Origin of the sequence: Palleronia marisminoris (assembly GCF_900172315.1) — a bacterium.
GTDB classification, from domain to species: Bacteria; Pseudomonadota; Alphaproteobacteria; order Rhodobacterales; family Rhodobacteraceae; genus Palleronia; species Palleronia marisminoris.
Genome location: NZ_FWFV01000007.1, coordinates 163,268 through 217,802, shown reverse-complemented (window position 1 = coordinate 217,802; position 54,535 = coordinate 163,268). Strand labels below are relative to the sequence as shown.

The 54,535-nt window shown below is 67.6% G+C and carries 59 protein-coding genes (1 of these 59 only partly in view); 21 read left to right on the top strand and 38 right to left on the bottom strand.

The genetic code is table 11. The features are described from left to right. Window positions 1-89 precede the first annotated feature (89 nt). Window positions 90-965, top strand: coding sequence for a 3-hydroxybutyryl-CoA dehydrogenase (locus PAM7066_RS13290; protein WP_085854697.1), 876 nt, complete (start codon window positions 90-92; stop codon window positions 963-965). A 30-nt stretch (window positions 966-995) separates the two neighbouring features. Here the strand turns inward: PAM7066_RS13290 and PAM7066_RS13285 are convergent, their stop codons facing one another. Genes PAM7066_RS13285 through PAM7066_RS13260 form a run of 6 tightly spaced genes read right to left on the bottom strand, consistent with a single transcriptional unit; the run spans window position 996 to window position 5,431 of the window. After that, entirely contained in the window at window positions 996-1,265 is a 270-nt protein-coding gene (locus tag PAM7066_RS13285) for an HPr family phosphocarrier protein (RefSeq protein ID WP_085854696.1), read from the bottom strand. 4 nt (window positions 1,266-1,269) lie between these two features. Then, window positions 1,270-1,692, bottom strand: a complete 423-nt coding sequence (locus tag PAM7066_RS13280) for a PTS sugar transporter subunit IIA (RefSeq protein ID WP_085854695.1) — start codon at window positions 1,690-1,692, stop codon at window positions 1,270-1,272. A gap of 4 nt (window positions 1,693-1,696) precedes the next feature. Next, entirely contained in the window at window positions 1,697-2,578 is an 882-nt protein-coding gene (gene rapZ, locus PAM7066_RS13275; protein WP_085854694.1) for an RNase adapter RapZ, read from the bottom strand. Further along, entirely contained in the window at window positions 2,575-3,009 is a 435-nt protein-coding gene (locus tag PAM7066_RS13270; RefSeq protein ID WP_245749680.1) for an HPr kinase/phosphorylase, read from the bottom strand. Before PAM7066_RS13270 ends, rapZ begins: the two co-directional genes overlap by 4 nt. Next, window positions 3,006-4,718 carry a sensor histidine kinase gene (locus PAM7066_RS13265; protein ID WP_085854693.1) on the bottom strand — a complete coding sequence of 571 codons (1,713 nt, stop codon included), beginning with the start codon at window positions 4,716-4,718 and terminating at the stop codon, window positions 3,006-3,008. Before PAM7066_RS13265 ends, PAM7066_RS13270 begins: the two co-directional genes overlap by 4 nt. Before the next feature lie 11 nt (window positions 4,719-4,729). Next, on the bottom strand, window positions 4,730-5,431 hold the full coding sequence (locus PAM7066_RS13260) for a response regulator transcription factor (protein ID WP_085854692.1): 702 nt from the start codon (window positions 5,429-5,431) through the stop codon (window positions 4,730-4,732). Between the two features lie 304 nt (window positions 5,432-5,735). Between PAM7066_RS13260 and PAM7066_RS13255 the strand changes: the two genes are divergently transcribed. Further along, window positions 5,736-7,334, top strand: coding sequence for a phosphoenolpyruvate carboxykinase (locus tag PAM7066_RS13255; protein ID WP_085854691.1), 1,599 nt, complete (start codon window positions 5,736-5,738; stop codon window positions 7,332-7,334). 105 nt (window positions 7,335-7,439) lie between these two features. Then, complete coding sequence (locus PAM7066_RS18675; protein WP_139215004.1) at window positions 7,440-8,945, top strand: PRC-barrel domain-containing protein; 1,506 nt, start codon at window positions 7,440-7,442, stop codon at window positions 8,943-8,945. Between the two features lie 60 nt (window positions 8,946-9,005). Here the strand turns inward: PAM7066_RS18675 and PAM7066_RS13240 are convergent, their stop codons facing one another. Together PAM7066_RS13240 and PAM7066_RS13235 are read right to left on the bottom strand one after the other, a co-directional pair. Then, window positions 9,006-9,770, bottom strand: coding sequence for a sulfite exporter TauE/SafE family protein (locus tag PAM7066_RS13240; RefSeq protein WP_085854689.1), 765 nt, complete (start codon window positions 9,768-9,770; stop codon window positions 9,006-9,008). A gap of 76 nt (window positions 9,771-9,846) precedes the next feature. Next, window positions 9,847-10,347: an SH3 domain-containing protein gene (locus tag PAM7066_RS13235; protein WP_085854688.1), complete on the bottom strand. Its 501-nt coding sequence runs from the start codon at window positions 10,345-10,347 to the stop codon at window positions 9,847-9,849. A gap of 133 nt (window positions 10,348-10,480) precedes the next feature. Between PAM7066_RS13235 and PAM7066_RS13230 the strand changes: the two genes are divergently transcribed. Further along, complete coding sequence (locus PAM7066_RS13230) at window positions 10,481-11,461, top strand: 2-hydroxyacid dehydrogenase (protein ID WP_085854687.1); 981 nt, start codon at window positions 10,481-10,483, stop codon at window positions 11,459-11,461. Here the strand turns inward: PAM7066_RS13230 and PAM7066_RS13225 are convergent. The 3 genes from PAM7066_RS13225 to panC form a co-directional block, all read right to left on the bottom strand. Then, the gene (locus PAM7066_RS13225) at window positions 11,443-12,015 is read right to left on the bottom strand and encodes a PAS domain-containing protein (protein WP_139215003.1); all 573 of its coding nucleotides are present in this window, start codon (window positions 12,013-12,015) and stop codon (window positions 11,443-11,445) included. The genes PAM7066_RS13230 and PAM7066_RS13225 overlap by 19 nt on opposite strands. A 284-nt stretch (window positions 12,016-12,299) precedes the next feature. Continuing rightward, entirely contained in the window at window positions 12,300-13,115 is an 816-nt protein-coding gene (gene panB / locus PAM7066_RS13220) for a 3-methyl-2-oxobutanoate hydroxymethyltransferase (RefSeq protein ID WP_085854685.1), read from the bottom strand. Beyond that, window positions 13,112-13,969 carry a pantoate--beta-alanine ligase gene (gene panC / locus PAM7066_RS13215; RefSeq protein ID WP_085854684.1) on the bottom strand — a complete coding sequence of 286 codons (858 nt, stop codon included), beginning with the start codon at window positions 13,967-13,969 and terminating at the stop codon, window positions 13,112-13,114. Before panC ends, panB begins: the two co-directional genes overlap by 4 nt. A gap of 207 nt (window positions 13,970-14,176) precedes the next feature. Here panC and rpsD point away from each other — a divergent pair, with 207 nt between their 5' ends. The 4 genes from rpsD to PAM7066_RS13195 all read left to right on the top strand — a co-directional run bounded on the left by rpsD (window position 14,177) and on the right by PAM7066_RS13195 (window position 17,667). Beyond that, window positions 14,177-14,797 (top strand): 30S ribosomal protein S4, encoded by a 621-nt coding sequence (gene rpsD, locus PAM7066_RS13210; protein ID WP_085854683.1) that lies wholly within the window; start codon window positions 14,177-14,179, stop codon window positions 14,795-14,797. A gap of 121 nt (window positions 14,798-14,918) precedes the next feature. Continuing rightward, complete coding sequence (locus PAM7066_RS13205; RefSeq protein WP_085854682.1) at window positions 14,919-15,695, top strand: SDR family NAD(P)-dependent oxidoreductase; 777 nt, start codon at window positions 14,919-14,921, stop codon at window positions 15,693-15,695. A 77-nt stretch (window positions 15,696-15,772) separates the two neighbouring features. Further along, window positions 15,773-16,861 carry a histidinol-phosphate transaminase gene (hisC, locus tag PAM7066_RS13200; protein WP_085854681.1) on the top strand — a complete coding sequence of 363 codons (1,089 nt, stop codon included), beginning with the start codon at window positions 15,773-15,775 and terminating at the stop codon, window positions 16,859-16,861. Between the two features lie 161 nt (window positions 16,862-17,022). Continuing rightward, window positions 17,023-17,667, top strand: coding sequence for a sugar transferase (locus PAM7066_RS13195; RefSeq protein ID WP_085854680.1), 645 nt, complete (start codon window positions 17,023-17,025; stop codon window positions 17,665-17,667). 3 nt (window positions 17,668-17,670) lie between these two features. Here PAM7066_RS13195 and modC read toward each other — a convergent pair whose 3' ends face one another. The 4 genes from modC to PAM7066_RS13175 form a co-directional block, all read right to left on the bottom strand. After that, complete coding sequence (gene modC / locus PAM7066_RS13190; RefSeq protein ID WP_085854679.1) at window positions 17,671-18,744, bottom strand: molybdenum ABC transporter ATP-binding protein; 1,074 nt, start codon at window positions 18,742-18,744, stop codon at window positions 17,671-17,673. After that, a complete protein-coding gene (gene modB, locus PAM7066_RS13185) occupies window positions 18,741-19,421 on the bottom strand; it encodes a molybdate ABC transporter permease subunit (protein WP_085854678.1) in 681 nt (226 codons plus the stop codon). The genes modC and modB overlap by 4 nt, the downstream gene beginning before the upstream one ends. Beyond that, window positions 19,422-20,162 (bottom strand): molybdate ABC transporter substrate-binding protein, encoded by a 741-nt coding sequence (gene modA / locus PAM7066_RS13180; RefSeq protein WP_085854677.1) that lies wholly within the window; start codon window positions 20,160-20,162, stop codon window positions 19,422-19,424. An 87-nt stretch (window positions 20,163-20,249) separates the two neighbouring features. Beyond that, window positions 20,250-20,609, bottom strand: coding sequence for a winged helix-turn-helix domain-containing protein (locus PAM7066_RS13175; protein ID WP_085854676.1), 360 nt, complete (start codon window positions 20,607-20,609; stop codon window positions 20,250-20,252). A 115-nt stretch (window positions 20,610-20,724) separates the two neighbouring features. Here PAM7066_RS13175 and PAM7066_RS13170 point away from each other — a divergent pair, with 115 nt between their 5' ends. Continuing rightward, the gene (locus PAM7066_RS13170; protein ID WP_085854675.1) at window positions 20,725-21,786 is read left to right on the top strand and encodes a DUF475 domain-containing protein; all 1,062 of its coding nucleotides are present in this window, start codon (window positions 20,725-20,727) and stop codon (window positions 21,784-21,786) included. A 96-nt stretch (window positions 21,787-21,882) separates the two neighbouring features. After that, window positions 21,883-23,520, top strand: coding sequence for a BCCT family transporter (locus PAM7066_RS13165; RefSeq protein WP_085854674.1), 1,638 nt, complete (start codon window positions 21,883-21,885; stop codon window positions 23,518-23,520). A 272-nt stretch (window positions 23,521-23,792) separates the two neighbouring features. Here PAM7066_RS13165 and PAM7066_RS13160 read toward each other — a convergent pair whose 3' ends face one another. The 9 genes from PAM7066_RS13160 to PAM7066_RS13120 all read right to left on the bottom strand — a co-directional run bounded on the left by PAM7066_RS13160 (window position 23,793) and on the right by PAM7066_RS13120 (window position 34,133). Continuing rightward, window positions 23,793-25,004, bottom strand: a complete 1,212-nt coding sequence (locus PAM7066_RS13160) for an acyl-CoA dehydrogenase (protein ID WP_085854673.1) — start codon at window positions 25,002-25,004, stop codon at window positions 23,793-23,795. Between the two features lie 24 nt (window positions 25,005-25,028). Beyond that, entirely contained in the window at window positions 25,029-25,430 is a 402-nt protein-coding gene (locus tag PAM7066_RS13155) for a PaaI family thioesterase (RefSeq protein WP_085854672.1), read from the bottom strand. 1 nt (window position 25,431) lies between these two features. Beyond that, a complete protein-coding gene (locus PAM7066_RS13150) occupies window positions 25,432-26,607 on the bottom strand; it encodes an acetyl-CoA C-acyltransferase (protein ID WP_085854671.1) in 1,176 nt (391 codons plus the stop codon). Beyond that, complete coding sequence (locus tag PAM7066_RS13145) at window positions 26,604-28,670, bottom strand: 3-hydroxyacyl-CoA dehydrogenase NAD-binding domain-containing protein (protein WP_085854670.1); 2,067 nt, start codon at window positions 28,668-28,670, stop codon at window positions 26,604-26,606. Before PAM7066_RS13145 ends, PAM7066_RS13150 begins: the two co-directional genes overlap by 4 nt. A gap of 94 nt (window positions 28,671-28,764) precedes the next feature. Beyond that, window positions 28,765-29,592 (bottom strand): inositol monophosphatase family protein, encoded by an 828-nt coding sequence (locus PAM7066_RS13140; protein WP_085854669.1) that lies wholly within the window; start codon window positions 29,590-29,592, stop codon window positions 28,765-28,767. 59 nt (window positions 29,593-29,651) lie between these two features. Further along, a complete protein-coding gene (locus PAM7066_RS13135) occupies window positions 29,652-30,464 on the bottom strand; it encodes a bifunctional allantoicase/(S)-ureidoglycine aminohydrolase (protein WP_085854668.1) in 813 nt (270 codons plus the stop codon). Between the two features lie 113 nt (window positions 30,465-30,577). Next, a complete protein-coding gene (locus PAM7066_RS13130) occupies window positions 30,578-31,972 on the bottom strand; it encodes a sensor histidine kinase (RefSeq protein WP_085854667.1) in 1,395 nt (464 codons plus the stop codon). Window positions 31,973-31,982: 10 nt separating this feature from the next. After that, complete coding sequence (locus tag PAM7066_RS13125) at window positions 31,983-33,398, bottom strand: dihydrolipoyl dehydrogenase family protein (protein WP_085854666.1); 1,416 nt, start codon at window positions 33,396-33,398, stop codon at window positions 31,983-31,985. A gap of 3 nt (window positions 33,399-33,401) precedes the next feature. Beyond that, window positions 33,402-34,133 carry a TVP38/TMEM64 family protein gene (locus PAM7066_RS13120; protein ID WP_085854665.1) on the bottom strand — a complete coding sequence of 244 codons (732 nt, stop codon included), beginning with the start codon at window positions 34,131-34,133 and terminating at the stop codon, window positions 33,402-33,404. 245 nt (window positions 34,134-34,378) lie between these two features. On the opposite strand from PAM7066_RS13120, the gene rpmH reads away from it, so the two are divergent. From rpmH to PAM7066_RS13100, 4 genes are all read left to right on the top strand, one after another. Beyond that, the gene (gene rpmH / locus PAM7066_RS13115) at window positions 34,379-34,513 is read left to right on the top strand and encodes a 50S ribosomal protein L34 (RefSeq protein WP_036181318.1); all 135 of its coding nucleotides are present in this window, start codon (window positions 34,379-34,381) and stop codon (window positions 34,511-34,513) included. Window positions 34,514-34,523: 10 nt separating this feature from the next. After that, a complete protein-coding gene (gene rnpA / locus PAM7066_RS13110) occupies window positions 34,524-34,898 on the top strand; it encodes a ribonuclease P protein component (RefSeq protein ID WP_085854664.1) in 375 nt (124 codons plus the stop codon). Next, complete coding sequence (yidD, locus tag PAM7066_RS13105; protein ID WP_085854663.1) at window positions 34,895-35,137, top strand: membrane protein insertion efficiency factor YidD; 243 nt, start codon at window positions 34,895-34,897, stop codon at window positions 35,135-35,137. The genes rnpA and yidD overlap by 4 nt, the downstream gene beginning before the upstream one ends. Window positions 35,138-35,424: 287 nt before the next feature. Next, on the top strand, window positions 35,425-35,637 hold the full coding sequence (locus PAM7066_RS13100; protein ID WP_139215002.1) for a hypothetical protein: 213 nt from the start codon (window positions 35,425-35,427) through the stop codon (window positions 35,635-35,637). A 33-nt stretch (window positions 35,638-35,670) separates the two neighbouring features. Here PAM7066_RS13100 and PAM7066_RS13095 read toward each other — a convergent pair whose 3' ends face one another. Beyond that, window positions 35,671-36,270 (bottom strand): DUF1353 domain-containing protein, encoded by a 600-nt coding sequence (locus tag PAM7066_RS13095; protein ID WP_085854661.1) that lies wholly within the window; start codon window positions 36,268-36,270, stop codon window positions 35,671-35,673. Here PAM7066_RS13095 and ttcA point away from each other — a divergent pair. The 7 genes from ttcA (at window position 36,244) to PAM7066_RS13060 (ending at window position 42,966) form a co-directional block, all read left to right on the top strand. Continuing rightward, on the top strand, window positions 36,244-37,080 hold the full coding sequence (gene ttcA, locus PAM7066_RS13090) for a tRNA 2-thiocytidine(32) synthetase TtcA (protein WP_085854660.1): 837 nt from the start codon (window positions 36,244-36,246) through the stop codon (window positions 37,078-37,080). The genes PAM7066_RS13095 and ttcA overlap by 27 nt on opposite strands. Before the next feature lie 52 nt (window positions 37,081-37,132). Continuing rightward, the gene (locus PAM7066_RS13085; protein ID WP_085854659.1) at window positions 37,133-38,245 is read left to right on the top strand and encodes an EAL domain-containing protein; all 1,113 of its coding nucleotides are present in this window, start codon (window positions 37,133-37,135) and stop codon (window positions 38,243-38,245) included. Window positions 38,246-38,341: 96 nt separating this feature from the next. After that, on the top strand, window positions 38,342-40,138 hold the full coding sequence (yidC, locus tag PAM7066_RS13080; protein ID WP_085854658.1) for a membrane protein insertase YidC: 1,797 nt from the start codon (window positions 38,342-38,344) through the stop codon (window positions 40,136-40,138). After that, a complete protein-coding gene (locus PAM7066_RS13075) occupies window positions 40,135-40,869 on the top strand; it encodes an MOSC domain-containing protein (RefSeq protein ID WP_085854657.1) in 735 nt (244 codons plus the stop codon). The genes yidC and PAM7066_RS13075 overlap by 4 nt, the downstream gene beginning before the upstream one ends. Then, window positions 40,866-41,510 (top strand): ribosome biogenesis GTP-binding protein YihA/YsxC, encoded by a 645-nt coding sequence (gene yihA, locus PAM7066_RS13070; protein ID WP_085854656.1) that lies wholly within the window; start codon window positions 40,866-40,868, stop codon window positions 41,508-41,510. The genes PAM7066_RS13075 and yihA overlap by 4 nt, the downstream gene beginning before the upstream one ends. 83 nt (window positions 41,511-41,593) lie before the next feature. Then, complete coding sequence (argB, locus tag PAM7066_RS13065; RefSeq protein WP_085854655.1) at window positions 41,594-42,463, top strand: acetylglutamate kinase; 870 nt, start codon at window positions 41,594-41,596, stop codon at window positions 42,461-42,463. Continuing rightward, a complete protein-coding gene (locus PAM7066_RS13060; protein WP_085854654.1) occupies window positions 42,460-42,966 on the top strand; it encodes a SixA phosphatase family protein in 507 nt (168 codons plus the stop codon). Before argB ends, PAM7066_RS13060 begins: the two co-directional genes overlap by 4 nt. Before the next feature lie 9 nt (window positions 42,967-42,975). Here PAM7066_RS13060 and PAM7066_RS13055 read toward each other — a convergent pair whose 3' ends face one another. The 13 genes from PAM7066_RS13055 to rpsK form a co-directional block, all read right to left on the bottom strand. After that, window positions 42,976-43,764 carry an amino acid ABC transporter ATP-binding protein gene (locus PAM7066_RS13055; RefSeq protein ID WP_085854653.1) on the bottom strand — a complete coding sequence of 263 codons (789 nt, stop codon included), beginning with the start codon at window positions 43,762-43,764 and terminating at the stop codon, window positions 42,976-42,978. A gap of 12 nt (window positions 43,765-43,776) precedes the next feature. After that, window positions 43,777-45,072, bottom strand: coding sequence for an amino acid ABC transporter permease (locus tag PAM7066_RS13050; protein ID WP_085854652.1), 1,296 nt, complete (start codon window positions 45,070-45,072; stop codon window positions 43,777-43,779). Between the two features lies 1 nt (window position 45,073). Continuing rightward, the gene (locus tag PAM7066_RS13045; RefSeq protein WP_085854651.1) at window positions 45,074-46,309 is read right to left on the bottom strand and encodes an amino acid ABC transporter permease; all 1,236 of its coding nucleotides are present in this window, start codon (window positions 46,307-46,309) and stop codon (window positions 45,074-45,076) included. Window positions 46,310-46,426: 117 nt separating this feature from the next. Continuing rightward, complete coding sequence (locus PAM7066_RS13040; RefSeq protein WP_085854650.1) at window positions 46,427-47,446, bottom strand: amino acid ABC transporter substrate-binding protein; 1,020 nt, start codon at window positions 47,444-47,446, stop codon at window positions 46,427-46,429. Window positions 47,447-47,653: 207 nt separating this feature from the next. Next, complete coding sequence (locus PAM7066_RS13035) at window positions 47,654-48,361, bottom strand: ATP12 family chaperone protein (RefSeq protein WP_085854649.1); 708 nt, start codon at window positions 48,359-48,361, stop codon at window positions 47,654-47,656. Continuing rightward, a complete protein-coding gene (locus tag PAM7066_RS13030; protein ID WP_085854648.1) occupies window positions 48,362-49,012 on the bottom strand; it encodes an HAD-IA family hydrolase in 651 nt (216 codons plus the stop codon). Then, complete coding sequence (locus PAM7066_RS13025) at window positions 49,009-50,052, bottom strand: RluA family pseudouridine synthase (RefSeq protein ID WP_085854647.1); 1,044 nt, start codon at window positions 50,050-50,052, stop codon at window positions 49,009-49,011. Before PAM7066_RS13025 ends, PAM7066_RS13030 begins: the two co-directional genes overlap by 4 nt. Further along, window positions 50,049-50,423: a fluoride efflux transporter CrcB gene (gene crcB, locus PAM7066_RS13020; protein ID WP_085854646.1), complete on the bottom strand. Its 375-nt coding sequence runs from the start codon at window positions 50,421-50,423 to the stop codon at window positions 50,049-50,051. The genes PAM7066_RS13025 and crcB overlap by 4 nt, the downstream gene beginning before the upstream one ends. Next, window positions 50,420-51,742 carry a replication-associated recombination protein A gene (locus tag PAM7066_RS13015; protein ID WP_085854645.1) on the bottom strand — a complete coding sequence of 441 codons (1,323 nt, stop codon included), beginning with the start codon at window positions 51,740-51,742 and terminating at the stop codon, window positions 50,420-50,422. The genes crcB and PAM7066_RS13015 overlap by 4 nt, the downstream gene beginning before the upstream one ends. A 56-nt stretch (window positions 51,743-51,798) precedes the next feature. Continuing rightward, window positions 51,799-52,422, bottom strand: coding sequence for an autoinducer binding domain-containing protein (locus PAM7066_RS13010; RefSeq protein WP_085854716.1), 624 nt, complete (start codon window positions 52,420-52,422; stop codon window positions 51,799-51,801). Window positions 52,423-52,585: 163 nt separating this feature from the next. Further along, window positions 52,586-52,999 (bottom strand): 50S ribosomal protein L17, encoded by a 414-nt coding sequence (rplQ, locus tag PAM7066_RS13005; protein WP_085854644.1) that lies wholly within the window; start codon window positions 52,997-52,999, stop codon window positions 52,586-52,588. A 117-nt stretch (window positions 53,000-53,116) separates the two neighbouring features. Beyond that, window positions 53,117-54,133, bottom strand: coding sequence for a DNA-directed RNA polymerase subunit alpha (locus PAM7066_RS13000; RefSeq protein WP_085854643.1), 1,017 nt, complete (start codon window positions 54,131-54,133; stop codon window positions 53,117-53,119). A 117-nt stretch (window positions 54,134-54,250) separates the two neighbouring features. Beyond that, a protein-coding gene (rpsK, locus tag PAM7066_RS12995; protein ID WP_085854642.1) for a 30S ribosomal protein S11 crosses the window boundary here: on the bottom strand, window positions 54,251-54,535 show its 3' portion. Its footprint extends 108 nt past the window's final position; 285 of the gene's 393 nt are visible here — the last part of the coding sequence; its start codon lies off the right edge, out of view; its stop codon occupies window positions 54,251-54,253.

Genomic DNA, 54,535 nt, shown 5'->3' with positions numbered 1-54,535 from the left:
TAACGCGCGCCATTTCGCCCGCTCCGGCGCCTTGCATCGCCCGTTCGCCCCCGACTAAGGTCGCGCAAATTCGACTAGGAGAGCGAAGCATGAAGATCGAGCGCGTCGGAATCATCGGTGCCGGCCAGATGGGAAGCGGCATCGCCCATGTCTGCGCACTTGCCGGCTACGACGTCCTCCTGAACGACGTGAACGCCGAGGCGCTCGAGTCCGCAACGGCTTCAATCTCGAAGAACATGGACCGGCAGGTCTCGCGCGAGAAGATCACCGCCGAGGATCGGGACGGCGCCCTGTCGCGGATTGCGACCACCGGCACTCTGACCGACCTGGGGCAATGCGATCTCGTGGTCGAAGCCGCGACCGAGCGCGAAACCGTCAAGGACGCGATCTTCAAGGAACTCGTGCCCGCCCTGAAGCCCGACACGATCCTGACGACCAACACCTCGTCCATCTCGATCACCCGCCTTGCCTCGAAGACGGACCGGCCCGAGAAGTTCATGGGGTTCCACTTCATGAACCCCGTCCCGGTGATGAGCCTCGTCGAGCTGATCCGCGGCATCGCCACCGACGAAGAAACCTTCGCCGCCTGCATGGAGGTCGTTGACCGGCTGGGCAAGACGGCTGCCATCGCCGAGGATTTCCCGGCCTTCATCGTCAACCGCATCCTGATGCCGATGATCAACGAGGCCGTCTACGTTCTCTACGAGGGCGTGGGCAACGTGAAGTCCATTGACAAGGCGATGAAGCTCGGCACGAAGCATCCGATGGGCCCGCTGGAGCTGGCTGATTTCATCGGGCTGGATACCTGTCTGTCGATCATGAACGTGCTGCATGACGGGCTGGCGGATACCAAGTATCGCCCCTGCCCGCTTCTGACGAAATATGTCGAGGCCGGCTGGCTCGGCCGCAAGACCGGCCGTGGCTTCTACGACTATCGGGGCGACGAGCCCGTGCCCACCCGCTGATCCCAAGGCCCGGGCACGCGGCGCGCGCCCTTACATGTCTTCGCCGAACCGGCTTGCGACCAGAACTTCCAACGCCTCGGCAAGCTTGTCGGCGTCGGGGCCGTCGGTCTCGATTTCGATCGTCACGCCGCGATGCGCGGCCAACATCAAGAGCCCCATGATGCTGTCGCCCGAGGCGCTCTGATCGCCATGATGAACTGTCGCACGCGCGTTGTAGTCCTCGACCACCTCGACCAGCCGGGCCGAGGCGCGCGCATGCAGCCCTTTTTCATTCACGATCTTCAGACTTCTTCGGGCCATATATTCAGCCATTGCCCCCGGACGCCAATCTCAACTCGGGCTTGGGCTGCGCCATCGTGTCCAGATATTTCCGGCCCGCCATCAACCCCGTCGATACAGCTTCGGGCAGAGGCAGGTGCCGGGACTTCGCCAGCTTGATCAAGAGCGGCAGATTGGCACCATACACGATACGACGGTTGTCGGGATCGCAGGCGCGCAGAGACAGGTTCGAGGGCGACCCCCCGAACATGTCGGTGGCGACGATGACGCCGTCGCCCTCGTCCACTGCGTCGGCCGCGGCGCAAATCTCCGCCTGCTTCATATCCCGGTTGCATTCAGGCTCTATCGAAACAGCGCGAAGGCCGCGTTGACGGCCGACGACGTGTTCGACCGCGGCGAGAAACTCGCGCGCGAGCCCCCCATGCGCTACGATGACGATGCCGATCACGACGCTACCCCCGCTCGGGCGCGGTGACCTGCCGGCGCCTCTCAAGCTCTCTATGGCGAGTTGACACCCGCCATCCGCCCTCTGCAAGGGCCTTGACCAGAAATTCCGCAACGGAAACTGACCTGTGTTGCCCGCCAGTGCACCCTATACCTACGGTCAAGTGACTTTTGCCCTCCTCGTGGTAGGCCGGTAGCAGGGCGAGCACCATGTCGCGCATCCGCGCGAAGATGTCGCCGAATCGTGGATCTTCGATGACGTATTTCTGCACTGCAGCGTCGCGGCCGTCGAGCGCGCGCAACGCGGGCTCCCAATGCGGATTCTTCAGGAAGCGCATGTCGAACACCAGATCCGCGCCGGTCGGCAAGCCGCGCTTGTAGGAAAACGACTGCACCGAGATCGCCATGTCGCCCGTCGTCCCGCCGCCGAAGAAGCGACGCACCTCGTCGCGCGTCTCGTGGACGGTGCGGTCGGAGGTGTCGATCAGCACCGTCGCCCGTTCGCGTACGGGGCCAAGCAGATCCTGCTCGCGGTCGATCCCCGCTTGCGGCTCTCCTTCCGGCGTGAGCGGGTGGCGCCGCCGCGTCTCGGAGTAGCGGGCGATCAGCACATCCCGTCGCGCGTCGAGGTAGAGCAGATCAAACTCAACGCCCGGGTCGTCCGACAGGCTTTGCGCCATCCGCTGGATCGCATCGGCGCTGAAATCGCGATTGCGCACCCCGAGGCCGAGCGCGATCGGCCGGCCATCCGCCCCTCCGCCGAGGATCCGGCCGACGAGCGACAGGGGCATGTTGTCGATGACCTCGAATCCGAGATCCTCGAGCGTCTGGATCGCGGTGGTCCGTCCGGCTCCGGACGGGCCGGTGACGAGAACGACACGGCCGGTCATGCAGTGATCCTTCGGAGGGATGTCAGGAAAAGTATCAAGGCATCAGCAAGATGGGGCATGCCCGCACCCAGAACCAGTGGCAGGGACGCTCCCGCCAGGTCACAAAACCGCGCGGGCGGAAGGCGGTGCGGTTCGGCTTCGTCCAGGTCAACGACGGCCGCGATGACGGTCGGCGGGGCTGGCTCCGTTTCGATCAGCCCGATGCCCCGCGCCTCGATCAGCCCCAGGATCGGTGCAGGCGCCCAGGCAAGCACCCCTTCGCCGCGCCGGGCGAGGCAGGTCCGGTCGTCCGCGATCAGCCGCCCGCCCCGCGCGATCAGGGCCAGCGCGAGCGTCGACTTTCCCGTCCCGGCCGCGCCCCGAAGGAGGACGCCGCGACCCGAAACGGCGACGGCGCTCGCATGAAGCGTCAGGCCGGGCGCGAGCGTCACACCGGAAGCCCGACGACGAAGCGCGCGCCGAGCGGCTCGGAGGTCGGATCGGCGTCCGTGGGCTTGATGTTCTCGGCCCAGATCACGCCTCCATGCGCTTCGACGATCTGCTTTGAGATGGCGAGGCCCAGGCCCGAATTGTTGCCGAACTGCCCCTCGGGACGCTCGCTGTAGAAGCGGTCGAAGATACGGGTCAGCGCGGAATCGGGGATGCCGGGGCCGGTATCCTCGACGACGACGAGCACGCGATTGTCCCGCCGCCGCGCCCAGAGGCGGATGGCGTCGCCCTCGTCGCAGAACGAGATGGCGTTCGAGATCAGGTTCACGAAGACCTGGGCGAGCCGGCTTTCGAGCCCGTCGATCAAGATCGGGTCGCTTGGCAGATCGGTGATGAAGGTGATCCCCTTGGCGTCGGCGTCACGCCCGAGATAGTCCCCGATCGTCGTCAGCATCCCGAGCAGGTTGAAGCTTTCCTCTTCCTCCGTCACCAGCTCGCTGTCGAGGCGCGATGCGTTCGAGATATCGCTGACGAGGCGGTCGAGGCGGCGCACATCATGATCGATCACGTCGAGAAGCTTGTCGCGCTGCTCGTCCTTCTTCACGAAGCGGAGCGAACCCACCGCGGATCGCAGCGATGCGAGGGGGTTCTTGATCTCGTGTGCCACATCGGCCGCGAATTGTTCGTTCGCGTCGATCCGGTCGTAAAGCGCGGCAACCATCCCGCGCAGTGCCGAGGACAGGCGACCGATCTCATCGGGCCTGGCGGAGAGGTCAGGGATGCGGACCCGGCCCGGCGACATGGAGCGCGCGTTGCGATCCCGGCCGATCTCGGCCGCGGCGGCCAGGTCGGCCAGCGGGTTCGCGATGGTCGAGGCCAGCACGAGGCTCAGACCGACCGAGGTGACGATGGCGACGATGAACATCTGCAGCACCTGCTCGCGCTCGGCGCGGACCAGTTCGTCGATCTCGCCCGCGCCGCTCGTCAGGGCAACGGCGCCGATCACCTCGGCTCCGTCCATGATCGGGGTCGCGACGGCAAACACCGTACTGCCATCCTTCACGAGGTTCGTTTCGACATGGGTGCCGCCGCCCAGGGCGCGTTCGACCAGCAAATTCGCCAGATGCTGCGTTTCGGCGGCGGTGTTGGTCTCCCTGCCCTTTTCCAGAAGCCGCGCGACGGTCATCCACACCCGGTCCAGCACGTCGGTCAGGATCGTCGAGCGCCCCTCCCGTTCATGCCCCGCCACCTCGATCGAGAAAGACGAACGTGCCAGCCCCCGCGACGTGCCGAGGACGCTCCCCTCGGCATCGAAGACGAAGACTTCGGACGGCCCGAACAGGTCGAGCGCGGCGATCGTCGCCTCGGCGTCGAGCCCCTGCCCCAGCCGCGCGCCCGGCGCCTGGACAAGCTGCGCCTCGAACACGTCGGCCACCAGTTCGGTCTCGGCGACCAGCCCGGCCTCGCGTTGGAAGACGAGGCTGTCGCGGAACGGGTTGAGAATCAGGACCCCCGCGACCAGCATCAGGATCGCAAGCAGGTTGAAGATGATGATCTTGCGCGCCAGCGGCGAGCGGTTGAGTGAGATCACGCCCGTCTTGCGCGACTTCTGTCGCGCCTCCCGATCGGCCGATGCATCGGCACGCATCCAATCCTCGCCGAGCAGAACACCTGACCGCTGGACGCTTTCCGTCTCCATCTCGGACGCCATGGCCACCGCAGTTACTCTTCGTTGTAGCGGTAACCGATCCCGTAGAGCGTTTCGATCGCCGAAAACTCCTGGTCCACGGCGCGCATCTTCTTGCGCAGCCGCTTGATGTGGCTGTCGATGGTACGGTCGTCGACATAGACCTGGTCGTCATAGGCCACGTCCATCAGCTGGTCGCGGCTCTTCACGAAGCCCGGACGCTGCGCGAGGGCCTGCAGCAGAAGGAACTCGGTCACGGTCAGCGCGACATCCATGCCCTTCCACTTCACGGCGTGGCGGGCCGGATCCATCGTGAGGTCTCCGCGCGCCATCGCCTGGCTTGCCTCGGCGGCCGTGGGCTCTTCGCCCGAAAGCACCTCCTGCCGGCGCAGAAGCGTGCGGATCCGTTCGACAAGAAGACGTTGCGAGAACGGCTTCTTGACGTAGTCGTCGGCGCCCATCCGCAGGCCCAGAACCTCGTCGATCTCGTCATCCTTCGAGGTCAGGAAGATGATCGGCATCGTGGATTTCTGCCGCACGCGCTGCAGCAGATCCATGCCGTCCATGCGCGGCATCTTGATGTCGAACACGGCCATGTCCGGAAGCCGCTTCGCGAAAGCGTCAAGCGCCTGCTGCCCGTCGTTGTAGGTCTCGACCTCGAAACCCTCGGCCTCGAGCGTCATGGAGACGGACGTCAGAATATTTCTGTCGTCATCGACGAGAGCGATCCTCGACATGTCGATTATCCTTTTACTGCGCGATTGTTGTTGCCTGCAGGCTTCTTTTTTTAGCCATAATTCCCGTTCGACCCTATCGAGGCAACTCAATTCACGAATCGGCGCCCTCTGCGCCGCTTCACCAGACCTGAAAATCGTGAAGGCTGACTTAATTGCCGCACCGCGCAAGGTGCGCACGAGTCGGGGCTGATTGCGTTAAACCTGACGCGGTTGCGCTACCGGGGTGGAGCGTCGTGCGCGCGCGAGATAATCAAAGACGTCCGACACGGCCCAGCCACGCAACTTTATTTCGAGAGTCGAGAACATGACCCAAGGACCCGTGAACACGTCGCATACCCTCGAAACCCAGGGCATCTCGGGGCTTGGCACCGTGTATTACAACCTGACCGAGCCGCAGCTCATGGAGGCCGCGCTCGACCGCGAGGAAGGCAAGCTTGGCCAAGGCGGCACGCTTCTCGTCTCGACCGGCAAGCACACCGGCCGCTCGCCCAAGGACAAGTTCGTCGTCCGTACCCCGGGTGTCGAGGACCAAATCTGGTGGGAGAACAACTCCCCGATGGAGCCGGCGAAGTTCGACCGCCTCAGATCCGACATGATCGCCCACATGAAGGGGCGCGACTACTTCGTGCAGGACCTCTTCGGTGGCGCCGATCCCGCGCACCGGCTCGACGTCCGGGTGGTGACCGAACTTGCCTGGCACTCGCTCTTCATCCGCCACCTGCTGCGCCGGCCCGACGCCGAAAGCCTCGCCAGCTTCGTGCCCGACTTCACGATCATCAACTGCCCCACCTTCAAGGCCGACCCCGACACCCACGGCTGCCGGTCCGAGACGGTCATCGCGATCAACTTCGACGACAAGACGATCCTGATCGGCGGCACCGGGTATGCGGGCGAGAACAAGAAGTCCGTCTTCACGCTCCTGAACTACCTGCTGCCGGCGAAAGGCATCATGCCGATGCACTGCTCGGCCAACCATGCGCCCGGCAACCCGGTGGATACGGCGATCTTCTTCGGCCTGTCGGGCACCGGCAAGACGACCCTGTCGGCCGACCCGTCGCGCGTTCTGATCGGCGACGACGAGCATGGCTGGTCCGACCGCGGCACCTTCAACTTCGAAGGCGGCTGCTACGCCAAGACGATCGGCCTCGATCCCAAGGCCGAGCCCGAGATCTACGCCACCACCCAGCGCTTCGCGACGATCATCGAGAACATGGTCTATGACGAGGCCACCCGCGAGCTCGACTTCGACGACGACAGCCTGACGGCGAACATGCGCTGCGCCTACCCGCTGCACTACATCTCGAACGCCAGCGAAAGCGCGCTCGGCGGCCACCCGAAGAACGTAATCATGCTGACCTGCGATGCGTTCGGCGTCCTGCCACCGATCGCGCGACTGTCGCCCGCGCAGGCGATGTATCACTTCCTGTCGGGCTTCACCGCCAAGGTCGCCGGGACCGAGCGGGGCGTGACCGAACCGCAGCCGACCTTCTCGACCTGCTTCGGCGCGCCCTTCATGCCGCGCCGGCCCGAGGCCTATGGCGAGCTTCTCAAGCAGAAGATCTCGAAGCACGGCGCGACCTGCTGGCTGGTGAACACCGGCTGGACCGGTGGCAGCTATGGCGAGGGCAGCCGCATGCCGATCAAGGCGACCCGCGCACTGCTGTCCGCGGCGCTCGACGGGACGCTCGACAGCGCGCCGTTCCGCAAGGATCCGAACTTCGGCTTCGACGTTCCGACCACCGTCGCCGGGGTACCCGACCTTCTGCTGAACCCGCGCAGGACCTGGGACGACCCCGCGGCCTATGATGCGCAAGCACAGAAGCTGGTAACGATGTTCTCCAGGAATTTCGCCCAATACGAGGGACATATCGACGATGACGTCCGGGCTGTGGCGCTCGGGTGATCTGTCTTTGGTGGGTTTCGTGCAAGTTTATCGGAACTCACCACGTCGCTCCGCTTTTCGTGAGTAGACCACTTGGTCAGAAACGAATTTCGGAGGAAGTATCCAATGAACATCAGTACCCGTGCTCTGCTCTTGAGCACCGCGCTCACCCTGCCCATGGCGAGCGGCGCGATGGCTCAGCAGATCGAGATCAACCCCGACCAACTGTCCGGCAAGTCCAACGAGTGCCAGATCCTGGGGCAGTTGATCGCCGACAACGACGGCAGCGTCGGTGAAGTCGCGGCGCAGGACGTCGTGACCGCCATCAACGAAGACGCCGCCGATCAGTGCGCGACCTACGCGGAGGAGATCGAGACGTTCTTCGCCGATGGCGCCCAGGCCGAAGGCGAAGTGGAAGTCGAAACGGTCGAGACCGACGCGGAAGCCACCGCCGACGCCGAAGCCGAAGCCGAAGTCACTGCCGAAGCCGAGGCGGAAGCCGAAGCCGACGTGCAGGTCTCGGAAGAAGTTCAGGCCACCGAGCAGCTGGACGTCGAAGCCGAAGCCCAGGCCTCCGTGCCCGCGCCGAATGTCGACGTGCAGGTCCCCGGTTCGGACGTGTCCGTGACGCCCGGAACGCCGATGGTCACCGTCGATCAGTCCGCGCCCGAGATCGAGCTCGAGCAGCCGCAGCCGTCCGTCTCGGTCCAGATCCCCGAGATCATCGTCCGCGTCGATATCCCGGCCCCGAACCTCTACGTGCTGCAGTCGGACCCGTCGGTTTCCGTCTCGCAGGGCGAGCCGCAGGTCGAGGTCCAGCAGGGCGAAGCCCAGGTCGAGGTCTCGCAGCCTGATCCCAACGTCACCATCGCACTGGCGGAAGACCAGGTCGATGAAAACGCGACCCCCGTCGAAGGTGACGACGCAGACGTCCAAGCATCGGCCAACCAGTCGGTCGATGGCAACGTGACCACCACGCGCGGCGAGCCGACCGTGCAACTCGTCCAGAACGACGAGGAGCCGCAGGTCCAGATCAACGAAGGTGGCGCGCCGAGCGTGACCTACATGGGCTCGGAGCCGGACGTTCAGGTCGAATTCGCCCAGCAGCCTTCGGTCGAGATCATCCAGAGCGGCCAGCCGCAGGTGACGTTCGAGACGCAGGAACAGCGTGAACAGCGTCAGTCCCAGCAGTCCAGCGAGCAGGCGAACGCCGAAGCCGACACGCAGGCGACTGCCCAGGCCTCGGCTGAGGTTGCCGACGCGGACGCCGAGACTGCCGAGGAAGGCTTCGTGGCTGAGGATGCCGGTGAAGCCGAAGCCACGCAGGCCGCCGGTTCGATGACCGTCGCCGACATCACCAGCATGGAAGTGCTGACGGCGGATGGCGACAGCCTCGGCAGCCCCGACGCCGTGATCGAGATGGACGGTCAGCAGATGCTGGTCGTGTCCTCAGGCGGCTTCCTCGGCCTTGGTGACACCCAGGTGCCCGTGGCCCTCGACTCGGTGACCATGCAGAACGGCCAGATCGTCCTGCAGGAACTGACCGAAGATCAGATCGAGAACGCCAACAACTTCGAGTACAACTCGGACATGGCGCTTCCCGAAGACGCCGAGGTTCAGGTCGTCAACTGATCGACCCGATCTCTGAAGCCTTCGGGCCCCCGCGCATCACGCGCGGGGGCCTTTTTCATGCTACCCGACAAGTCCGCGACGGATCAGGTTCAGCCCGGCAACGATCAGCACGATCAGGGTGGCCCGCCGGAACTTCAGCGCATCCAGGCTGTCCCCCACCCGGAACCCGGTCCACATTCCCAGCATCGCCGGCACCAGCAGGTACAGCGAGAACCAGACCGTCTCGGCGTTCAGGATGCCCGATCGCAGGTGCCCCGCCAGCAGCGCGATCGAGCCCAGTCCGTAGACGACCCCCTGCACCGCCATCTGCCGGTGCTTCGGCGTGTCGAGCGCCAGAAGGTACAGCACCGTCGGCGGCCCCCACACCCCGGCGAATCCGCCCAGCGATCCGGCTACCATCCCGATCCCCAGATCCGCCGCGCGCCGCCGCCCGGCCGGGATCGAGAAGCGCCAGCCGGTCAGTTGCACCACCGACAGGACCGCCACCGGCACCCCGAGGGCGACGTAGATCGCCCTCTCGGGCACGATGGTCAGGAACTGCGCCGAGATCAGGATCATCACGCAGACGACCAGGATGTAGCGCCAGAATTCCACCACGGCAGCGCGCGCCTCGACCCGGCCCGCCCGCGCCACCTGAAGCGCGTTCGACACCACGATGGGCAACACGATACCCGCCACCACGAGCCGCGGGTCGATCAGGATCGACAGCGTCGAGATCATGATCAGCGGCATCGCGAATCCGATCGCGCCCTTCACGAAGCCAGCCGCGAAGGTCAGGATGAACGCAAGGACGAGAAGGTCGGGGGGCAGAAGGTCGAACAGCATGAAGCTGCGCTACAGCAAAGCCTCGACCCACGCATCTGGCAATTTCGCGCGCCTCGTCGTGCAGGCTCGCGGCACGCTACTCGATGATCTCGCCCGGCGTCACGCCCCACAGATCCGCCTTCTCGACCCAGCCGGAATTGCCGGCCTTGTGGACCCGGCACCAGTCGCGGGCGCACTCGTCGATGCGTGCCACGACACCGCGTTTCAGGATGGCGACCTCGGGCGCGCCCTTGTCGGGCAGGCTGTGCATCGTGGCGGCCTCGCTCTCGACCAGGACGGTGCGCACGCCGGACAGCAGCGAGTAATGCACCCATCCGCCCTGCCCGTCGCGATCCTCGACCCGGCGCCAATGGCCATACTCGGCCGTGATGATCAGCGGCAGATCCTTGCGCGTGTAGACCCAGTCGATCCGGTGGCTGAGCGACGGGCCGCGCCGCACGTTGCCCTCGGAGGACTTGATCGAGACGAAACGCGGGATCGGCAGGTTGGTGACCGGCCCGACCTCCTGCGCGTGGCCCGAGGCCCCGAACCCCGTCACGAACGCGGCCAGCACCGCGGCGAACACGCCTGTCTTCATCTGTCGATCTGCCCGGACATTACGCCTGTTTCCCTGCCCCCTTCCGGGGACACGGGGTCTGCGGCTTGTGCCATGCCCCGTTCCCGTCCACCTTGCTTCATGCGCGCGCCATTTTGAAGCCCAGGAGGTGCCGATGCCGGCTCATCGCCCGAGTGTTGTCGTCACGCGACGGTTGCCCGACCAGGTCGAGGCCCGGATGGCCGAGCTGTTCGACGTGCGGCTGCGCAAGGACGACGCGCCGATGACCCAGGACGAGCTGATCGAGGCTGTGCAGACCGCCGACGTGCTGGTCCCCACGATCACCGACCGGATCGACGCGCGGCTCCTGGCGCGGGCCGGCGACCGGCTGAAGCTGATCGCCAATTACGGTGCAGGGGTGGACAACGTCGATGTCGCCACCGCCCGGCAGCGGGGCATCCTGGTGTCGAACACGCCGGGCGCCGCCACCGACGACACGGCCGACATGACGATCGCGCTGATGCTCGCCGTCACACGCCGGATTCCCGAGGGGCTCGCCGCGATGCGCGACGGCGCGTGGCCGGGCTGGGCCCCCACGGCGTTCCTGGGCGGGCGCATCGCGGGACGCCGTCTGGGTATCCTCGGGATGGGGCGCATCGGGCAGGCGGTGGCGCGACGCGCGCAGGCGTTCGGAATGCAGATCCACTATCACAACCGCCGCCCGTTGCGCGCACAGGTCGAGCAGGCGCTCGAGGCGACCTATCACGAGAGCCTCGACCACATGGTGTCGCGCATGGACGTGATCAGCATCAACTGCCCGCACACGCCCTCGACCTTCCACCTGATGAACGCCCGGCGCATCGAGCTGATGAAACCGAGCGCCGTGATCGTGAACACCTCGCGCGGCGAAGTGATCGACGAGAGCGCCCTCGCCCGCGCGCTGCAGGCCGGCCGGGTCGCGGGGGCCGGGCTCGACGTGTTCGAGCACGGGAACGAGGTCAATCCGCTTCTGCGCGCCTCGCCCAACACGGTGCTGCTGCCCCATATGGGCTCGGCCACGCTAGAGGGGCGGGCCGAGATGGGCGAGAAGGTCATCATCAACATCAAGACCTTCGCCGACGGGCATCGCCCGCCCGATCAGGTCGTGACGGGTTGATCGGCAGCCGCCACCTCGACATGGCGGATCGCGGCGTACAGATGGCCCGAGGTATCCCTCACGCCCGAGATGCGGACCCGCCGGCCGTCGCGATCGGTCAGCGCCTGGCGATGCGGCCGGTCGGCCAGCGCCAGGACAAGCGCCCGGCGTTCGGCGGTCTGCGCGCGCCCGCAGCGCAACAGTTCGGGAAGCGAACAGCCCAGCACCTGGCTCGGACGCATCCCGTGGGCGACGGCCTCGGCCCGGCTGACGGCGATGAACCGGCAATCGCGCCCGATCGCCGACAAGCGCCCCCGGCAATGCACGACGAGCATCGCCAGATCCTCCCCCTCGACCTGTTCCGGCAGGGGATCGGGGACGGCCTGGCTTCGAAAGGTCGCGGCTGCATGCGTCGGCGGGAAATTCCCGGCGGACCGGCGCAGGATGGAAGCGATACGATCCGTGGCGCGCGCGCTGGTGGTGGCGCCTTCCACCCGGCGACGCGCGTGGTGATCGAAGATCTCCTCCATCTCCTGCCGGCTGGTCGGCTGGTGCGCCTCGATCTTGTCGAGCAACTGGGCCGAGCGTCGCAGCAAGCGGGCATGGACCCGTGTCCCCTCGCCCGCACGGATCGCCTCGCGCAATTGCGCGTCTACACATCGAAACGACGTCAATAATTCGGCAAATCGAGTAATCGAAGGCATAACCGTTCCGCATACATCTCTGCGGCGTTCTATCTTGATAGCCTCTCAACCTATCAAGCAAAGGTTACGTCCATGATTAACCCGGGAGTTGTAATCCCACGTTTTGGGAACAATGCCACCACCAGACGGCGAATTCGTTCTCAAGTGGCAGCGAATTAACGATAAACTTGGTCAGGGCCGGGGAAGGAGCGATTCTTGACGTCTTCGCTATAGGCGCGGACGGCGTTCTCGATTTCCTCGCCCAACCGTCCGTAGACCTTGACGAATTTCGGCGCCCCCTCGCCCAGCCCCAGCATGTCCTCGAGCACGAGGATCTGCCCGTCGCACTCGGCGCTGGCCCCGATGCCGATGGTGGGGATGCCCACCGCAGCGGTGATCTCGCGCGCCAGGGGTTCGACGACCCCTTCCACCACCAAAGCGAAGGCACCGGCCTCGGCCACCGCTTTCGCGTCGGCGATATGCAGCGGCCATGTATCCTCGTCCCGGCCCTGGGTGCGGAAGCCGCCCATCGTGTGGCTCGATTGGGGGGTCAGGCCGATATGGGCCATCACCGGCACGCCCCGGTCGGTCAGGAAGCGGATCGTCTCGGCCATGCGCGCGCCGCCTTCGAGCTTCACGGCACCGCACTGGGTCTCCTGCATGATCCGGGCCGCGTTGCGGAAGGCGACGCCGGGACTTTCCTCGTAGCTGCCGAAGGGCATGTCGACGACGACCAGCGCCCGTTTCGTCCCGCGCACCACCGCCCGGCCGTGCATGATCATCAGCTCGATCGTGACGCCGACCGTCGTCTCCATCCCGTGCATCACCATCCCGAGGCTGTCGCCCACCAGGATGAAGTCCGCGTAACGATCCACGATCGCGGCCGTGTGCGCGTGGTAGGACGTCAGCGAGACGATCGGCTCGCCGCCCTTGCGCGCCGCGATCTGGGGGACCGTCACGCGGCGGACGGGCTTGGGTCTGTCGGTGCTCATGCGGCCTCCCGGGGGTCTGCAACCATGTTGTCGATCAGTAGCACGCTGCCGAAACGGACGGCCAGCAGGATGACCACCGGCCCCTCGGGCCGCCCCGTCACCTGGGCAAGGCCGTCGGCATCGCGAATGTCGATCGAGCTGATCTCGCCCCCCTGCGCGCCCTGCAGCACGCGGCGGATGATCTTGCGCGCCGATTTCACCGTCCGGCCGCCCTCGATCGCCGCCCGCCCCTCTTGCAGCGCGTCGTGCAGTGCCGGGGCGGCGGCGCGGTGTTCCTCGGTCAGCCGCACGTTGCGCGATGACATCGCCAGCCCGTCCGCCTCGCGCACGATATCGACGCCGACGATCTCGACCGGGACATCCAGGTCCCGCACCACCCGCCGGATCACGGCGAGCTGCTGGTAGTCCTTGCGCCCGAAATAGGCGTGGCTCGGCTGCACGAGGTTCAGAAGCTTCGTCACCACCGTCGCCACACCGCGGAAATGGCCGGGGCGCAGCCGCCCGATCAGGATGCGCGACAGGTTCGTCGGCTCGACCGCCGTCTCGGCTTCCGGGTCGTACATCTCGGACGGGTCGGGGGCGAAGACGGCATCCACCCCCTCGTCCTCGAGCAGCGTAAAATCGCGGGCCTCGTCGCGGGGATAGGCGTCGAAATCTTCGGTCGGGCCGAACTGGGTCGGGTTGACGAAGATCGACACGACGACGCGGTCGGTCTCGGCCTTCGCCCGACGGATCAGGGTCAGGTGCCCCTCGTGCAGGTAGCCCATGGTCGGAACCAGCCCGACCTGCGCGCCCTCATCGCCCAGCCGCGCACGGGCCTCGCGCAGCGCCGCCTTGGTCCGGCAGATCTCCATGTCGGGCTCCCCTTCGTTCGGCCGCACGGATATATCCCGGCGCAGCCGTCTGCCACCCCCGGCGCGCACGTGTTGACTCCGGCCCTCGCCCGCGTATAAGGCGCGCTTCATTGGTGTTGGGGGCCCCCGCAAGGGGATGCCTGTCGCCTCGGCCAAATCCGAGGAGAGGACAACGCCCTTCGAAACCGAAACGAAGGAGATCAGACGGTGACCAAACGCACCTCTGCCAAGTACAAGATCGACCGCCGGATGGGCGAGAACATCTGGGGTCGTCCGAAATCCCCGGTCAACCGCCGCGAATACGGCCCCGGCCAGCACGGCCAGCGCCGCAAGGGCAAGATGTCCGACTTCGGCCTGCAGCTTCGCGCCAAGCAGAAGCTCAAGGGGCATTACGGCGACCTGACCGAGAAGCAGTTCCGCCGCATCTATGCCGAGGCCGAGCGCCGTCGCGGTGACACCGGCGAGATCCTGATCGGTCTGCTGGAAAGCCGTCTCGACGCGGTGGTCTACCGCGCCAAGTTCGTGCCGACCGTCTTCGCCGCCCGTCAGTTCGTCAACCACGGCCACCTGCTGGTGAACGGCAAGAAGGTCAACATCCCCTCCTACCGCGTGAAGGAAGGCGATGTCGTCGAGGTTCGTCCGAAGTCCAAGCAGCTCGCCTCGGTTCTCGAAGCCGTCCAGCTGGCCGAGCGCGATGTCCCCGACTACATCGAGGTCGACCACTCGAAGATGACCGCGACCTTCGTCCGCGCCCCCGGCCTGGGCGACGTGCCCTACGCGGTGCAGATGGAGCCGAACCTCGTCATCGAATACTACGCCCAGAACTAAGGGCGTCGCCATTCGCGACAATCAGGGCCGTCCCCACCGGGGCGGCCCTTTTTCGTGCGACATGCAGGACGCCCGGCTGTCGTCGTGCTACCTCTCGACCGACAGGCAGAAGGAACCGACCATGGCAGAGCTTGCACTCGTGACGGGCGCGTCTTCGGGCATTGGGCGCGAGATCGCCCGGCTCCATGCGGCGCGCGGCGGCGACCTGATCGTGACCGCCCGGCGCGAGGATGCCCTGTCGGCGCTGAAAGCCGAACTCGAAGCCGCGCATGGCATCACCGTCCATGTCGTCCCGCTGGACCTCGGCGCAGAGGGCGCGGCGGACCGCCTCTACGAGACGGTGCGCCGGATGGACCTGTTCCCCGACATCCTCGTAAACAACGCCGGCTTCGGCGGCCATGGACGCATGATCGACCGCGACCCGGCCAAGGACCTCGCCATGATCGACCTGAACGTGACGGCCCTTGTCACGCTCTGCCATCGCTTCGGCCGCGACATGGCCGAGCGCGGGCACGGCCGCATCCTGAACGTCGGGTCGGCCGCCGGCTACTTCCCGGGGCCGCTGCAGGCCACCTACTTCGCCACCAAGGCCTTCGTGAACTCGTTCTCGCAGGCCATCGACCACGAGCTTCGGCCGCGCGGCGTCACGTGCACCCTGCTCGCCCCCGGCTATGTCGAGACCGAGTTCGCCGAGAGGGCCGACCTGCGCGGCTCGATGATGGTCAAGCAGGGCGGCACCAGTGCCGAGGCCGTGGCGCGATCCGGTTACGAGGGGATGCGCAAAGGGGCCATCCTGCGCGTGGCGCCCTGGATCATCGCCCCGGTCCTGCGGTTCGTCGTCCCGCTGGTGCCGCGGCGCATCCTGCTGTCGCTGATCGAGAAAAGTCAGGCAAAGTGACCCGCCCGCCCGCGCATCGCGGGCTTCCCCACGGCCGCCGTCGTCGCTACAGAGAACCCGTCGAGGAGTTCCCGCACATGTCACACGCGATCGAGCCGAAACCCGGCGTCCTGCACATCGCGCCCTACCAGGGCGGCGAAAGCACTGCGCCCGGGATCAAGGACGTGGTCAAGCTGTCGTCGAACGAAAACCCGTTTGGCCCGCCCGAATCCGCCCGCAAGGTGCTGCGCAAGGTCGAGCATCTGCTGCACCGCTATCCCTCGACCGACCATGCCAGCCTGCGCGCCGCGATCGGCGAGATGCACGGCCTCGACCCCGAGCTGATCGTCTGCGGGGCCGGTTCGGACGAGCTGATCCACATGCTCTGCACCGCCTATACCGGTCCGGGAACCGAGGTGATCCACACCGAGCACGGCTTCGCCATGTATCGCCTGTCGGCCCTTGCCGCCGGGGCGACGCCGGTCTGCGTGGCCGAGCACGAGCGCAAGGTCGATGTCGACCGCATCCTCGACGCGGTCAGCTTCCGCACCAAGCTGGTCTTCGTCGCCAACCCGGCGAACCCGACCGGCACGATGCTGGGCTCGAACGAGATCGGGCGGCTGGCCTCCGAGCTTCCCGAGAACGTGCTGCTGGTCCTCGACGGCGCCTATGCTGAGTATGTCGACGGCTACGATGGCGGCGCGCGCCTGGTTTCCAAGCGCGAGAACGTCGTGATGACGCGCACCTTCTCAAAGATCTACGGGCTGGGCGGATTGCGCGTCGGCTGGGCCTATGCGCCGGCCCATGTGATCGACGTGCTGAACCGGGTGCGCGGGCCCTTCAACCTCGGGACGCTGCAGCTTGCCGCGGCCGAGGCGGCCGTGCGCGACCGCGACTACGTGAACCGCTCGCGGGCGGAAAACGCGCGGATGCGCACCTGGATGGCCAAGGCGCTGGCCGAGGTCGGGGTGATGTCGGACACCTCCACGGCGAATTTCGTCCTCGCCCGGTTCGACAGCGCCGAAGAGGCGTCGGCCTGCAACGCCCACCTCAAATCCGAGGGGCTGCTGGTACGGCAGGTCACCGGCTACGGCCTGCCCAACTGCCTGCGCATCACCGTCGGGGACGAGGCCTCCTGCCGCCGCGTCGTCCACGCCATCACGGTCTTCAAGGGCAGCGAAGAGTAACGCTCCGGCCGGCGGTCCACGTGATCGCCGCCGTTCCGGCCGCCACGGCGGCAAAGCGTCTCGCATTGTCGCGACCTTGGTAAACGGGCGTTCATGATAAACGTCGTGTTAAGCAGTAATGGCGAGTGTCCCTTTCCGTCGAAGCAAGGAAACGGGCCACCATGTCACTCAGCGAATCCCTCTCGGGCCGGTTGCTTCCGGCCCTTCCCGAACCGGGCAAGCGGTTCTTCGATCTTGTCGTTCTGACCCTGTTCGTGCCGCTGGTGCTGCCGCTGATGCTGACGATCGTTGTGGTGTTGCTTCTGGCCGGCGGCCGTCCTTTCTATGCGCAGACCCGGATCGGCCGGGGCGGCACGCCGTTCCGCATGTGGAAGTTCCGCAGCATGGTTCCCGACGCCGACGCCGCGCTGGCCCGCCTCTGCGCCGCCGATCCGGCGCTTGCCGCCGAATGGGGGCGGAACCAGAAGCTTCGCCACGACCCGCGCGTGACCCGGCTGGGTCGCCTCCTGCGCCGCACCAGCCTCGACGAGCTGCCGCAACTGTGGAACGTCGCCCGTGGCGAGATGAGCCTCGTCGGCCCCCGCCCCTTCATGGCAGATCAGGAAGAGCTCTACCGCGATGCCGGAGGTATCGGCTATTTCCGCCTGCGTCCGGGCCTGACCGGGCTCTGGCAGGTCAACGGGCGCGGTCGCACTGATTTCGCCGCCCGGGTGCAGTTCGACGAGGCCTATGCCCGCACCCGCTCGCTGGTGCTGGACATGCGGCTGATCCTTGCGACGGCGACGGTCCTGACATCGGGACGCTGAGCCTCAGCCCCCCGCATCCTCGCGCGCGATGGCCACGGACTTCACCACCGCGACGCATGGCTGGCCCGGCGCCAGCCCCATCGCCTCGGCCGAGCGGCGGGTGATCCGGGCCAGCACCCGTCCCGCCGGCGTATCCAGCGTGACGATCACCCCCGGCCCCTCGCCGTCCCGCAGCGCCGCGATGCTGCCCGGAATATGGTTCAGCGCTGACAGCCCCACCGGCACCCCGCGCGACAGGATGACCTCGTGCGCCGCGATCCTGATCCGCAGGGCGGTTCCGATCGCACGATCCACCCGCGGCAGGAGCAGGGGCACACCCCCTGCGTCGAGCTCGGTCAACCCGTCCGCATGATGCCGCGCCACCCGCGCCGTCAGCACCGCCCCGATCGCCCGGACCCCCAGTGGCGCGACCTCGGAATCCCCCAGCACCTCGGCGGCGGGGCCATGCGCGACGACCCGCCCCCCCTCCAACGCGACCACCGTGGTCGCCAGCCGCGCGACCTCGGCGGCGTTGTGACTGACATAGAGGATCGGCACGCCGGCTTCATCCCTGAGGCGCTCGAAATAGGGCAGGATCTCGCGCTTGCGGGCGTCGTCGAGCGCGGCCAGCGGCTCGTCCGCCAGGATCAGACGCGGGGCGGACAGAAGGGCGCGCCCGATGGCCACCCGCTGGCGTTCGCCCCCCGACAGCGCGGCGGGGCGACGGTCGAGCAGATGGCCGATCCCCAGCATCTCGACCACCGGGCCAAGCGGCTGGCGGACCCGCGCGAACCAGCGCCCGTAGCAAAGGTTCTGCCGCACGGTCAGGTGCGGGAACAGGCGCGCGTCCTGGAACACCGTTCCGAGGCCGCGGCGATGAACCGGCACGTCCACCCCTGCGCGGCTGTCGAACAGCACCCTGTCGCCCACCGCGATCCGTCCCGCATCGGGCTGCACCAGCCCGGCGATCGCGTTGACCAGCGTCGTCTTGCCCGAGCCGGACGGCCCGAACAGCACCGTCACGCCCGCCGGTGCCTCGAACGCGGCGTCGAGCGTGAAGCCAGGCACCGCGCGGCGGACCTCGACCCGCAGGCTCATCGCCCCGCCACCCGCCGCGCGACGCGAGTGCCCAGCCATTCCGACAGAGCCAGCGCGCCCATCGCGACGCCGACCGACAGGAGGACCAGCTTCAGCGCCTCGGTTTCGCCGCCCGGGACTTGCAGGAACGTGTAGATCGCCGTGGGCAGTGTCTGCGTCTCGCCGGGGATGTTCGACACGAAGGTGATCGTGGCGCCGAACTCTCCCATCGCCTTCGCGAATGCCAGCACCGCGCCGGTCAGCACACCGGGCAGGATCATCGGCAGCGTCACCGTCAGGAACACCCACGGGCGCGCGGCGCCGAGCGTGCGGGCGGTGTCCTCGAGCCCCGGATCGACCGCCTCGATCGACAGGCGGATGGCGCGGACCATCAGCGGGAAGGCCATGATGCCAGCCGCCAGCGCCGCCCCGGTCCAGCGGAAGGCGAAGAAGCCGCCAACCGGACCCAGCGGCCCCTGCGGGCCGAACCCGATCAGCAGCAGGTAGCCGGTGACCACGGGGGGCAGGATCAGCGGCAGGTGGACCATCCCGTTCAGCACCTGCCGCCCCGGGAACGACCACCGGGCGAGCGCATGGGCCACCAGCACGCCGAAGGGCAGGCTGACCACCGTCGCCCAGAGTGACACCTTCACCGACAGCAGCAGGGCGTCCGTGGCTTCGGGGCCGAGCCAGCCCATTCAGTCGATCACCTCGAACCCGGCTTCGTCGAAGATCGCCGAGGTCTCAGTGCCTTCCAGCCAGTCGAGGAACCCGGCACCCGTCTCGCTGCCCTCGAGCACGGCGGCGGGATAGCGGATCGCGGGGTGCAGGTCGGGCGCGAACCGGCCGCGCACATACACGCGCGGCTCGGCGGCGGCGTCGGTGGCATAGACGATGCCCGAAGGCACCGCCCCCATGGCGACGAGCGCAAGCGCCGCCCGCACGTTGTCCGCCTGCGCCACACGGGGCGCGTAGTCCTGCCACAGCCCCAGCGATTCCAGCGCTGCGCGGCCATAGATCCCGGCCGGCACCGCATCGACCAGTGCCATCCCGATGCGCCCCTCGGCGGCTGGCGCGGGCATGTCCTCGGCCGTCGCGATCTCGACCGCCGGGCCCTCGACGCCCGCAACCAGGACCAGGCGGTTGCCCAGCAGGTCGCGGCGCGAGCCGGGGGCAAGGCGGCCGGCGGCCTCGACCTCGTCCATCCAGCCGGGATTGGCCGAGACGAAAACGTCCCCCGGCGCCCCCTGAATGATCTGCCGGGCGAGCGCCGACGACCCCGCTAGCACCACGCTGACCTCGTTGCCGCTGGCGGCCTCGTAGCCCGGCACGACCTTGTCCAGCGCCGTCTTGAGGCTCGCCGCGGCGAAGACGGTCACCTCGGCGGCAACGGCCTGAAACGGCACAAGCGCCAGACAGAGCGCGATCGGTCTGAGCATGTCGGAACCTGTCCTCGGGAACCGTCAAAGCATCGCGCCCCGATGCAGCGCTCGCAAGCGATATTTTCGCCCGGACATATCGCTACCTCAGTCGGCGCTTCCCAGCAGCGCCTCCAGCCGCCCCGCCGCGGGGGCCGCCGCGGCCGAAGCCGCCTCGACCGCCGCGAGGTAGGCGGCCAGCACCTCGGCGCCCGTCGCGGTCAGCGTCGCCCCGCCGCCCCGCGCCCCCCCGCGCACGCTGGTCACGACCGGCTCGGCGAACATCGCGTTCATCGTCTCGACCAGTTGCCACGCACGCTTGTAGCTCATTCCCATCGCCCTCCCGGCTGCGGCGATCGAGCCTGTCTCGCGGATCCGCTGCAGCAGTTCGGCCTTGCCCGGCCCCACCATGCCGTGGCCCGGAAAGACGATGCGCAGGCGATAGATCGGGGGCTGTGGGTGCGGCATGGCGGAAACACTGCCGCCCCGCCGGCGCGCGCGCAAGCGGTTGCCCTGCCGTTCCGGGGATGCAAGCCGCGACGCGACGTCCTATGTGGGCACGACACGACCGGGAAGGAACCACATGCTCTCGTCTACCATGCGCTATTTCTCGTGGGCCATCGCGGTCACGGTCATCGGCCTCGCGCTGTCGCTCTGGGTGGGATGGTCCTTCGCCGGGACGCTGCAGGGGATGCTGGGGTTCTTCTTCATCGCGACCGTGCTTGCCGCGCTCGAGATCTCGTTGTCCTTCGACAACGCCATCGTCAACGCCAACGTGCTGAAACGCATGTCGCCCGTCTGGCAGCACCGCTTCCTGACCTGGGGCATCATCATCGCCGTCTTCGGGATGCGCATCGTGTTCCCGCTGGCCATCGTGTCGATCGCCGCACAGACGGGGCCGTGGCAGGCCGTCGTCCTCGCCGCCGAGGACCCGGCGCAATATGCGCATATCATGGAGGAAGCGCATCCCGACATCGCCGCCTTCGGGGGCACCTTCCTTCTGATGGTGGCGCTGTCCTTCTTCTTCGACCCCGAGAAGGACATCCACTGGCTCGGCCGGGCCGAGGGCCTGGCGGCGCATCACGGCGCGACCCGCGGCGCCGATGTGCTGGTGACGGTGGCGGTCCTTCTCGGCCTGTCGCAGTTCTTCCCCAGTGCCGAAGCGGGGCGGTTCCTGACGATGGCGATGTGGGGTCTTCTGACATACCTCGTGGTTCATGCGATCGGAGCGGTGCTCGACAGCGCCGGCCCCGAGAAAGCCGCGGCACAGGGCGGCCTCGGGGCGTTCCTCTACCTCGAGATGCTCGATGCCAGCTTCTCGTTCGACGGGGTGATCGGCGCCTTCGCCCTGACGCAGAACCTGTTCATCATCGCCATCGGGCTGGGGATCGGGGCGATGTACGTCCGCTCGATGACGATCATGCTGGTCGAGAAGGGCACCCTCTCGGCCTACCGCTTCCTCGAGCACGGGGCGTTCTACGCGATCTTCGTCCTGGCGGTCATCATGTTCATCCAGCCCCTCGCCCATGTTCCCGAGGTCGTCACCGGGTTGATCGGCATCGCCCTGATCGGGGCCGCGCTCATGTCTTCGATCCGCTGGAACCGCCAGAACGGATCGATGGCCGAGTCGCCCGCCGCGGAATAGCGCCAGCCGCCGAAGACCTGCTTTTTGCGGCCGAGGACTGATCAGGTGCGGGATCCGACCTAAACTCAACGGCGTAACAGCCCAAAGGTCATCCCCATGCGCGATCTCGCCGAACGGCTCGGCCTCAGGACCGACCCGACGATCTTCTTCGTGTCCGCCGTCTTCATGGTCGTCTTCGTCGCCGTCCTCGCCATCGCGCCCACGACCATCGGCGACGCCTTCGCCGCCGCGCGGGGCTGGATCGTGGCCAAGCTGGGCTGGTTCTTCATCCTCGGCGTGAACGTCTGGCTGGGCTTCCTGCTGTTCGCCGCGTTCTCGTCCTACGGGCATATCCGCCTGGGCGGGGACGACGCGCGGCCCGAGTATTCCAACCTGTCGTGGTTCGCGATGCTCTTCGCCGGCGGCATCGGCACGATCCTGATGTTCTGGGGCGTGGCCGAGCCGATCTCGCATTTCTCGACGCCGCCCTTCACCGGGGTCGAGCCCTTCTCGCCCGCGGCCGCACGCGACGCCATCGCCATCGCCAACTATCACCTGGCGATCCACACCTGGACGATCTTCGCGCTGCCGGGGTTGGCCTTCGCCTATTGCATCTACCGCTATCACCTGCCGGTTCGGGTCAGTTCGGTCTTCTGGCCGCTTCTGGGAGACCGGATCGAGGGCCCCATCGGCAAGACCATCGACATCGTGGCCGTCCTCGGCACCGTGTTCGGCGTCGCGGTGTCGCTGGGCCTCGGCACCAGCCAGATCGCCGCCGGCCTCGAGGAGCTGTTCGGGTGGCCCGACGGCACGCCCCTGCGCCTGGCGATCCTCGCGGTGCTGACCTGCGTGGCCGTGACCTCGATCGTGGCGGGGCTCGACAAGGGCGTGAAGCTGCTGTCGAACATCAATATCGGCATGGCAGTGGCGCTGATGCTCTTCATCCTCGTCACCGGATCGACCCTGTTCCTGCTGCGCGGCATCGTCGAGACCATCGGCATCTACATCACCAACCTGCCCCGCCTCGCCTTCTGGAACGACATGATGGCCAGCTATCGTCCCGACACCGATGACTGGGGCTGGCAGGGGTCGTGGACGGTGTTCTACTGGGCCTGGACGGTGACGTGGTCGCCCTTCATCGGCCTTTTCGTCGCGCGCATCTCGAAGGGGCGGACGATCCGCGAGTTCGTCCTCGGCGTCCTTTTCGCGCCCTCGGCCTTCACGGTGGTCTGGTTCGCCATCTTCGGCTGGGCGGCGATGGGGATCGACGGCATCGGCGAGGCTGCGCGTGCGGATCTCGGCGACCAGGCCGGACGCATCTCGGACGCCGTGGCCGAAAGCGTGCCGCTGGCGATGTTCGTCTTCTTCGAGAGCTTTCCGGCCACGACCTTCCTGCAGGGGGTCGCGGTGGTGATCGTGGCGATCTTCTTCGCCACCTCGTCCGACTCGGCCTCGCTGGTGGTCGACATGCTCTGCTCGGGTGAGCCCGAGGCCGGTCCGGTGCGCCAGCGCGTGTTCTGGGGCGTGTCCGAAGGCGCCGTCGCGGCCTCGCTGATGGTGCTGGCGGGGGACGAGGCGCTCGAGGCGCTCAGGCAGGTCATCACCGTGGTCGGGTTGCCGATCTTCGTGCTGGTCTGCCTGATGGTGGTCTCGATGATCGTGGCCTTCGGGCGCGAGACCATCGAGCGGGTCGAGATCCACGCCCCCGACCGCCCCGACATGGCCCGCGACAGCTCGGCCGACGCGTCGGACTAGCGCGCGGCGCCCTCACGCGGTCTTAACGCCCGGGCGGCCATATCCGCCCGGCGCGCATGACGAAAACAGCGAGACCTTTGGAGAGGGCACCCGGCCTGACAATCCGGATTTGCCCGACCACTGTTCTCACCGGTGAGACGACGGCCGGGGGTAGCGCCCCGTCCCCATCCTCGCGTCACTCAGGGCGGCCGCCCCTTCGTCAGACCACTTTCCATGAATGAAAAAGACCCCGGCGCCGATCTGGCGGCCGGGGCCTTCGTGCTGGCCGTGCCTCAGAAGAACGCCTGTATCCCCGTCTGCGCCCGGCCGAGGATCAGGGCGTGCACGTCATGGGTGCCCTCGTAGGTGTTCACCGTCTCGAGGTTGATCATGTGGCGCATCACCGGGTACTCGTCGCTGATCCCGTTGCCGCCATGCATGTCCCGCGCCGCCCGCGCGATCTCCAGCGCCTTGCCGCAATTGTTGCGCTTCATCAGGCTGACGAGCTCGGGCGAGGCCTGCCCCTCGTCCATCATGCGCCCCAGCCGCAGCGAGCCCTGAAGCCCCAGCGCGATCTCGGTCTGCATGTCGGCGAGCTTCTTCTGGAACAGCTGCGTCCCGGCGATCGGCTTGTCGAACTGCTTGCGCTCCAGCCCATAGCTGCGCGCGGCGTGCCAGCACGCCTCGGCCGCGCCCATGGCGCCCCAGGAGATGCCGTAGCGCGCGCGGTTCAGGCAGCCAAACGGCCCTTTGAGGCCCTGCACGTTCGGCAGCAGGGCGTCCTCGCCGACCTCGACGCCGTCCATGACGATCTCGCCCGTGGTCGAGGCCCGCAGAGACAGCTTGCCGCCGATCTTGGGCGCCGACAGGCCCTTCATGCCCTTCTCCAGCACGAAGCCCCGGATCTTGCCGTCATGCGCCTCGGACTTGGCCCAGACGACGAAGACATCGGCGAAGGGCGAATTCGAGATCCACATCTTCGCGCCGTTCAGCACGTAGCCGCCGTCCGTCTTCTTCGCGACGGTCTTCATGCCGCCGGGGTCCGAGCCCGCGTCAGGTTCGGTCAGGCCAAAGCAGCCGATCAGCTCGCCGCTGGCGAGGCCGGGCAGGAACTTCTGCTTCTGCTCCTCGGAGCCGTAGGCGTGGATCGGGTACATCACCAGCGACGACTGCACCGACATCATCGAGCGATAGCCCGAATCCACCCGCTCGACCTCGCGCGCGACAAGTCCGTAGGTGACGTAGTTGGCGCCGAGCCCGCCATATTCCTCGGGCACCGTGACGCCCAGGAGCCCCGCCTGCCCCATCATCGGGAAGAGGTCGGGCGCGTCCGATTCGGCGCGGTACGCCTCGGCCACGCGCGGCTGCAGCACCTCTGTGGCGAACTGGCGGGCCGCGTCGCGCAGCATCCGCTCGTCCTCGGTCAGTTGCGTCTCGAGGAGCATCGGGTCGCTCCATTCGAAACTGCCAAGCTCGGGGCCGTGGCCCTTGGTGTCCTTCGCCATGTCGTGTCCTCCAATGTCCTAGGTCTAGCCCCGCGCGATGGACTTGAACACGCCCGTCGCCGTCGCGATGATCCGTCCGTCCGCCGTGGCCAGCGTGCCGTCCACGTATTTCACCTTGCGCCCGCCGCCCTGGATGCGGGCGGTGGCGATCAGCTCGTCTCCCGGCGCGCCGGCGGCGAGGTAGTTGGTCGTCAACGACAGCGTGACCACCGGGTGCGATCCATCGGGGTCCAGCGCCAGCGAGGCCGTGCCCCCCATCGCGCTGTCCAGCAACAGCGTGGCGAGCCCACCGTGCAGCCGCCCCGTCCGGTTCGTGTGCCGGTCGTCCACTGTCATCGTGGCGCGCGCCGTCTCGCCACTGAGGTCGAGCACGTAGCCAAGCGCGCGCTGCGCCCCCGTCTCGTCCCTCAGGACCGGACCGGCCACTTCAGAAGATCTCGAACAGGCCGGCGGCACCCTGACCGCCGCCGATGCACATGGTCACCACGCCCAGCTTGGCGCCCCGGCGCTTGCCCTCGATCAGCAGGTGGCTGGTGGTCCTCGCGCCGGTCATCCCGAACGGGTGCCCGATCGAGATCGAGCCGCCATCGACGTTCAGCCGGTCGTCGGGGATCCCGAGCTTGTCGCGGCAGTAGAGCAGCTGCGACGCGAAGGCCTCGTTCAGCTCCCATAGGTCGATGTCGTCGACGCCGACACCCTGCCGCTCCAGCAGGCGCGGCACGGCGAAGACGGGGCCGATGCCCATCTCGTCCGGCTCGCAGCCCGCAACCGCATAGCCGCGGAAGGCGCCCAGCGGTTCCAGCCCCAGTCGCTCGGCCTCGGCCTCGTCCATCATCACCAGCGCCGCGGCACCGTCCGAAAGCTGGCTCGCGTTGCCGGCGGTGACGTATTTCCCCTCGCCGCGCACGGGCTCCAGGCTTTTCAGCCCCTCCAGCGTTGTGCCCGGGCGGTTGCACTCGTCCTGCGCAACCACACGGGTCTGCTCAGAGGTCTCGCCCGTGGCCTTGTCCTTGACGGCTTGGGTGACCTCCATCGGCACGATCTCGTCGTCGAACCGCCCCGCTTCCTGCGCGGCGGCGGTCCGTTGCTGGGACGCCAGCGCCAGCTCGTCCTGCGCCTCGCGGCTGATGCCGTAGCGTTCGGCCACGATGTCGGCGGTGTCGATCATCGGCAAATAGAGGTCGGGCTTGTGCGCCATGATCCAGTCGTTCGGCGTCTCGTCCGGGGGCGGCTGGACGCGGCTGATCGACTCGAGGCCGCCGACCAGAACCGCCTTCGCCCCTTCGGACGCGATCATGTGACCGCCCATGGCGATGGCCTGCAAGCCGCTCGCGCAGAACCGGTTCACCGTGGTCCCCGCCACCGTCACCGGCAGCCCGGCACGGACCGCCGCCTGGCGGGCGATGTTGCGGCCCGTGGCGCCTTGCGGATAGCCGCAGCCCCAGATCGAATCCTCGATCAGCGCGGGGTCAATGCCGGCGCGGTCAACGGCATGGCGCGTGGCGTGGCCGCCCATGTCGGCGCCGTGGGTGCGGTTGAAGGCGCCCCGGTGGGCCTTGCCGACGGGGGTGCGGGCGACCGAGACGATGACGGCGCGGCTCATGTGTTCAACTCCTCGAAGGTGCCGTCCCGCTCGACCAGTTCGGCGATCAGGGGGGCTTTCTGCCAGAATTCGGGATTCTCGGCGGCGTAGCGGTCGATCCGGTCCGAGATGACGCGCAGCCCGACGTGATCCGCGTATTTCATCGGCCCGCCGCGGAAGCGCGGGAAGCCGTAGCCGAACAGCAGCACAGCATCCACGTCGAGCGGCCGCTTCGCGATTCCCTCGCCTACGACCTTCGCCGCCTCGTTGACCATGGCGGTCATGTAGCGCTCGACCAGCTCGGTCTCGTTGAAGTCGCGCGGCTCGATGCCCTTGGCGGCGCGGATGTCCTCGATGATCTGCGGGACCTCGGGGTCTTCCTTGGTGCCGTCGTCATAGGTGTAGTAGCCGCGGCCGGTCTTGCGGCCAAGGCGGCCCATCTCGTTCAGGCGATCGTCCCAGTCGGGGTTCACCTCGCCCGGCTGCGGGCCCTTGCGCGCACGGGTAGCGTGGCCGATGTCGAGGCCGGCGAGGTCGGCGACCTTGTAGGGGCCCATCTTGAAGCCGAAGCGCTCGATCGCGGCGTCGATCTGGTAGGGCGAGGCGCCCTTCAGCACCATCTCGGTCGCGGCGGCGCGGTAGTGGCTGAGGATGCGGTTGCCGATGAACCCGTCGCAGACGCCCGAGCGGACGGCGACCTTCTTCAGCTTCTTGGCCAGCGCGAAGGCCGTCGCCGTGACCTCGGGCGCGGTCTTGTCCGCGACCACCACCTCGACCAGCCGCATCACGTGCGCGGGCGAGAAGAAGTGCAGCCCGATCACGTCCTGCGGGCGGCCCGTCGCGTCGGCGATCTGGTTCACGTCGAGATACGACGTGTTCGTCGCCAGCACCGCCCCCTGCTTCATCAGCCCGTCGAGCTGCGCGAAGACCTGCCGCTTGACGTCCATCGACTCGAACACGGCCTCGACGACGATGTCGGCCTCGCTGAGCGCCTCGTATTCGACGGTGGTGGTCAAATCGGCGGCGCGGCGGGCATCTTCGCTCATCTTGCCGCGCTCGACCGCGCCGTCGAGGTTCTTGGACACGGTCAGGTAGGCCTTTTCGGCCCGCACCGCATCCGTCTCGATCAGCGTGACCGACAGGCCCGCCAGCAGGCAGGCCGTGGCGATGCCCGCCCCCATCGTGCCGCCGCCGATCACGCCGACGCTGGCGATCTCGCGCGGCTCAACCCCCTTCAGCTCGGGCAGGCGCGAGACCTGCCGCTCGAGGAAGAAGGCGTGGCGCAGGGCGTCGCTCTGCCGGGACTTGATGAGGTCGAGGAACGCCTCGCGCTCGGCGGCCATCCCTTCGTCGAACGGCGTGTCGAGCGTGCGGAACGCGGCCTCGGCGGCGCGGTTCTGCGCAATCTCGCCCATGTGACGCTGCTCCAGCAGCTCGCGCCAGGTTTCCAGGTCGCGCTTCGGCGCGTCGGGGGCGGGCAGGTCGCGGGTGGGACGGGTGGTGGCGCCCTCGGCCAGAAGCTGCTCGGCATAGGCGATGCCGGCGAGGCGCGGCTCGTCCACGCTGACCACCCGGTCGATCAGGCCGTAGACCTGCGCCTTCTCGGGCTCGATCGGCTTGCCCGTGGTCATCAACTCGACCGCGGCGTCCAGGCCCATCAGGCGCGGCGCGCGCTGGGTTCCGCCGGCGCCGGGGATGAGGCCCAGCGTCACCTCGGGCAGGCCGAGCTTCGTCCCGGTCAGCGCCACGCGGTAGTGGCAGCCCATCGCGACCTCGAGGCCCCCGCCCAGCGCCGCACCGTGGATGGCGGCGACGACGGGCTTGGCGCAGCGCTCGATCCGGCCGATCACGTCGGGCAGCGATGGCTCGGCCGGCGGCTTGCCGAATTCCGAGATGTCGGCGCCGCCGAGGAACAGGCGGCCCGCCCCGGTCAGGACGGCGATCTCGGCGTCGTCGGCTTCGAACCGATCGAAGGCCGCGACCAGTGCCTGCCGGACCGCGTGGCCCAGCGCGTTGACCGGCGGGTTGTCGACGGTGACGATGGCGACCGCGCCCTCGCGGTCATAGCGGACAGTGTCGGACATGGCTCTCTCCCCGTATTCGGGGGAAAGCTAGCCTCATGGTCGCCAGACGCAACCACCATTTCCGTCTGTTGAAACGTGGTTCCGCTGTGCGGAATTACCCGAGGGCGTGCGAGAGGGTCCCGCGCAGGGTGTCCAGCCGTTCCGGCGCGGCGGTCGCCAGCAGGACCTGCTCGCGGTTGGTTGGATCGTAGGGGCCGCCGGCGAGCGTGCCCCAGACGCCACCGGCCTCTTCCACGACGAGTTGCCCGGCAAGGTGATCCCACGGCTTCGAACCCGACGCGACCAGCCAATCCACGTGCCCCGCCGCCAAAGTCCGATATTCATAGAGCGAGCAACGCAGCGACTGCACCCGCGAGAACGCCGGCAGAAGGGGGGCGAGCGCCTCCTTGCTGCGCTGGTCGAACATGCCCAACGGAAGGTAGCCCGTTTCCATCGCCGGCTCGCGCCCGGCGCGGGTGGACAGCGCCACGCGGCTTCCGTCGGCGCGGACGAAATGCGCGCCCTGCCCCGCCCGCGCGATCATCCAGTCGTCGCAGACCGGATCGTAGAGCAGGCCCATGACGGTCTTTCCGGCCTCGCGAAGGGCGATGATGACGCCGAAAACCGCCAGGCCGCGGGCGAAGTTCCAGGTGCCGTCGATCGGGTCGATGACGAGGCAGGGATCCGGCCGGGCCAGCTGGTCCAGGATCGTCGGATCATCCTCGACCGCCTCTTCACCCACGACGCCGACGCCGGGCAGGATCTCGGCGAGGCGGCGGGTCAAAGCGTCTTCGGCGGCGGTGTCGGCGACGGTCACGAGGTCCTCGGGACCGGTCTTGGTCTCGACATCACCGGGCGAGAGGGCGCGGAAGCGGGGCATGATCTCGGCCCGCGCCACGTCCCTGACCGCCTCGACGATGGCCTCTGCCGTGCGTTCATCCATGTTGCCGCCCCTTCGCTTGTGCGCCCGGGAGCCTAGCACGCCGCCGCGACGCGGCAACGTCAGAGCGTCAGCGCCGCGTGGCGGTTGACGTCCTTGTAGAGCAGGTAGCGGAACGGCCCCGGCCCGCCCGCATAGCAGGCCTGCGGGCAGAAGGCGCGCAGCCACATGTAGTCGCCGGCCTCGACCTCGACCCAGTCCTTATTCAGGCGATAGACCGCCTTGCCTTCGAGGACGTAGAGGCCGTGCTCCATCACGTGGGTCTCGGGGAACGGGATCACGCCGCCGGGCTGGAAGGTGACGATGGTGACATGCATGTCGTGGCGCAGGTCGGCGGGATCGACGAAGCGGGTCGTGGCCCAGACGCCGCCGGTGTCGGGCATCGGCGTCGGCGCGACCTCGGCATCCGAGGTGACGATGGGTTCGGGGGCGGCGAGGCCCGGCGCCGGAACGTAACGCTTGCGGACCCAGTGGAAGGTCAGCGTGTCCTCGGCGCGCAGCGACCAGGCGGTACCGGCGGGGATATAGACGTAGCTGCCGGGGCCGACGTCGTGCGCGGTCCCCTCGATGGTGACCTGCCCCGCCCCGCCGGTGACGAAAAGCGCGCCCTGCGCCTGCGTGTCGGGTTCGGGCGCGTCCGAGCCGCCGCCGGGGGCGACCTCCATCAGGTAGTGCGAGAACGTCTCGGCGAAGCCCGTCATCGGGCGCGCGATGATCCACAGGCGCGTCTTGTCCCAGCCCGGAAGGGCCGAGGCGGTGATGTCGCGCACGGTGGTGCCGGGGATGAAGGCGTAGGCGTCGGTGAAGACGGCGCGGGTCTCCATCAGCTGGGTCTGCGGCGGCAGGCCGGCGGGGGGGATGTGGTAGTCGGGCATCGGGCTCTCCTTTGGGCGCAAGGTGACCGGAAGCGGAGGCGAGGTCGAGAGGGCGGAACGAGGGGCGCTGCCCCTCGCGCTCCCCGGAGTATTTCGGGCAGGATGAAGGGAGCCTATTCCGCCGCGTCGAGGCGGATGACGGTCTTGGGCAGGCGGATTTCGAAGGCGGTGCCTTCGGGGCCGGTATCGAGCAGGCGCAGATCGCCGCCATGGCCGCGCACGAGGTCCTGGGCGATGGTAAGGCCCAGCCCCGTGCCGCGCTTGGAGGCGGACTGGAATGGCTGGAACAGGTGGGCGCGGGCCTTTTCGGGCAGGCCGGGGCCGGTGTCGGTGACGCGGATGGTCCAGTCGGCCTCGGTCTCGTCGGCGGAAATGGCGATCTCGCCCGGGCGGCCTTGCGACACCATCGCCTGGCGCGCGTTGCGCACGAGGTTGCCCAGGACGCGGTAGAGCTGTTCGGGGTCGGCGCGCAGGGACATGCCGGCGGGGACATCCTCGGCGAAGGAGATTTCAGCGTCTCCGGTGGCGAGGCGCTCGCCGTCAAGCACGTCCGACACGAGATCGGCCAGCATCACGCGGGTGAGCTGGGGGGGTGGTTCCTCGGCCTTTCCGAAGGCCAGCGTGGATTCGCAGATCGAGATGGCGCGGCTGATCGAGCTGATGAGCTTGGGCGCCAGGCGCGACACGGTGGGGTCGGACGACCCCTCCATCCGGTCGGCGAAAAGCTGGGCCGTCGTCAGCACGTTGCGCAGGTCGTGGCTGATCTTGGCGACCGCGCCGCCAAGCTGGGCGAGACGCTCTTTCTGGCGCAGGGCGGATGTCAGCTGGGTCTGCATGGATTGCAGCGCGATCTCGGCGCGGCGCAGCTCGTCCACGCCGGCGGTGGGCTGGATGATCCGGCGGGCGTCTTCGGGGGCGGCGGCGTAGCTTTGCATCGCGCCCACCACGCCTCGGATCGGCTTGACCAGGAAGCGGCGCACGGCCGCGAAAAGAAGCAACGCGGTGACGATCGAGATCAGCGCCGACAGGATCAGGATGCGGATGCCGTAGTCGATCATCGCGGCATGCAGGGGTTCGGCGGCCATCGTGACCTCGATCAGCTCGCCGCCCTCGCGCACCGGCGCGCCGATCACCCGGATCACCCGGTCGCCGCCCGAAAACAGCGCCTGCATCGCGTCGGTGATCAGCTCCAGCCCGCCAGGGTCGCGCAGGTCGTAGGTGTCCGAGATCGGCGCAGGGATGGTGGAGGAGAGGGCAAGCTGCCGGGTCTGGTCGCGCACGAGGACGACGTTGTAGACCTCGGCGTTGCGCAAAAGCTCCTGTTCCAGCTCGGGCGAGATCGTCTCGCCCGCCAGCAGCGCCAGCGACGCGATCTGCGCCCGTTCGAGGCGCGAGGACAGGTAATCCTCGCGGAAGCGCGCGACCGAGGGCACGAAGATCAGCACCTCGGCCAGCATCACGAAGCCGATCGTCAGGATCAGGAAGCGGCCTGAAAGGGTGTTCAGCATCGGCCCTCGCTCATGGCAGATACCTCTGGACCAGCCGCACCACGCGCTTGACCTTATCGTTCTCGAACAGGATTGGCGAGAAGTAGGCACCGGCCGCGCGCTTGTTGATTTCGGTCAGCGTGGGATAAGGCAGCACGGTGTTCGAGATCGCGCGCATCTTGAGCCCGTTGGCGATGGCCAGCGCCCAGGTCGAGATCAACTCTCCGGCCTCGGCGCCGACGATGGTGGCACCCACCGGCTTGCCCCCCACGACCGAGACCTTGACGAAGCCGGTCGTCTGGCCCGTCGCGTTGGCGCGGTCGTTCTCGTCGTAGTTGAACCGCACGACCCGCAGCTTGTCGCCGTGCTTCTCGCGCGCCTGCGCCTCGGTCAGGCCGACCTGGGCGAGTTCGGGGTCCGTGTAGGTGCACCAGGGGATGTGGTTCTGCCTGGCCTTCGAGGGCACGCCGAACATGATCTGCGGGACGACGACGCCGGCATGGTAGCCCGCGACGTGGGTGAACTGCATCCGCCCCGCCGCATCGCCGATCGCGAAGACACGCTTGTTGGTGGTTGAGCGCAGGCGGTCGTCAACCGTGACCGCCTTGTCATGGGCGACGTTGCCTGCACCGAGGTCCAGCCGGTCGAGGTTCACGCTGCGCCCCACGGCGACCAGAAGATGCGAGCCGGTGTAGCTGCCGTCATCCGTCTCGACCCTGATGCCCTCGGGGCCCTTGCTGACGCGCTTGGCGTGCTGGCCCTCGACGATCTCGACCCCTTCTTGGCGAAGCTGGTCCAGCACGACGGCCGACGCCTCGGGATCGTCCTTGGGCAGGGCCTTCGAGCCCCCGATCACCGTGACCTTCGAGCCGAGGCGCCGGTGAGCCTGCGCCAGTTCCATGCCGACATTGCCGCCGCCGATGATCAGCAGGTGGTCGGGGCGCTCGCGCAGGTCGAAGATCGTCTCGTTCGTGAGGTAGTCGACGCCGTCCAGCCCCTCCATCGGCGGGACGAGGGGGCGCGACCCGGTGGCGATGACGATGCGGCGGGCGGTGATCTCATGGCTGTCGGTGGCGATGGTGCGCTCGCCGGTGAAGCGCGCCCATTCGCGGATGACGCGGACGCCGAAGCCCTCGAACCGCTCCTGGCTGTCCATCGGCGCGATGGCCTCGATGGCGCGGGCGACGTGATCTTTCGTGGCGCCGTAGTCGATCTGCGGCTCGACGGAGGCGATGCCGAAAGGGTCCGAGTGCGCCATGCCGTAGGCACGCGCGGCGCTGGCGATCAGGGATTTCGACGGGACGCAGCCGTAGTTAAGGCAGTCGCCGCCCATCTTGTGCCCCTCGATCAGGACGACGTTCGCGCCCATCTGCGCGGCGCCCGCGGCGACGGACAGGCCGCCCGAGCCGGCGCCGATGATGCAGACGTCGCAGGTGATCTTTTCCATGGGTCAGACCCCTTTCCGGCCGCGCACGGCCTTGAGGATGATGGGTGACGCCGCGAGAAGGCAGAGGCCGAGGATCGGCAACAGGATCTCGGGCGCGAAGATGATCGACAGGTCGGGCGTCTCGCCCCGCGCGAACACCTCGCCCAGCCCCGCGCCGACCGAGGTGAACACCAGTGCCCCCGGCATGATCCCGAAGAAGGTCGTGACCGCGTAGCGCCAGAGCGGGACGCCCATGAAGGCGGGCACGAGGTTGGCGACGAAGAACGGCACCGCGGGGACCAGGCGGACGAGGAACAGCATCGACCACTGATTCTCGTCGATGCCCTCCTTGATGCGGCGGATCATGCCCTCGCTCGCGTTCATCCGCGCCTCGAGCCGGTCGCCGAGCCCCCAGCGCGCCGCAAGGAAGATGCCGACCGCGCCGATCGTGGCTGCCGTGACGTTGTAAAGCACACCGGGAAAGAGCGAGAACAGGAAGCCGCCGGTCAGCGTCGCCAGGGTCGCCCCGGGCAGCGAGAAGGCGACGATCAGCGCGTAGCACAGCATGAAGACGCCGACCGCCCAGACATAGTGCGCGTCACGGAACGCCAACAGGCGCTCGCGATTATCGGCCAGCGTGTCGAAGCTGACCCAATCGCCCAGGGTGAACGCGCCGACCAGGGCGACCACGGCGATCACGAGGATCGGCAGGCGTCTGAGCCAGGGGTTCGGGGCAGTCTTCGCGGTGTCGGCCATGGTTCCTCGTCCTCGCGTGGGTCAATGGTATGGACCTAGGCCGGTTCCACATCTTGCGGCGAGGCGTCACACGCGCGATTGAAGGCGCGAGGGGCTTTGGTGAGCGGTTGAAACATTCGCGCGAGGCTCCGAAGTGTTGACAGGGTCCCGCGCCTCGCTTATGGCGCGAGCCTTATCCGAATGACCGCGCCGATGCGGGCCTGACGAAGGCTCCGGGCGCCCTGACCACTCATGGGGAGTGACCGATGAAGCGCACGTTCCAGCCCTCGAACCTCGTCCGCAAGCGGCGCCACGGTTTCCGCGCCCGCATGGCGACCAAGGCCGGCCGCAAGATCCTGAACGCCCGCCGCGCGCAGGGCCGGAAGAAGCTGTCCGCCTGATCCAAGGATCATGACCGACAATCAGCCCGCCGCGCCCGCGCCCGGCGGGTCTTTGCCGTTGGAGCGCCTGAAACAGCGCGCCGACTTTCTGCGCGCCGCCCGTGCGCGGGTGGTCCGCGCCTCGTCCTTCATGCTCCAGGCGCGCGACCGCGAGGAAGATGGCCCGGTGCGGGTCGGCTTCACCTGTTCCAAGAAGGTCGGCAACGCCGTGGCCCGCAACCGCGCCAAGCGACGGCTGCGCGAGGTTGCGCGGCTTGACCTGCCGGCGCTGGCCCGCCCCGGCTGGGACTACGTGCTGATCGGCCGCCGCGACGCCACGGCCACCACCGACTTCGCCGAGCTGCGGACCGAGTTCGCCCGCGCCGTCGAGAAGGCCCACAGGTGAGCCCTGCGGCACACCTGCTCGCCCTGCCCGTCCGGGCCTACCGCCTGATCCTGTCGCCCTGGGTCGGGTTCAACTGCCGCTATCACCCCACATGCTCTGCCTACGCGCTCGAAGCGCTTCAGATCCACGGCGCCGTCCGCGGCGGCTGGCTGGCGCTGCGCCGCATCGGCCGGTGCCACCCCTGGGGCGGTTCAGGCGTGGACCCCGTTCCGCCGAGGCAGAGCAATTCGCATCGCTGATCACCCTGCTGTGAAAATTTGATGCGCCTCGCGCGCAGGGCTGTGTTACGCAAAGTCACCTAGGCGAATCACGTTAGAGAAGGGGGCGCATGATGGCAGGATTCCGACGCATGATGTCCCCTTGGCTCGGGTATACGCTCCGCCCCCTCGCGGGCTGAGCCGACCGCCCCTCGGGGCCACTTCCGACCGCTGAACCGTTGTTGCCCGGCCCCGCCGGGAACATCGCCCGTGGTCATTCCCAATCATCCAAACCAGAGGCGGCCCCGCACAAAGGGGCCGGTATGTGCATGATCCAGACTGTCCGGACTCCGTCCTCCGTCATCGACGCGGCGATCGCCGAATTCGGCGCAAGGCGCGTTTTCCTGCTTGCGCTGCGCGCGGTCCTCGCGCCGCGGCAAAAGCCGCTGCCGAGCGCGGACCACCTGCCGAACCACCTGCGCAGGGATATCGGCTTGCCGCGCATCGACCCGCCCGCCACGGGATGGGATTTGCTGCGGTAGAGAAGGCGCGCCCGGCCCCGTGCCGGGCGCGCGTCACGAGACCGGCAGCACCATCGGCACATCGTAGGCGTCGTCCCCGAGGTCCGCGAAGAGCCGGTCGTTCCTTTCGAAAAACGTGCGCCCGCCGAACAGCCGCACCGACAGGTAGATCGCGCGCCGCCGCAGGGGACTGACGCCCGCTGCCTCCATCGCGGCCAGCATCACCCGGTCGGCGAAGGCGCGATCCGCCTCGCTGGGCCTGCGCCCCACGACCTGCCACGCGACATAGAGCCAGTCGTGAATGATCGCGGCCTCCAGCCACGGCCCGACCCGCCCCACGTACCAGCGGAAGATCCACGGGACCGAGGTCAGGTCGGTGATCAGCCCCCGCGGCGCGGTGATCGCGCGCGCCTCGCCGTCCACCACGACCTCGACATCGTAGTCCCGCGCGAGGATGTAGTCGCCGTCCTCGCCCAACCGCTCGAGCAGCTGCGCCCTCGGCCGGATCAGCGCGAGCGCCGTCAGGTAGCGAAATCCCGTCAGCGCGCCGGGGCCGTCGGGATACGGGTTCGTGAACACGGTGCGACCCTCCTTTGCCTCGGCGCGAGAATAGCGTAATTCGCGGCCATGCTCGACGAGACCGACGATATCCATGCGCTCTTTCACGGTGCACCCAAGACGACGGAGTTCAAGAAGCTCCGCAAGCGCATCGTGCAGAACACGCGCGAGGCGGTCGAGCAATATGGCATGGTGCGGCCGGGCGACCGCTGGCTGGTGTGCCTGTCGGGCGGCAAGGACAGCTATACGCTGCTGGCCGCGCTGACCGAGCTGCAATGGCGCGGCCTGCTGCCGGTCGAGATCCTGGCCTGCAACCTCGACCAGGGGCAGCCGGGCTTTCCCGCGACTGTGCTGCCCGAGTTCCTCGAGCGGATGGGCGTGCCCCACCGGATCGAGTACCAGGACACCTATTCCATCGTCATGGACAAGGTGCCCCAGGGGCGGACCTTCTGCGCGCTGTGCTCGCGGCTGCGGCGGGGGAACCTGTATCGGATCGCCGGCGAGGAGGGCTGTTCCGCAGTCGTGCTGGGCCATCACCGCGACGACATCCTCGAGACGTTCTTCATGAACCTCTTCCATGGCGGGCGGCTGGCGACGATGCCGCCCAAGCTGGTCAACGAAGAGGGCGACCTGTTCGTGCTGCGCCCGCTTGCGCACGTGGCCGAAGAGGATTGCGAGCGGTTCGCCCGTGCCATGCAGTACCCGATCATCCCCTGCGACCTCTGCGGCAGCCAGGACGGGCTGCAACGCCAACAGGTGAAGCAGATCCTCGACGGGTGGGAGAAGAACTCGCCCGGTCGGCGGCAGGTGATGTTCCGGGCGCTGATGAACACGCGGCCGTCGCACCTGCTCGACCCGGCGCTGTTCGATTTCGCCGGGCTCGACGTGAAACCGGCCGAGTCTTAACCCGACGCTTACGATCGGTCCGTACGGTGCCCCAGACCCGGGGAGACCACCGATGACCGCCATCCTGATCGCCTGCCTAAGTCTGGCCGCCTTCGGAGCGGTGTTCGGGCGGGTGCGCCTCGTGCGGGAGCGGCCGCCAGTCGTCGGTCTTCGCGACCGGGTCATCGACGCCATCTCGGGGCGGTCGGGCGCGCTCGTGCTGTTCGAAGGAAGCGGGCTGGACCCGGCCGTGCTGGCGGGCGACCTGATCTGCCGGCGGGACCAGGTGATTGCCGGCGAAGACCGGTTCGCCGTTCACCTCGACGCGCCGGGGCGGGATGCCGAGTTCGCCCGTTGGCTTTGCCGCGCGCAGGTCGTGCTTGAAGATCGGTGCGGCTCGGTGCGGATGGGCGCGACGCGGACGGGGGCCGGCGCGTGGCCCGAGGATCATCTCAACCGTGCAGAACGCGCCCTTGCGCGTGCGAAGTCCGAGAACGTCGTTCTCTTCATCGACGACCACGCCCCGCCGCGCGCCCTTGCCGCCGAAGCCGCGGCGATCCCGTTCGAGGCGCTGCCGATCCTCTGCGCCGAACGGCACGAGCTTGTCGCGGTCGAGCCCGTCGCCCCGCCCGATGTCGAGGACCGCAGGCCCGCTTCGCCCGAGGTCGCGCGCCACCTGTTCCTGGCCAGGCTGCGAAGCGGCGCCCGGATGCTCGACGGCGATAGCGGTGCGCGGTTGAGCCTGCCCCTGCCCGACGATCTCGCGGCGGATCCCGACATGGCCTTCGCGCTGGTCTTCGGCCTCGACGGGTGCGACATCCTGCCCGAGCGCGTGACGCTGCGTGTCGGCGCCGGCCTCTCTCCTGCCACCGAAGCCGCCCTTCTGGCCACGGGATGCACGGTCTCGACCGAGGCCCCGACGGTCGCGCAGGTCGGGGCGGGTCCGCACTGGCTGCCGGCAGAAATGGTGCGCGACATGGACGCGGACGAGGCGGCCCGGCGCCAGGTGGCCACGATCCTCGCGCGCGCGGCCGAAACCGGGGCAGAAGTCCATGCGGATGGCGTGGGCTCGCGCAAAACGGCCCAGATGCTCTCGGCAATGGGCTGTACGCTGGTCTCGGGGCCAGGGCTCGCACCGGCCGTTCCGGACGGCGATACCGGGTCCGCGAGCGCGTCGCGCAGTTGACGGCACCGTGCTTGAAGCCCGAAACGCCTTGACGATCCCTCTGCCCGCCTGTTGAACCGCGGCGACCGAGCGACAGCAACCGGGGGCGCAGGCGCCATGGACGACCAGAACCGCAACATGATCCTCGCGATCGTCCTGAGCGCGCTCGTGATCCTAGGGTGGACGCTCCTCTTCCCACCGGAAGAGGCGACGATGACCGACGATCAGGTCAGCGAGACCAGCGCCCCGGCCAACCCCGCCACCGCCCCCGCGCCTCCCGGATCGACCAACGCCCCGCAGGACGGCTCTCCCGCCGCGGTCGCCGTGGACGCGCCGCGGATCGAGATCGACACGCCGGCCCTGTCCGGCTCGATCTCGCTGATCGGCGGGCGGATCGACGAGCTGGCGCTCAAGAATTACCACGTGGAGGTCGACGAAAGCTCCCCCTTGGTCGAGCTTCTGAACCCGGTCGCCAGCGACCGCCCGTACTACGCCCTCTTCGGCTGGGCCCCCGGCGGCGACCTGGCCTACGAGGACGTGCCCGGCGCGCAGACGCCGTGGCAGGTGGTCGAAGGCGAGACGCTGTCGCCCGGCAACCCCGTCACGCTGGAATGGGACAACGGCAACGGCCTGGTGTTCCGCCGCACGATCTCGGTGGACGAGGACTACATGTTCACCGTCGACCAGTCGGTCCTTAACTCCACCGGGAATGCCGTCCGCCTCGCCCCCTACGGCACCGTTGCGCGCCACGGCGACATGGATCTGGCCGGGTTCTTCATCCTGCACGAAGGCGTCGTGCGCATGTCCGACGGAGAGTTGCAGGAGCTCGACTACGACGACCTGCCCGACCTCGACCAGATCGCCCGCGAAGGCGGGCCGGCGGACGTGATCGAGGTGATCGAGGACGGCTGGATCGGCTTCACCGACAAGTACTGGATGACCACGCTGATCCCGACGCCGGGCACCAGCTTCACCAGCGTCGCCAAGTTCGTCCCCGGCGGCGAAATCTACCAGACCGAGGCCCGCCTCCCGACGCTCGAGGTTGCCCCGGGCGAAACCGGCTCGACCTCGCTGCGCCTCTTCGCCGGCGCGAAGGAATGGGAGACGATCCTGAACTACCAGGAGCAGGGGATCGACGGCTTCGTCGACTCGATCGACTGGGGCTGGTTCTTCTTCCTGACCAAGCCGATCTTCGTGGCCCTGCACTGGCTGAACGGCGTGATCGGCAACATGGGCTGGGCGATCATCGTCCTGACCCTCGGGATCAAGGCGCTGCTGCTGCCCCTGGCCTACAAGTCCTACGTCTCGATGGCGAAGATGAAAGAGCTTCAGCCCGAGATGGAGAAGATGAAGGAGAAGGCGGGCGACGACCGCCAGAAGCTTCAGCAGGGCATGATGGAGCTCTACAAGAAGAACAAGGTTAACCCGGCGGCGGGCTGCCTTCCGATCCTGCTGCAGATCCCGATCTTCTTCTCGCTCTACAAGGTGATCTTCGTCACGCTCGAGCTGCGCCACGCGCCGTGGCTGTTGTGGATCGACGACCTTTCGGCGCCGGACCCGAGCTCGATCCTGAACCTCTTCGGGCTGCTGCCCTGGGGCACGCCCGATCCCAGCTCGTTCCTTGCGATCCTGTCGCTGGGCGTGCTGCCGATCCTTCTGGGCATCTCGATGTGGCTGCAGCAGAAACTGAACCCGGCCCCCGCCGACGCGACGCAGGCGATGATCTTCGCCTGGATGCCATGGGTGTTCATGTTCATGCTGGGCCAGTTCGCGAGCGGCCTCGTGCTCTACTGGATCGCGAACAACACCATCACCTTTACCCAGCAATACGCGATCATGCGCAGCCAGGGGTACAAACCCGACCTGCTGGGCAACATCCTGGGCTCGTTCCGGCGGAACAAGGACGCAAAATGAAGGTCGGGGGGCTCTACCGCTACCCGATCAAGGGCGTCGGTGCCGAGCCTCTGGACGCGGCGTTCCTGAGCGCGGACGCCCCCTTTCCCGGAGACAGGGCATGGGCGATTGCCCATGCGAAGGCGCCCGACCGGTCAGGCTGGATGCCGAAGGCCGCGTTTCTGCAGGTGATGGCAGGTCCCGGCCTTGCTGCGGTGCGTGCTGAAACGGCGGGCGACCGGATCACCCTGTCCCACCCCGACCGTCCGACGCGCAGCTTTTCGCTCCCTGACGATGCGGCGCAGTTGCTCGACTGGGTCCGACCGATCTGGCCTGAGGACAAGCCCGCGCCCGCCCGCGTGCTGCCTGCTCCGCCCGAAAGCTTCGCCGATAACGGGCAGGCCACGGTGCACGTGCTGACGCAGGCGACCCTGGATGCGCTATCCGAGGCCGCCGGGCAGACCGTCGAAGCGCTCCGCTTTCGCGCGAATATCGTGATCTCGGACGCCGAAGCGTGGTCCGAGCTTGGTTGGGTCGGGAGACGGCTTCGGCTCGGTGATGCGGAGATCGAAGTGCTCGAGCCCACCGGCCGCTGCCGCGCCACCGACGCCAACCCCGACACCGGAACCCGGGATATCGCGATGCTGGAGCTTCTGTCGAAGACGACGGGCGGCAAGGATGTCGGCGTCTATGCGCGCGTCACCCGTGGCGGCACCGTGAACCGGGGCGAGACCGTGGAGTTGCTGGCATGAACCTGCCCTTCCCCGAAGCCGACCCGAGCGCCGAGGAGCGTGAGGCAGGCACCAAGCTGTTCCGCCAGGAGACGCAGTTCCTGAAGGGCGTCGTCGCGATGGACGGCCTGCCCCCGGACGACCGGGTCGAGATCTGCTTTGCCGGCCGGTCGAACGTGGGCAAGTCGAGCCTGATCAACGCGCTGACCGGGCGGCGGAACATCGCGCGGGCCTCGAACACGCCGGGGCGCACGCAAGAGGTCAACTTCTTCACGCTGGCGCATCTCTACCTCGTCGACCTGCCGGGCTACGGCTTCGCGAACGCGCCGGTGCCGGTCGTGCAACAGTGGCAGAGGGTGATGAAGGCCTATCTGGGCGGCCGCGCGAATCTGCGCCGCGCCTTCCTGCTGATCGACCATCGCCACGGCCCGAAACCCGTCGATGCCGAGATCATGGATCTGCTCGACAAGGCAGCTGTACCGTTCCAGGCGGTGCTGACGAAGTCGGATAAGGTAAAGGGTGCCGATCGCGACCGCACACAAGCCGCCCTTCGCGAGACCTTGGCACGCCACCCCGCCGCCTATCCCGAGATCGTCGTGACCTCGTCCGAAACGGGCGACGGGATCGAGACGCTCCGCGCCGTCATCGCCGGAATTGCCTGACCGGTCCGACCATATGGCAAATCGGGTTTCGCCCGGCTAAGACTGGCGGAACCGCCGCGCCCCATTCGTAGCAAGTAGGCCCCATGACCGAGACCCATCCCGCCTCTGAAGATTGGGCCCAGACGGCCCACACCCTGTCGCAGGCCCTGCCGTTCTTCCAGCGATATGCGGGCGCCACGGTGGTCATCAAGCTGGGCGGGCACGCCATGGGCTCGGACGAGGCGATGCGCAGTTTCGCCCGCGACGTGGTCCTGATGAGCCATGTCGGCGTGAACCCGGTGATCGTCCATGGCGGCGGCCCGATGATCAACGCGGTGCTGAAGGCGCAGGGCGTCGAGAGCACCTTCGTCGGCGGCAAGCGCGTGACCGACGCGGCCACGATCGAGGTGGTCGAGATGGTCCTTTCGGGCTTCGTCGGCAAGCGCATCGTGCAGGCGATTCAGGCCGAGGGTGGCACCGCCGTCGGCATCTCGGGCAAGGACGCGCAGCTGATGATTTGCGAGCAGACGAACCCGGAACTGGGCTTCGTCGGCACGCCGGTCGAGATGAACCCGACCTTTCTGGAACGGATGAAGGACAGCAAGACGATCCCCGTGATCGCCCCCATCGGCGCGGGCCGGAACGGCGAGACCTTCAACGTGAACGGCGACACGGCGGCCGGCGCCATCGCGGGGGCGCTGAAAGCCGACCGCCTGCTTCTGCTGACGGACGTGGCCGGCGTGAAGGGCGCGGATGGCGAGGTGATTTCGGAGATTACGCCCGAGGCGATCCAGGAGCTGACCGATACCGGTGTGATCTCGGGCGGGATGATCCCCAAGACCGAGACGGCCCTGCTGGCCATGGAAGACGGCGTGCGGGCCGTGGTGATCCTGGACGGACGCGTGCCGAACGCCTGCCTGCTGGAGCTTTACACCAAGGCGGGCGCCGGCACGCTGATCCGGGGCAAGCGGTGAGCCGACGGCTGATCCTGACACGCCACGCGAAATCGGCGTGGGACCACCCCGACCTCGACGACCACGACCGTCCCCTCACCCGCCGCGGCGAAAGATCCGCCACCGCCATCGGCCGCTGGCTGAGCGAGAATGACCACCGGCCCGAGGTCGCGCTGCTATCCACAGCCCGGCGCGTGGTCGAGACATGGGCCGGGATCGGCCCGCGGCTTTGCGCGGCGCCCAATGCCGTCCGCGACCGTGCACTGTACCATTCCTCGCCCGAGACGATGCTGGCGGCTTTGGTGGGCCGGCCCGAGGCTTGCGTCATCCTGATCGCGCATAACCCCGGCATGGCGACGCTGGCGCAGCGGCTGGTCCGCACCACGCCCGATCGCGGCGAGTTCGCCTATTTCCCGACCTGCGCGACGCTGATCCTCGACTTCGAGGTCGCCTCCTGGGGCGACGTGGCCCCGCGCGAGGGGCATGTCGTGGATTTCGTGGTGCCGCGCGACCTGACGGACTGACGCCTCACCTCAGTGGCCGAGAATCTGGCTCAGGAACTGCTTGGTCCGCTCGGATTTCGGATTGTTGAAGAAGGCCTCGGGCTCGTTCTGCTCGACGATCTGACCGTCGGCCATGAAGATCACCCGGTTCGCGACCTGCCGCGCAAAGCCCATCTCGTGGGTCACGCAGATCATCGTCATCCCCTCTTCGGCCAGCTCGATCATCGTGTCGAGCACCTCCTTGATCATCTCGGGATCGAGGGCCGAGGTCGGCTCGTCGAAGAGCATGATCTTGGGTCGCATGCACAAGGATCGCGCGATTGCCACGCGCTGCTGCTGCCCGCCCGATAGCTGGCCGGGATACTTGTTCGCCTGGTCGGGAATCTTCACCTTCTCGAGGAAGTGCATCGCGGTTTCCTCGGCCTCTTTCTTCGGAGTCTTGCGGACCCAGATCGGCGCGAGGGTGCAGTTCTCGAGGATCGTGAGGTGCGGGAAGAGGTTGAAGTGCTGGAAGCACATCCCGACCTCGGATCGGATCTTGTCGATCTGCTTGAGGTCCGAGTTCAGCACCGTGCCGTCGACGGTGATCCTGCCCTTCTGGTGCTCTTCCAACCCGTTGATGCAGCGGATCAGCGTCGATTTCCCCGAGCCTGACGGGCCGCAGACGACGATGCGCTCGCCCTTGTAGACGGTCAGGTCGATATCGCGCAGCACGTGGAAATTGCCGAACCACTTGTTCATGCCGTCGATCTCGATGGCGACCTCGTCCGATACCTTGAGCTGGCTGCGGTCGGGCGCGCGGGTGTTTGCGGTTTCCATGAGGGGCGCTCCTTACCGGTGTTCGGTGGCAAGCTTGCGCTCGAGCCACTGGGAATATTGCGAAATGCCGTAGCAGGTGACGAAGAACAGCAGCGCCGCGAAGCCGTAGAGCTCCCAGTAGACGCCGTTCCAATCGGTCGAGGCGAGGATCGGCCCGCGGATCATGCCCACCACGTCGAACATCGAGATGATCGACACCAGCGTCGTGTCCTTGAACAGCCCCACCGCCACGTTGACGATGCCGGGGATCGAGATCTTCAGCGCCTGCGGAAGGATGATCAGCCGCATGGCCTGCGCATAGTCGAGGCCGAGGCTGTCGGCGGCCTCGTACTGGCCGCGCGGCAGGGCGGCGAGGCCCCCGCGGATCACCTCGGCGATATAGGCCGAGGCGAACATGGTGATCATGATGATGACCCGCAGGATCAGGTCGAAATTGGTATCGGGCGGCAGGAAGTAGGCCAGCACCACGTTCGCCACGAAGAGAAGCGTGATCAGCGGGACGCCGCGGACGAACTCGATGAACGCCACGCAGACATACTTGATGAGCGGCAGGCGCGACTGCCGGCCGAGAGCCAGCAGGATGCCGAAAGGCAGCGACAGCGAGATGCAGACCGTCCCGAGGATCATGTTGAGCATGTAGCCCCCCATGTCCCGGCTCTGAATTCGCTGAATGGCAAGGAAGTCGCGCTCTTGCGACGCGACCCAGCCGCCGACCCACCAAACCGCAACGGCCGCGACCACGGCGGCCCCGAGCGACAGCGCGAAACTCCAGCGATCGGTCGCCTTGAAGGCGAAATAGCCGGCGAGGACGCCCAGGAAGGCAGAAACGGGCGTCAGGATCGTGCCGCCCCAGAGCAGCCAGTACGCGACGAAGGGATAGAGCGCCGTCAGGATCAGAAGTCGCCGCGGCAGATCAGGCAAAAGCGCGGGCGCGCCGGCGACGAAGAGGAGGACGAAGGCGAGGAGGGGGCGCCAATACTCGGTCTGCGGAAAGGCGAAGCCGAAGATCAGCTGGTTCCACCGCTCGGTCAGGACGGCGAAACAGCCCCCCGCCCCGGCGCCGGTGATCTCGCGGCATTCACTGAGCGAGCCCGCGTTCCACACGCCGCCGAGCAGCCACGGCAGAAGCCCCGACAGCAGCACGTAGATCACGTAGAGCGCCAGGAGCGTCAGGATCGCGTTCGGGATCGTCGGGAACAGGTTGTGGCGGACCCAGCGGATCGCGCCGGTCTCGCGCGCCGGGGGGGCCTGTTCGGGGATGAAGCTTTCGCGGACGAAGGCGACGGATTGGGCGTGGGTGTCGCTCATTCTACCGCTCCTTCAGGGCGACGGAGGCGTTGTAGATGTTCATCACCCCCGAGATCGTCAGGCTGATGACGAGGTAGAACAGCATCAGCAGCAGCACGCATTCGATCGCCCGCCCGGTCTGGTTCAACGTGATCCCCCCAAGCGTCGCGGTGATGTCCGCATAGCCCACGGCGATGGCCAGCGAGGAGTTCTTCGTCAGGTTCAGGTATTGCGAGATCAGCGGTGGCACGATCACCCGCAGCGCCTGCGGAAGGACGACGAGGTTCATGATCCGCCGGGGCCGCAGGCCAAGCGCGGCCGCCGCCTCGGTCTGGCCCGTCGACACCGACAGGATGCCGGCGCGGACGTTCTCGGCGATGAAGGCGCCGGTATAGACCGACAGGGCCAGCCAGAGCGCGATGAACGGCTTGCCGATCAGCGTACCGCCCTGGATGTTGAAGTTGTTCGCGGCCACGTCCGGCCGGATGAACGAGATCGACCCGAGCGCGAGTTCGGCGATCACCACCGGCGCGATCAGGATCACCCAGGAGGGCCAGACCGGCAGCAGCTTGCCCGAGTTGAAGAGCGTCCGCTTCACGTGCGACCGCCAGAGGAAGAAGCCGACGATGCCGGCGACCAGGGCGCCGAGCACGATCGGCCAGCCGGGTCCGACCTCGACCGCGGGCGCGTAGAGACCGCGATTGGTGAAGGCGAAGGACCCCAGGAACAGGCCTCGATCGGGCTCGACCGAGCCGCCGCGGGTCAGGAAGTCGCGGGGCGCGCCGCCCGACAGGGTGACGACTGTCCCGATGATGAGGATCCAGATCAGGACCGGCACGTTGCGGAACGCCTCGACATAGACCGACATGAGCCGCGCGACGATCCAGTTCTTCGACAGCCGCATCACACCCGCCGAGACGCCGATGAGCGTGGCGAGGATGCAGCCGGCGATCGCGACCAGCAGCGTGTTGATCACGCCGACGATCGCCGCCCGCAGGTGCGACGATCGGCTCGTGTAGTCGATGAGGGTCTGGTTGATGTCGTAATTCGCCGGGTTGTCGAGGAACCCGTAGGAAAAGTTCAGCCCCGCCGCCGCGAAGTTGCGCATGAGGTTCCAGCCGAGCCAGCTCGCGATGCAGATGATCGCGATGAGGGCGATGAACTGGAAGGTCAGTCCGCGGTAGCGCGTGTCGCTGAGCAGCATTCCGGGGTGGAAGCCACGGCGCTTGGGCGTGTCGTGATCGGAAATGGAGGCCATCTCGGTTCCGTCTGCCTACGCGCCGTCCGCCCGGCCAGAGCCGGGGTCGGGACGCTTCGATGGTGGTGGGAACGGTCGAGGAGGGGGAGCGCGATCAGGCCGCGCCCCCCGGTTACCTTACCGGAACGGAGGCGCGTAGAGCAGCCCGCCGTTGGTCCACTGGGCGTTCAGCCCGCGGGCGAGGCCGACCGGCGTGTCCTCACCGATGTGCCGCGCGAAGAGCTCGCCATAGTTGCCGCCGGCCGAGATCGCCTTGACGGCCCAGTCGTTGTCGAGGCCGATCATCGCGCCAAGCTCGCCCTCGGTGCCGAGCAGGCGGTTGACCTCGGGGTTGTCGCCCGGTGCCGACGCCATGTCCTGCACGTTTGCAGAGGTCACGCCGTATTCCTCGGCGGCGACAAGCGCGTTGAGCGTCCAGCGCACCACGTCACCCCATTCGCTGTCACCATGACGCACGAGCGGGCCGAGCGGCTCTTTCGAGATGATCTCTGGCAGGATCACGTGCTCGGAGGGGTTCTCGAACGAGGCACGGGTGGCGGCAAGGCCGCTGGCATCGGTCGTGTAGGCGTCGCAGGCACCGGCGATGTACTGCTGCTGCGCTTCGCCGTTGGTCTCGATCGGGACCGGCTCGTAGCTGATGTTGTTCTTGCGGAAGAAGTCGGCGAGGTTCAGCTCGGTCGTGGTGCCGGTCTGGACGCAGACGGTCGCGCCGTCGAGGTCCTTGGCCGAGGTGACGCCGAGCTCCTTCGGGATCAGGAAGCCCTGGCCGTCGTAGTAGTTCACGCCGGCAAATTCGAACTTCAGGTCGTTGTCGCGGCTGAACGTCCAGGTGGTGTTCCGGGAAAGAAGGTCGATCTCGCCCGAGGCGAGCGAGGTGAAGCGGGTCTTGCCGGTGGTCGGCACGAACTCGACGGCGCTCGGGTCGTCCAGAACGGCTGCGGCGACGGCGCGGCAGACGGCGACGTCGAAGCCTTCCCACTCGCCGCTCGCATTGGGGGCCGAGAACCCGGTCAGACCGGTGGACACGCCGCAGTTCAGGGTGCCGCGCTCCTGGACGTCACTTAGCGTCTGGGCGCCGGCGAGACCTGCGACCAACATGGCCGCGGACGCGGTGCCGAGAAATACGGTGGTTTTCATGAATACCTCTTCCTGAGTTGCCCGACGCGAGGCCGGATCGGATTTGGCCGACTGCGCCGGCATTGGCGAGGAACCCGGATAGGTCCCGAACGCGACCGAGTGTGTCGCTATTCATCGCCATGCGTCAAGTCACCGATAACCAGATGAGATGACGAATCGGTCACGCGATCAGCAGATGCCCGTGAAATGTGCCGATCGCCACGACGCTCAGGTGGCCAGAGCCCAGAACCTGTGCGCATCGAGGAAGGCGCGGCGTTTCCTCGCGGCGAAATCCTCGGCCTCTTCGTCGCGGCCCCATTCCTCTGCCTGCCATTCCTCGTCGAGGCGCGACAGGTCCCAGACCTCGACCGGCGACCGGGCGCCCCAGGCCGCGGCATGGGCCAGCACCAGCGAACCCGACAGCGCCACCAGATCGTGGAACGCCGCGAGGCGGAACTTGGACATTTCGTGCATCGGCGCAACCAGGCGGTCGAGCGCGGCGGCGTCCTGCGCCACGGGCATCACGCCCTGGGTGGTGACGAGGCGGGCGCCGAAGGTCTCCTCGGCCCAATCGAGCAGCGGATCCCACATCTGCGACTGCTGCAGGACGAGCGCCTGCGGGTTCTCGGCGCGGTAGCTGAGCAGGTCGGTGCCGCCGTATTCGGCCAGGGCAGCGACGACCGCCGCCTTTTGCGGCGCGACCTTGTCGATGGCCGAGTTCGCCGTGCGGGTCATCGGCATGGAGCCGGGATCGACGATCTTCGCCTGCGCGTCCCATTCGGCGGCGACGGCCTCGGCCAGTGCCTCGGTCGGCAGCACGAGGCTTTCGCCCGCGGGGGTACGGATCGGCTTGTCATCCAGCAGAACGCGGATGCCGCCCTCGACGGGCTCTGTTTGGGCGGATTTCCAGAAGCGTTTCGGGGCCCAGTCGGACATTCAGCTCTCCCAAATCTGGTGCAGGGCGGGGACGAGCGCGGCGGGCGTCTCGACCATGGCCTGCGCTCCGGCCGCGCGCAGCCGTTCGGGCGCGTGATAGCCCCACGCGACGCCAAGCGCAAAGATGCCGGCGGCGCGGGCCATCTCCATATCGAAGGTCGAATCGCCGATCATCACGGCGTTTACCGGGGTGACCGAGGTTTCAGCCAGCGCGGCGGCGATCATCGACGGGTGCGGCTTCGAGGGGTGATCGTCGGCACATTGCGCCGTGGCGAGGCGGAACCCGTGCGCATCGATCATCGCCCGGAGCCCGCGACGCGACGCCCCCGTGGCGATGCCGATCAGGGTCTCGGGCTCGGTCCCCAGAGCGTCGAGCGCCGCCGGGATGCCCGGAAAGGTCGGTGCCGGAGCCTTCGCCCGCGCCGCGGCATAATGCGTCTTGTAGGCGGCCAGCATATCGGCGTGATCCGCCCCCGGCGCGAGGCGTTCGAACACCACGGGCAGCGACAGGCCGATGCAGGCCACCACCGCCTCGCGGTCCGGCGCGGGGCGCCCGGCGGCAGCGAAGGCCGCGTCCATGGACGCCACGATATGCCCTTGGCTGTCCACGAGCGTGCCGTCCATGTCGAAAAGCGCGAGCCGCAGGGTCATTCCTCGGGCGGGGCGAACGGATCGTCGGGAGCGTCCGCGACGCGCCACTCCAGCGCGTCCCAGGTGCGCTTCATGTGTTCGGGCAAGGGTGCGGTGAGGGACAGGGGCACGCCCGTGACCGGATGCTCGAAGCTGAGCGAGCGGGCGTGCAGGTGCAGCTTCTTCGACAGGTCGCCGCCCAGTTGCGCGCCCCAGCCGTCGCCCAGGTTCTCCTGCCCCGAGCCGCCATACTTGCCGTCGCCGATCACGGGGTGGCCGATCTCGGCCATGTGCGCGCGAAGCTGGTGGGTGCGCCCGGTGATCGGCTCGAGCGCGACCCAAGAAACCCGGCCGCCAAGCGCGGAAAGGGTGGTGAAGTGCGTCTCGGCCCGCTTGGCGCCTTCGGTGTCGCGCACGTCGTCGGGGTGCAGGCAAAGCATCTTTTCGCCCTCTCCGCCGATGCCGTGGCCGGGGGCCTTCACCAGCCCGAACTTGATGACGCCGTCCCGCGGGCTGGGCACGCCCGCGACCGCCGCCCAGTAGATCTTGCGTGTACGCTTGTGGCGCAGCGCCTCGGCCAGGCCCTTGGCCGCCAGGCGGGTGCGGGCCAGCAGCAGGACGCCCGACGTGTCCTTGTCGAGGCGGTGAACCAGCTTCGGCTTGTCCTCGTCGTCCTCGATCAGCGCTTCGGCAAGCCCATCGACGTGGCGGGTCTGCTTCGAACCGCCCTGCGTCGGCAGCCCCGGCGGCTTGTTCAGCGCGATGATGTGCTCGTCGCGATAGATCACGCAGGACCGGATCAGCTTGGCGTCGGAATCGCTGACGCGGCTTTGCAGGATCTCGGGCGCGGCAACGTCGGGGAGCGGGGGGATGCGAATCTCCTGCCCCTCTTCGACGCGCGTGGCGCCCTTCGCGCGGGCACCGTCCACGCGGATCTCGCCCTTGCGGCACATCTTCTCGATGCGCCCCTGCGGCACGTGGGGGTAGTGCTTGCGGAACCAGCGGTCGAGCCTCTGGTCGCCCTCGCCCTCTTCGATCTTTCGCGTGTGAACGCCGCTCATGCCATCGCCTTCGCCAGTTCGAGCCCGAGATACAACGCGCCGAGCCCCGCGCCAACCGACAGCGCCATATAGAGGATCGCCGTCCCTGTCTGCCCCTCCTGCATCAGGTTCACGGCTTCGAGAGAAAACGTCGAGAAGGTGGTGAAGCCGCCCAGGATGCCGGTCGCAACGAACGGCCCGAGCCATCCCAGCCCCAGCCGCCCCGCCATCCCGGCGAACAGCCCCATCAGCAAGCAGCCCACCACGTTCGCCGTCAGCACCCCCAGCGGCATCCCCGGCCCCGCGATCCGCGCGACGCCGATGCCCACGAGGTAGCGCGCCGATGCGCCGATGGCTCCGCCGACAGCGACCTGCAGCAGCGTCCCGATCACTCGTCTTGCCCCTTCTTCCGCTTCGCCCTGAGCGAGACGAACCAGTCGAGGCGCTTCTTCAACTCGCGCTCGAACCCGCGCTCTTTCGGCAGGTAGTAGACACCGCGCTTCATGCCGTCTGGGAAGTAGTTCTGGCCCGAAAACGCGTCCTCGGCATCGTGGTCGTATTCGTAGCCCTTGCCGTATCCCTGCTCTTTCATCAGCTTCGTCGGCGCGTTGCGGATGATCTTGGGCGGCGGCTCTGACCCGGTGGTCTTGGCGGCGCGCATCGCCTCCTTGTAGGCGGCGTAGCCGGCGTTCGATTTCGGGGCGAGGGAGAGGTAGGTGACAGCCTGCCCGAGCGCCAGTTCCCCCTCGGGCGAGCCGAGGCGCTCGTAGGTCTCCCACGCGTCGAGGCAGACCCGTTGTGCCTGCGGGTCGGCCAGCCCGATATCCTCGACCGCCATGCGGGTGATGCGGCGGGCGAGGTAGCGGGGGTCCTCTCCGCCGTCGAGCATCCGCGTCAGCCAATAGAGCGCGGCATCGGGGTCGCTGCCCCGGACCGATTTGTGCAGCGCCGAGATCAGGTTGTAATGCGCGTCGCCCGACTTGTCGTACTGGGCCGCGCGGCGTTGCAGCCGGGCCTGAAGGGAGGTGGGATCGAGGGGCGCCTCGGTCTTCCAGGCCATCACCTGCTCGGCCAGGTTGAGAAGCGCGCGGCCGTCGCCGTCGGCCATGTCGAGAAGCTGGGCGCGGGCCTCGGCGGTCAGGGGCAGCGGGCGGCCCATGTCGGCCTCGGCACGCTGCGCGAGGCGCTCGAGGTCGTCATGCGAGAGGCGCTCGAGCACCAGCACCTGCGCCCGCGACAAGAGCGCGGCGTTCAACTCGAAGGATGGATTCTCGGTGGTGGCGCCGACGAGGAGGATCGTCCCGTCCTCCATATGCGGCAGGAAGCCGTCCTGCTGCGCCTTGTTGAAGCGGTGGATCTCGTCGACGAAGAGCAGTGTCCCCTGCCCGTTCGCGCGCCTGTGCCGGGCCGCCTCGAACACCTTGCGCAGGTCGGGCACGCCGGTGAAGATCGCGCTGATCTGGACGAAGGCAAGGTCGGTTTCGTGCGCGAGAAGCCGCGCGATGGTCGTCTTGCCAACCCCGGGCGGCCCCCAGAAGACGAGGCTCGACAAGGTGCCCGACTCCAGCATGACGCCGAGCGGACCGTTCGGCCCGATGACGTGCCCCTGCCCGATCACCTCGGACAGGCGCTGCGGCCGAAGCCGGTCGGCAAGGGGACGCGGCGCGGTGTCGGGACCCGTCGCAGGGGCTTTATCGAACAGGTCGGACATGATCGCCCAAGCCTACAGGGCGGCGACGGCGGGGGAAAGCGGCTGATTGGCGGCAGCTACAGCAGGTGAAGCTCTTGGGCGCGCTGGATCGCCTCGGCCGTCGTGCGTGCCATGAGGCGCTCGCGGCAGGCCTTGAGCCGGGCCTTCAGCGCACTTTCGGAAATGCCGAGCAGCACCGCGGCCTCGGCGTAGCGGTGCCCGGCCGCGATGGTGCGCAGGGCATGACGCTGCCCTTTCGTAACATCCGTTCGCGGCGTGGAATCGCGATGCAGCGCCTTCACCGTTGCCGCAAGGGCCTGCATCTCGGCGTCGGTGAACTCGCGATCGCCCCGCGCAAAGCCCCCGATGCTGCGGGAACCGGTCGGCCCTTCGGAGATCGCCACGCCGTATCGGCACCCGAACTCCATCGCCTGACCCAGAATATCATGAGGATCGGGGTGGTTCATCTCGGACCAGCGCACGCATCCGGTGGACCCTATCCCCCACGAGATCAGCGGGTCGCACATCATGTAGCCGCGCGCCGTATAGCGATCGATCCAGCGCGGGTCGTAAGTCTGAATCATGATCCGGGCCGAGGCGAACCGGATGTGCAGCCCGAGCGCGAAACCACTTGGACACATCCGCTTCAGCCGGGACAGCCCAAGCTCGATCGCTTCGATGCCCGTGGCTTGATTGATCATGGCATCATTCCCGTGCTGCTTGCAGAAAACACCCGACGAGGCAATTTTCATCGCGGCATGCATCGTTTGATTTATATCCCGGGCCGATGCCAGAGCCCATGCGGCATAAAAAAACGGCGGAGCAAAACCCCGCCGTTCGGATCGTGTCTCAAGAGGGAGACGCTTATTCGGCGTCTTCGGCCTCGAGGCGGGCACGGTCGCCAGCGCCCTTGGCGTCACGGTCGCGATCGACGAATTCGATGATCGCCATCGGGGCCATGTCGCCGTAGCGGAAGCCGGCCTTCAGGACACGGATGTAGCCGCCCTGACGCTCGGCGTAGCGGGGGCCGAGGATGTCGAACAGCTTCTCGACATACTGGTCCTGCTTCAGCTGGGATCGGGCCTGACGGCGGGCGTGCAGGTCGCCGCGCTTGGCGAGCGTGATCAGCTTCTCGACGATCGGGCGAAGTTCCTTCGCCTTGGGCAGGGTCGTCTTGATCTGCTCGTGCTCGATCAGCGAGCCGGCCATGTTCGCCCAGAGCGCCTTGCGGTGCTCATGGGTGCGGTTGAGGCGGCGGTATCCGCGGGCGTGACGCATTTTCTATCTCCTAAATCGCGTTTTGCTTTGTCCGGCCGGCGATGCGTGTCACCGACTCTCCTTGGGGCATGTGCCCGGTCTTGCAGGAGGGCGCAGAGCGCCCTCCCGATCGTGGTTTCAGAAGTTGTCTTCGTACTTCTTGGCGAGGTCTTCGATGTTCTCCGGCGGCCATTCCTCGACATCCATGCCGAGGTGCAGACCCATGCCCGAGAGCACTTCCTTGATCTCGTTCAGCGACTTGCGGCCGAAGTTCGGGGTCCGGAGCATCTCGGCCTCGGTCTTCTGGATCAGGTCGCCGATATAGACGATGTTGTCGTTCTTCAGGCAGTTGGCCGAGCGCACCGACAGTTCCAGTTCGTCCACCTTCTTCAGCAGAAGCGGGTTGAACTCGAGGCCGTCGTCATCAGAGGCGGCGCCGGCTTGGTCGGGCTCGTCGAAGTTGACGAAGATGCCGAGCTGGTCCTGCAGGATGCGCGCAGCATAGGCCACGGCGTCCTCGGCACTGACCGAGCCGTCGGTTTCGACCTTGAGGGTCAGCTTGTCGTAGTCCAGCACCTGGCCCTCGCGGGTCGGCTGAACGTCGTAGCTGACCTTGCGGATCGGCGAGTAGATCGCGTCGATGGGCATGAGGCCGATCGGTGCGTCTTCGGGCCGGTTCTTGTCGGACGAGACGTAGCCCTTGCCGCTGTTGACCGTCATCTCCATGAACAGGTCCGCACCGTCGTCGAGGTGGCAGATCACGTGATCCTTGTTCAGGACCTCGATCCCCTGCGACACCGAGATGTCGCCGGCGGTGACGACCATCGGACCCTTGGCCGAAATCGAGACGCGCTTGGGCCCCTCGACTTCCATCTTGATTGCGACACCCTTGAGATTCAGCACGACGTCGGTGACGTCCTCGCGGACCCCGGCGATCGAGCTGAACTCGTGCAGGACGTTGTCGATCTGAACGCTCGTGATGGCCGCGCCTTGCAGCGAGGACATCAGGACACGGCGCAGCGCGTTGCCGAGCGTCAGACCGAAGCCACGCTCCAGCGGTTCGGCAATGACCGTCGCCTGACGCTGCGGATTGTTGCCGGGCTTGATCTCGAGCTGCTGGGGCTTGATGAGCTCCTGCCAGTTCTTGTGAAGCATGTATGTCTCCTCAATTCTCGTCGGCGGCCCATGCAAGACGCCCCGACACCCGAGGTGGAAAACGACGAATGCAGGCCGTGCGACGTGGCACGGCCTGCGGTATTCTCGAAGATCCGATCAGACGCGGCGGCGCTTGGGCGGACGGCAGCCGTTATGGGCCATCGGCGTCACGTCGCGGATCGACGTGATGTTGAAGCCGACGGCGGCCAGGGCGCGGAGCGCGGATTCGCGGCCCGAACCGGGGCCCTGAACCTCGACCTCGATGGTGCGCACACCGTGTTCCTGCGCCTTCTTGCCCGCGTCTTCGGCGGCCATCTGAGCGGCGTAGGGGGTTGATTTGCGCGAGCCCTTGAAGCCCATCGTGCCGGCGGACGACCACGAAATGGCGTTGCCCTGCACGTC

Excerpts from the sequence above, each read along its gene's own strand:
- PAM7066_RS13235 (WP_085854688.1), bottom strand. The coding sequence starts at position 10,347 with ATGAAGACAGGCGTGTTCGCCGCGGTGCTGGCCGCGTTCGTGACGGGG.
- rnpA (WP_085854664.1), top strand. The coding sequence starts at position 34,524 with ATGACCGACAATCAGCCCGCCGCGCCCGCGCCCGGCGGGTCTTTGCCG.
- PAM7066_RS13015 (WP_085854645.1), bottom strand. The coding sequence starts at position 51,742 with ATGTCCGACCTGTTCGATAAAGCCCCTGCGACGGGTCCCGACACCGCG.
- PAM7066_RS13075 (WP_085854657.1), top strand. The coding sequence starts at position 40,135 with ATGAAGGTCGGGGGGCTCTACCGCTACCCGATCAAGGGCGTCGGTGCC.
- PAM7066_RS13085 (WP_085854659.1), top strand. The coding sequence starts at position 37,133 with ATGACCGCCATCCTGATCGCCTGCCTAAGTCTGGCCGCCTTCGGAGCG.
- PAM7066_RS13195 (WP_085854680.1), top strand. The coding sequence starts at position 17,023 with ATGTCACTCAGCGAATCCCTCTCGGGCCGGTTGCTTCCGGCCCTTCCC.
- PAM7066_RS13170 (WP_085854675.1), top strand. The coding sequence starts at position 20,725 with ATGCTCTCGTCTACCATGCGCTATTTCTCGTGGGCCATCGCGGTCACG.
- PAM7066_RS13120 (WP_085854665.1), bottom strand. The coding sequence starts at position 34,133 with ATGGCCGACACCGCGAAGACTGCCCCGAACCCCTGGCTCAGACGCCTG.
- hisC (WP_085854681.1), top strand. The coding sequence starts at position 15,773 with ATGTCACACGCGATCGAGCCGAAACCCGGCGTCCTGCACATCGCGCCC.
- PAM7066_RS13100 (WP_139215002.1), top strand. The coding sequence starts at position 35,425 with ATGATCCAGACTGTCCGGACTCCGTCCTCCGTCATCGACGCGGCGATC.
- PAM7066_RS13230 (WP_085854687.1), top strand. The coding sequence starts at position 10,481 with ATGCCGGCTCATCGCCCGAGTGTTGTCGTCACGCGACGGTTGCCCGAC.
- PAM7066_RS13040 (WP_085854650.1), bottom strand. The coding sequence starts at position 47,446 with ATGAAAACCACCGTATTTCTCGGCACCGCGTCCGCGGCCATGTTGGTC.
- PAM7066_RS13030 (WP_085854648.1), bottom strand. The coding sequence starts at position 49,012 with ATGACCCTGCGGCTCGCGCTTTTCGACATGGACGGCACGCTCGTGGAC.
- PAM7066_RS13135 (WP_085854668.1), bottom strand. The coding sequence starts at position 30,464 with ATGCCCGACTACCACATCCCCCCCGCCGGCCTGCCGCCGCAGACCCAG.
- PAM7066_RS13000 (WP_085854643.1), bottom strand. The coding sequence starts at position 54,133 with ATGCTTCACAAGAACTGGCAGGAGCTCATCAAGCCCCAGCAGCTCGAG.
- PAM7066_RS13035 (WP_085854649.1), bottom strand. The coding sequence starts at position 48,361 with ATGTCCGACTGGGCCCCGAAACGCTTCTGGAAATCCGCCCAAACAGAG.
- PAM7066_RS13145 (WP_085854670.1), bottom strand. The coding sequence starts at position 28,670 with ATGTCCGACACTGTCCGCTATGACCGCGAGGGCGCGGTCGCCATCGTC.
- PAM7066_RS13240 (WP_085854689.1), bottom strand. The coding sequence starts at position 9,770 with ATGCTGTTCGACCTTCTGCCCCCCGACCTTCTCGTCCTTGCGTTCATC.
- panC (WP_085854684.1), bottom strand. The coding sequence starts at position 13,969 with ATGGAGATCTGCCGGACCAAGGCGGCGCTGCGCGAGGCCCGTGCGCGG.
- PAM7066_RS13255 (WP_085854691.1), top strand. The coding sequence starts at position 5,736 with ATGACCCAAGGACCCGTGAACACGTCGCATACCCTCGAAACCCAGGGC.
- rpmH (WP_036181318.1), top strand. The coding sequence starts at position 34,379 with ATGAAGCGCACGTTCCAGCCCTCGAACCTCGTCCGCAAGCGGCGCCAC.
- yihA (WP_085854656.1), top strand. The coding sequence starts at position 40,866 with ATGAACCTGCCCTTCCCCGAAGCCGACCCGAGCGCCGAGGAGCGTGAG.
- yidC (WP_085854658.1), top strand. The coding sequence starts at position 38,342 with ATGGACGACCAGAACCGCAACATGATCCTCGCGATCGTCCTGAGCGCG.
- ttcA (WP_085854660.1), top strand. The coding sequence starts at position 36,244 with ATGCTCGACGAGACCGACGATATCCATGCGCTCTTTCACGGTGCACCC.
- PAM7066_RS13010 (WP_085854716.1), bottom strand. The coding sequence starts at position 52,422 with ATGATCAATCAAGCCACGGGCATCGAAGCGATCGAGCTTGGGCTGTCC.
- PAM7066_RS13095 (WP_085854661.1), bottom strand. The coding sequence starts at position 36,270 with ATGGATATCGTCGGTCTCGTCGAGCATGGCCGCGAATTACGCTATTCT.
- rplQ (WP_085854644.1), bottom strand. The coding sequence starts at position 52,999 with ATGCGTCACGCCCGCGGATACCGCCGCCTCAACCGCACCCATGAGCAC.
- PAM7066_RS13165 (WP_085854674.1), top strand. The coding sequence starts at position 21,883 with ATGCGCGATCTCGCCGAACGGCTCGGCCTCAGGACCGACCCGACGATC.
- PAM7066_RS13175 (WP_085854676.1), bottom strand. The coding sequence starts at position 20,609 with ATGCCGCACCCACAGCCCCCGATCTATCGCCTGCGCATCGTCTTTCCG.
- panB (WP_085854685.1), bottom strand. The coding sequence starts at position 13,115 with ATGAGCACCGACAGACCCAAGCCCGTCCGCCGCGTGACGGTCCCCCAG.
- PAM7066_RS13130 (WP_085854667.1), bottom strand. The coding sequence starts at position 31,972 with ATGCTGAACACCCTTTCAGGCCGCTTCCTGATCCTGACGATCGGCTTC.
- PAM7066_RS13050 (WP_085854652.1), bottom strand. The coding sequence starts at position 45,072 with ATGAGCGACACCCACGCCCAATCCGTCGCCTTCGTCCGCGAAAGCTTC.
- modB (WP_085854678.1), bottom strand. The coding sequence starts at position 19,421 with ATGGGCTGGCTCGGCCCCGAAGCCACGGACGCCCTGCTGCTGTCGGTG.
- PAM7066_RS13140 (WP_085854669.1), bottom strand. The coding sequence starts at position 29,592 with ATGGATGAACGCACGGCAGAGGCCATCGTCGAGGCGGTCAGGGACGTG.
- rapZ (WP_085854694.1), bottom strand. The coding sequence starts at position 2,578 with ATGACCGGCCGTGTCGTTCTCGTCACCGGCCCGTCCGGAGCCGGACGG.
- PAM7066_RS13055 (WP_085854653.1), bottom strand. The coding sequence starts at position 43,764 with ATGGAAACCGCAAACACCCGCGCGCCCGACCGCAGCCAGCTCAAGGTA.
- PAM7066_RS13160 (WP_085854673.1), bottom strand. The coding sequence starts at position 25,004 with ATGGCGAAGGACACCAAGGGCCACGGCCCCGAGCTTGGCAGTTTCGAA.
- PAM7066_RS13260 (WP_085854692.1), bottom strand. The coding sequence starts at position 5,431 with ATGTCGAGGATCGCTCTCGTCGATGACGACAGAAATATTCTGACGTCC.
- PAM7066_RS13285 (WP_085854696.1), bottom strand. The coding sequence starts at position 1,265 with ATGGCCCGAAGAAGTCTGAAGATCGTGAATGAAAAAGGGCTGCATGCG.
- PAM7066_RS13265 (WP_085854693.1), bottom strand. The coding sequence starts at position 4,718 with ATGGCGTCCGAGATGGAGACGGAAAGCGTCCAGCGGTCAGGTGTTCTG.
- modC (WP_085854679.1), bottom strand. The coding sequence starts at position 18,744 with ATGAGCCTGCGGGTCGAGGTCCGCCGCGCGGTGCCTGGCTTCACGCTC.
- PAM7066_RS13205 (WP_085854682.1), top strand. The coding sequence starts at position 14,919 with ATGGCAGAGCTTGCACTCGTGACGGGCGCGTCTTCGGGCATTGGGCGC.
- PAM7066_RS13045 (WP_085854651.1), bottom strand. The coding sequence starts at position 46,309 with ATGGCCTCCATTTCCGATCACGACACGCCCAAGCGCCGTGGCTTCCAC.
- PAM7066_RS13150 (WP_085854671.1), bottom strand. The coding sequence starts at position 26,607 with ATGAGCCGCGCCGTCATCGTCTCGGTCGCCCGCACCCCCGTCGGCAAG.
- argB (WP_085854655.1), top strand. The coding sequence starts at position 41,594 with ATGACCGAGACCCATCCCGCCTCTGAAGATTGGGCCCAGACGGCCCAC.
- modA (WP_085854677.1), bottom strand. The coding sequence starts at position 20,162 with ATGCTCAGACCGATCGCGCTCTGTCTGGCGCTTGTGCCGTTTCAGGCC.
- PAM7066_RS13290 (WP_085854697.1), top strand. The coding sequence starts at position 90 with ATGAAGATCGAGCGCGTCGGAATCATCGGTGCCGGCCAGATGGGAAGC.
- PAM7066_RS13125 (WP_085854666.1), bottom strand. The coding sequence starts at position 33,398 with ATGGAAAAGATCACCTGCGACGTCTGCATCATCGGCGCCGGCTCGGGC.
- PAM7066_RS13025 (WP_085854647.1), bottom strand. The coding sequence starts at position 50,052 with ATGAGCGGCGTTCACACGCGAAAGATCGAAGAGGGCGAGGGCGACCAG.
- PAM7066_RS18675 (WP_139215004.1), top strand. The coding sequence starts at position 7,440 with ATGAACATCAGTACCCGTGCTCTGCTCTTGAGCACCGCGCTCACCCTG.